A 57,671-nucleotide genomic window follows, 5' to 3' on the forward strand; every position below is an offset into this window, starting at 1 on the left:
ATTTCGCTAAGGATTATCTCAACAGGTTTCTGCAGGGGGACTTCGACTATGTAAAGAGCCTTATTGATCCAGTGATATCCGACGAGCTTTCCCCTGAACTACTGGAAAGAATGCTCGGCTATGTTCCTGAAGGAAAGCTACTCTCCACCGAGCTAATTGGCTCAGAGGTGAAAGCCACCAGTAGCACTTGGACAGGGAATTTCGTCTTCGAGTACCACTTTGAAGGTGGCTGGGCCTTGGCTAATGCCGCAATCAAACGAGCGGGAGGGAAGACCACCATTATTGGCCTCAATGTTTACAGAACATCGGCATCGCAAAAGGAGTTAAACCGCTTTTCTCTATTCGGCAAGTTACCTTTACATTATCTAGTATTAGCGACGACTTTTCTTGTCCCGATATTTATCCTAGTAACACTGGTGATCTGCATTAAAACCCCCATTCAACAGCGCAAGTGGCTGTGGATTCTATTTATCCTATTTAGTGTTGGAGCTATAAAGCTTAACTGGACCACTGGGGCTTACCAAATAAAGCTCCTCAGCTTCCATCTTTTTGGTGGCGGAGCAGTATCTGCGAGTGAGCATGCTCCACTAATTCTTACCGCAGGATTCCCATTAGGCGCCATCGTTTTCTGGTTCAAACGCCGCAGCTTGATTGGGCAGATTAAGAAAATCGAAGAGAAACATACCGAGGTTAAAGAAGCCGATACCTCAATCTAAGGCACTATAAATAGAAAATCTCAATAAAAAGAGCTAATAGCGGGTAACAGGAAAACCCTGTCTCACTGGGTAATATTTGATCTATCCCTGAGCCCGCTTAGCCTCTCTCGTAAGATCGGCCACACACCTATAGGATACCCCGGTATGACTTAGGTTGTATGTGTCATTCAATGTTGTGATGCCGAGCTCTTCGTTACTCCCAATTGAAAAGCCCCATTGGTGAGAACCAACTATAGATTCATTTCCTAGTCCCCAATATCCTACCCACTTGATTACTCTGCATATCGCTATAAGATTCCACGCTTAATTTTTATGAGGCAATACTGTGCTTGTGCCTCATAGAAGATGTTATTTAAAAAGAACTCAGGTCGTAAAATGAACAAGTTTCTCGCCCTTATCACCATTGCCCTTGCAACCACTTCCTGTATGAAACTCGAAGTCAAACCGGGCCGGGTTATTGGAGATACCGTGGATGCAGGCAAAGATGCCTACCAAAGCATTCAACGCAGTCGCCGTGGCGAGGAGGAGAGAGGCTTCTCTCACAAGACCAGTTTCGATTCTGCCATTTCTAATGCAGCCAATATTGCTGGCTGTAAGGAAGAGCTGTTGGAGGTCGTTAGTATTTCAGACCTGGTTGTATCCCAGGTGATTTCTGAGTCTTCAGAAGTATTGGTTAAAGACGGCGATAAAACCATCCACTGCTCAATGCAGGTGGTGGTGCGCCCTAAAGCTTAAGCTCGACTGCAAACTATGAGACCCCCAATGGTTTCTTGAGAGCGATAAGAATGAAAAATGCGGTGCTCGATTGGTTTGGACCGGATTTCGGCAAGCTGAATCCACTTTTGCAAAAGCTGCATAGAAAGGGGGCTAGGCTCAATGGTGAGGTGGATATCCGCTTTGGTTCTGGTGTTGCCGGCTGGATTGGTCGACGAGTGGCTCGCAAATTGGGGGTCCCCGCAAAGGCTGGCAAGGTGCCTTTCTCTGTGGAAATCCACCATTCCGCCAAAACACTGATCTGGTCCCGCACCTTTGCCGACAGCCATACCGTTACCTCAGAATTTCACCCAGTAAAAACTTATCAACAAGGTGGTTACTGGGTTGAGTCCACTGGACCAATCAAAATACAGCTTGGGGTTTCCACTGAGGGTGGCAACTGGCAATGGTTGCAACGTTCTGTGTCAATTTTTCGACTCCCAATTCCAACAATATTACGGCCAAAGGTTTCTGCTGGAAAAGCAATTGTGAATGGGCTCTACCAGTTTGAGGTGAAAATCTCCTTACCGGTGCTGGGTTTTCTCTTCGGTTACTCAGGCACGCTAAAGGAAGATGTTGAAGAAACGATCGGGTAGATCCGTGCGGTTAACTATGCACTTGCCGTAGGAAAAGGCACAGGATAGTCTCGATCAAAACGATAAGAGCAAGTTATGGAAAGTGAACTGCTATCACTCCGAGCAGAGCTAGCTCTGCTAGAGAGAGACAATCGCCGCCGACTGGAGACCTTCGAACGGCGGCTCTCTGCCCTTGAAGCACAACTTAGGCGGGGCAAAACTGAAAACAAAGAAGTCTTAGCAGGAAGCACCGCTGAGTTAGAGGATGATTTAGCCCTGCTTATGGGCACACCTACCAAGCCCCGCCGGGTCATTGCGCAAGCTCAGCCAGCAATCTTAACCCCCACTAAGGCACCTGCTGAACCCAAATCACCGTCTCAAAAAGACAGAAAAGCATCAGCAACCACACCATGGTCACAGGAAGGGTTGGCCAGCCTAGTAGCACCAGCCCTGGAACCACTCAACCGCGTGTGGGAGCCCCTTATGGGCTTTTATCGCCACTACCAGCGTCAGGGTAAGGCTCCGGTATTCTTTATGACCGCAGCCGGCATATTGGCGCTGGTGTTTGGCTTCGCTTATTTGCTGCAGTTCTCTTTCAACAACTATTTGGGCCCAATTGGTAAGGTTACTCTGGGCTTTCTAGTCGCAGCAGCAACAACCTTTGGCGGTGTCACATTCAGCCGGCGAATGCCTCATATGGCCGACTACGGCTCCGGACTAATAGCACTCGGGGTGATTCTTCTCTATCTATGTGGGTACTTTGCCGGGCCCTACTACCAGTTGGTACCTATCCCCATAGGAGTCGGCCTGTTGGTAGTGACAACAGGCCTCTCCTACTTACTCGCCCTATTATTTGAGACACGAGTGGTGTCCATGGTGACCCTGCTGGGCGGCGCCACCATGCCTTTGGTGGCGAATCATTTTGATCCATCGGCACTGGTTTATCTCAGCTACTTATTGGCACTCGCCCTTGCCATGCTGCATTTATCCAGGCAAATACGCTGGCCACAGCTTGCAATGGTAACTATGGCGCTGAGTGCCGGCATTTTTGAGTTTTCGATCTCAAACCTGGATGAAACCGCCTCAACCTGGGGGCCACTGCTGATATTGCACGGCTTCTTTTATGGCTTTGCCCATTACGCCTTACGAGGACTGCGTACCGAACTGATAGAAACCAAAGGGCTGGAGCGAAAGCGCCTGATTATTATTGCCGCAAACCTGCTGTTATTTATCCACATCAGCTGGTCGTTGGCCCCCAGCAGCAATGCGCTGGGCATAGTGTGGCTGCTTAACCTTCTACCCTGGATGGCGCTGGCCATTTATTCACGCTGGCTGTTTGGCTACAGCGCCACCAGTGTTTCCGCCCGTGTTGTACAGAATATGGCTCTACTACATGGTGGATTGCTGGCAGGTTTGGCCATCCTGGCGTTGTGCAGTCCCGCTTTACTGGGAATTGTCTGGTGCCTTGAAGGATTGTTGCTGATTTTTCTCGGTGCCCGTTTTGGCTTTATCAGTGTAAGAAGCGAGGGTTATATCGCCCTTACTGCCGCAGGCCTTACCATGCTGTGGCAAGCTCTGGCCTGGGTAGCTGGAAGTGTTGTTCCCGCACCGATGTTGCTTTCATTAAGCGCAGACGCTGGCTGGGGTAACTGGCTGGTACTCTGTGCTGCTGCCTTCGCATTAACCCGGCTATTACGGCACTGTGCAGACCGGATCACTCCTGCAGAACACCGTTTAGCCACTCTTGCAGATAATGCTTTTGCGGTGTTTTTATCCACAAGCTTCCTGCTATCAGTCGGAATCCTCTGGCCCCAAGGCATGTGGCTACTTGCCCTGTTACCAATGGGCTTTTTGATCTGGCGTGGCCAGCGCACTGGCTCAGCATTTTGTGAATGGTTGGGACTCAGCCATTACTTACTGCTGTTTGTCCCATTGCTGGCGAGTGCATCGATTGTGGGTAACTTACATTTCTACGATCAAATACCTTATGGAAAGATCGCCAGCGTGGAAGCCTTCCTCAGCTTGTGGATGATTGCAGCTCTGTATAAGTATCTGGATATGCAATCCACAGGCTTCTCCCTGGCACTCAATTTGCGCAAGCTGTTTTACGCTCTGTTGCCAATATTTTTCCTACCGACGGTGATTTATAAAGCCAGCGATTACTTCCCCATTGCCGTTTGGTTATCTTGCGCTATAGCCCTAGGGCTTTATACATGCCTAAAACTGGAAGTATTAAAACAGGAACTGCGGATCTTAATTGTAGGCGCAAGCTTTGTAGCAGTGAGCGGCTGTGCCCTGCGGGAATTTGCCGACTGGCAAGGCCTTGCTATGAGTGGGCTGCTGTTGGGGTTAGTATCACTGACTGCGTTGTTGTGGATCGGTCAAGGGTTGCGGCGAAAGCCCGTTGGCAAGGATTGGCAGTTGGCCCTGCACCGTGCACTCAAGCCACTCCTTCCTTTGGCTTTTTACTATCTCGCGGCAACACTGTTTATTATTAGCTATGCGCTAAGCCGGGACTTTGCACTGGCCCTCTTACTTTGCCAGCTGTACTTCGCCAGTCTGTATGTTTTTAAACCCAAATTAGCCCCACTGCGCAATCAGTTGACTCCACTTTATATGTTGAGTCTGCGCCTGTTTGAGTTTATTACCTTGTTACAGGTTGCAGCAGTAATCACCAATTCCAATAAGGCGCCAATGATCGGGATTTATAATTTAGTGGCCTTGGGAATTGCTTCGCTGCTGGTTTATCAGCGTTTCTTCGCCAATAGAGCCGTTTGGCCCGATCGTAGGCTGTTTAACCTGTGGGCATTGCACCTCACAGCAATTCCACTTTATATCGCTCTGCTGGCACAAATACTGGAAACCATGTGGCTGCCAGCAATATCTTTTGCCCTAGTGGTGCATGCAACACTACTACTATTCCAGACCCTGAAACCAGGTACTCAAAAGTTACTGAAGCTCTCACTCATGTTGTTCGGCATTGCCGCACTTAAAATTGTGCTTTGGGATATGCAGGATTTTTCTCTGATACAGAAAATTGTGGTCTGTATGCTGGTAGGGCTCTGTATGTTGGGGGCAGCATTCCAGTACCAGAGATTCTTATCGACTAAAGAAGAAAGCACTTATTGACATAACTTTTTACAAAATTATAAATGGGCCTCCTAGGCCCATTTAACTTTTTTCATTTCAATAATTAAATAAATAAAAAAACAACTAGCAAATTTATGCATCCATTTAAAAAATCTAGAGAAAACAGAACCAATTTATCCAATCAGTTAACCTGTTCAACATTTACCCCATAAATTGATAATATCTATCATTAATTACGCCACAAAACTATAAACTGTAAATTTTTCCTATGAAATTGATAAATTACAGCAAAAAATGTTGCCTCACAGATTGAAACGTATAGAAAATCCGTACTAGCAAGACAACAACACTATCACTCTAGCATTCAAATAATGAGTCTTTGCTTATATTGAACTGTCTGCTTAAAACCCTATTTTTCCATCAAATCTCTGGAAGCCGGGGTAAGAAAAAATCAAGCTAATAATATTTATTGCTTCGAACTTTTAGTGACCAACCAGGCAATATCAGATTGCCAAAAGGAGAATTTATCGTTCGCGCCAGCGCCGCGCGGTCGTCCCCAATGACGACTCCGATACTCTGTATTTAAACGGCAGTGCATTACACTCATTTTTTCAGCGAGCATATCAACCATACGGCGCAGAACTACTTTGGGATTGTACTCGGGGCTGAGTCACTGGCCAGATGGAGGGTAGATAATTCCTGGGGGCTGGCTGGGGAAGTTGGTACTGGTGTTGCCTTTGGCAGGGACAGCCGCTGGCTGTTCAATACGACTATTTGGTACCTTGATATTGATGCTGAAGCAGAGATTCACTTACGATCCGGCCTTAATGTTAGATCCCGCATCCATCTGGATATAGACGTGGATTGCATATTGATCCCTTTGTTTCTCCTTGGGGGCTGGATACCACTTCTGAGATCCTAGCCACCCAGTTTTACCCCTTTCATTCTGCTAAACAGAATGAACAAGCCTAAATAGACTAATTTTCATTCTGTTAAATTTAAATAAACTGCCCCCTAACGACAGCGATAACCCACTTAGAGCACGGCTCTATCGGCCTTTTCACAGTTTAAGGAGCATTAAAATGACCACTTCTGCTTTATCCACAGCCCAGCCCAGCGCTAACCACAAGCTATTTGCGGGCATCGCAGATCTAAGTGGGCGTATCGGCCTGGCGGCGATATTCTTACTTGCTGGCGTGAACAAGATTCAGAACTATGAGGGCAGCGCCCAGTACTTAGCCATGGGCGGCCTACCAGAGTTTCTGCTGCCACTGGTGATTTTGTTTGAGATTGGTGGCGCCCTTGCGTTGATTGTGGGTTTCCAGGTGCGCCTTACCGCACTAGCCTTTGCCGGCTTCAGCTTGCTGACCGCGGTAATGTTTCACAATAATCTGTCCGATCAGATGCAGTTTTTGATGTTCTTTAAGAATCTGGCTATGACCGGCGGCTTCCTGGTAGTGGCCGCTCATGGTACCGGACGCTTTAGCCTAGACAGACGCAGAAGTACCGTTTAGTAATGTGCCGAACATACGATTACCTTCTATTCGCTTCTACTACCTTACCCTGGCTGCCTAGAGCCGGTTACCAGCGATACTGATTCAGGAGAAAAACATGGGACTTTTAGTAAACGGCCAATGGCAAGACCAGTGGTACGACACCAAAGATTCTGGTGGTGCCTTCAAGAGAGAGGCGGCCCAACTGCGCAATTGGATTACCAGTGATGGCAGCGCCGGACCCAGTGGTAGAGGGGGCTTTAAGGCGGAATCCGGGCGCTACCATTTATATGTTTCCCTGGCCTGCCCCTGGGCCCATCGCACGCTGATTTTCCGCAAGTTGAAAAAGCTGGAGGAGCATATCAGTATTTCTGTGGTAAGCCCGGATATGCTCGAACAGGGCTGGAGTTTTAATACCGATGAAGGCAGCAGCGGCGATGCGCTGTTTGGCTATCAATTCTTACACCAGCTATATACCCGCAACAAGGCCGACTACAGCGGGCGCGTGACTGTACCGGTGCTCTGGGATAAACATCAGAACTGTATTGTCAGCAATGAGTCCTCTGAAATCATTCGTATGTTTAACAGCGCATTTAATGAAATTAGTGGGGATACTCAGGACTTTTTCCCAGAGGACAAACAAGAGGAAATTGAGAACATTAATCAACTGGTATACGAGAATATCAACAACGGCGTATACCGCAGTGGTTTTGCCACCACCCAGGAAGCCTATGAACAAGCCTATACTAATTTGTTTAATGCCCTGGATCAGGTAGAAAACCTTTTAGCCAAGCAGCGCTACCTCGTTGGTGAAGAAATTACCGAAGCAGATTGGCGACTATTCACCACCCTAATTCGCTTTGATTCGGTCTATCACGGCCACTTTAAGTGCAATCGCCAGCGTCTGGAAGACTTCCCCAATCTGCGCAACTATGTGCGAGAGTTATACCAGTGGCCTGGTGTTGCCGATACTGTCGACTTTCACCATATCAAACGGCATTACTATTTTAGCCATACCATGATCAACCCAACCCAGGTGGTCCCGGTAGGACCAGATATCGACTATAGCCACCCTTTTAACCGCACCACTGGCTAACCTGCTCTTTTGCAATGGTCACAAACGCCGACTCTCTTTTTGTTGATTGATGACAGCTTGGTAATTCACTGGCATTGATCAACAGCTGCTTGCACATTGCCTGCACAATTGCCCAGTAAACTGGTTTTGAGAATAAGCAGTCACAAATAAAGAGAACAACATGCCAAAAGACTCCGGAGCCTCTCAATTCGGTGGCCAGCAGACATGGAAATTTAGTCAAGGTGATTACGGCAAAATCACAAAGAAGCATCCTCACACCAAGGGCGGAATCTGTGAGGCATTAGCGGTAAGTTGGATTAGCAAAGCACTACAGTCCGGCCTTCAAGATGCTCTTTCCACCGGGGGTAGTATCGATAGCACAAAGATGGCCGTTGTGGCACAGCGCTTTGCTTCCATGTATCGATTCAAGTTTATGAATGGTACCGAGGGTCGCCCCAGTAATGCTCATGAAATGATGCGGGAAACAACGCAATATTTAGTGTCTCAGGGTTTTGAACATTTACGTCAAGTGGGTAATGGGATCGCGACAAAGAAAGTCAGTCCCTCTTTGGATGAGCAATTTACCACGGCATTTGGCGGCTTTGAGTCCAAAGAATACTTTACCCAACAATCTCAGACACTTTTTTGTATGCTGAGAACGGCAGGAACCGGGTGGGGCCACGCCATGGCATTCCGTGTTACTGCAACCACCGATAAAATCACTTACTTTTTCGACCCCAATAAAGGCGAGTTCAAGTTTTTGCGTTATACCCAATTTCGGAAGTGGTATGAGCAATATCATCGCCAATCCAGTATTTATCGCACATCGCGCGCAATTGGATTTGACGTGTTTAAGCATAAGGACCGGTAAATAAAGAACCAACCACCAGTATTTACTAGCCTTCAACTGAGCTAGTTCACAGTTTGATACGGCACAGGGACGTGCCATCGTCTTGCAGTTTCCTACACCTTCTCTCCTATAAAAGATTTCTCTCTATCACTGGCTTCCTTCCCTGAAACAAAGATTCCTTTAAGGTATTCGAGCGTTATCGTCTGATATTTTCACTATTATTCGGTTTGGTCGAATAATAAGATATCCTTCAAGAGAGCATCTATCAGCGAGAGAAAGACCCATGCAAAAAACCACCCTGGAACAATGGAGAATGTTTAAGGCCGTTGTAGATGCCGGCGGCTTTAACCAGGCAGCCTCCGTAGTTCATAAGAGCCAATCCAGTATTCACCATGCGGTCACAAACCTGGAAAGTGCACTGGGTATCAAGCTGTTTGAAGTAGCCGGACGTAAGGTAGTACTCACTGAGGCAGGCCGCCTGATGCTGCGCCGTGGCAAGTTCCTGCTGGAAGAGGTCTCCCGTATTGAGGCCATTGCAGACTCCCTCAGTGATGGAGTGGAGTCGGAGTTACGCATCGCCGTAGATGGAGCCTTTCCGCAGAAAGTGGTCTTCCAGGCTTTAGAAAAAGTGTCGGGAATCTATCCTCAGGTCAATATTGATATTATCGACACAGTTTTATCCGGCACTAACGAATTAATCCAGGAGGGCCTTGTCGATCTGGGCCTTTCTGCCTTTACCATGGACGATAGCCTTAATGATGAAATCTGCCGCATTGAATTTGTTGCCGTCGCTCACAAGGCGCACCCATTACTCAGGTTTGAGCGTGAGCTGACATTTGAAGATCTTAAGTCCTACCGGCAAATTATTGTGCGAGATTCGGCGGTGCAGACAAACCGGGATTCCGGCTGGCTAGGGGCGGAACAACGCTGGAAAGTGGGCAGTTTGCGTGCCTCTCTGGATTTAATCGCACAAGGTATGGGATATGCCTGGCTGCCTATGCCACTGGTGGCGGACTTACTGAATGACGGCACCCTGAAACTACTACCATTGAAAAAAGGCGGGGCGCGCTCGACCAGTTTTTATTTAAACTTCAAAGATCAGGATAAGTTGGGACCCGTGGCTCGTGAGTTTATTGGAGAGCTCCGCCTGCTCACCCTGGAAATGCCGACTTCTGAACAATGATGTCGGTGAATTTTTCCTCAATCCATTCTTCCCTCTATTCTTTCCTCCTCTCTACTCTTTCCTTTTTCATTCTTGCTTTTTCTCTCACCTCTTTTAGCGGGAGAAGGCGCATAAGATAAGCTTTTCACTAAACCCCATTCATTCTAAAAGAGCGAATTTACAGTCCATTTTTAACTGATATTTATTCAGTCTTCCGCCAGCTATCATGGCCCTAACACTATTTATTACCTCACAGATGAGGATTAGGCTATGTACTACTTCAGACCTTCACAGGAACGTGGGCAAGCCCGTTTTGGCTGGCTAAACAGCAAACATACCTTTTCTTTTGGACACTATTACGATCCCAAACATATGGGATTTTCCGCGCTACGCGTAATCAATGATGATACGGTGATGCCTGGAGCCGGATTTGATACTCACGGACATCGGGATATGGAAATTATTTCCTATATCCTTCAAGGTGCGATCGAGCATAAGGACAGCGAGGGTAACCGCTATGTAGTACCAGCTGGTGAGATCCAGAGGATGAGCGCAGGTACCGGTATTACCCACTCGGAATACAATCACTCAAAGTCAGATCAGCTGAAGTTCCTGCAAATCTGGATTGAGCCAAACCGCCGGGGTGTGCAACCCAGCTACGAACAGAAGTCGATCACACAGCACGGTAAGTTGACCGCTCTGGTGACCCCCGGTGGAAGAGATAATACCCTTTCCATACATCAGGATGCCAGTTTATACCGCCTACAATTAAATACCGGGGAAACCATTACATTAGACGCTCTTGAGCGCCCCGGCTACTTACATGTCATTGATGGCGAAGCCAGTGTAAATGATAAATCGATACTGGCATCGGGAGATGGTCTGGGTCTATTCAAAGAAGAGATACAACTTCAAGCTGCAAGGGATGGTATTACCGCACTGTGGTTTGATCTGCCTGCCAACTGAGTTTGGCTCTAGCATCCAACAGCAAGCGCACTACAGATTGTTATTGATACTTTGTTGTTTAACTCTCAATAGACGAGGTATCTCCTTTTTTAGTCACCCGTTGTGTTCACCAACACTATGTGTTCCTCACCCAGCTGAGTTCCTAAAGAGTTATTTAATGGCATGAGCGATAAAACGCTTGACCTCATCAATAGGCTGCGGCTCCTTTATTGCCGGGCTAATAAATTGCGGTGCACGTAGATAACCTTTATCGATCAATCGAGAAATAAGAGGCAGACATTCTATCGAGACCTTACCGGCCATCAGGTTATTGAAATCCTCGCGGGTTTCCATCGCATTTAACATCTGATGAAAACCCTGTAGGTAAAGATAATCCTTGGTAAAGCCACCGCCTCGATAAACCCGGGTAGTAATCGTAAAGGCCAGGTTTTCTTCTACCTGATATTGTTCTTTAAGCAGGATAAAAGTGCGCTTAAAGTCTCTATCTTGCAACATGGATTGCACCGCAACCACCCGCAGTGCCAACACTTTTAATCTCGGTAAGGTGAGATAACCGGCCAGGTATTCACACAGGATTGCCAACCCTTCCTGGGAGGTTGTATTGACCGGACAGCCAAGTTCAAGCACTCTCAGCGGTTGACTACGGGCGTTTAGGGTCGTCACCAGGTGGACCCCTAATTCGTGATGTGCTAGGGCGGATACCTCTGTTTCTGAGACACTGGCATGGGAGTTGATTTTTACCGTACTGCCAGCGACCAAGGCATTGGCGATCATGCGATCATCGGTGCGGATATCGTAGGTGTAGCCCTGTCGATTGGCAAAGTCACTGAGAAAACGCATCATCTCATCGGCATTGAAAAAACGATCAGCACTGGGTTCAAGATCATCGGGCAAATGCAAGATAAAATCTGCGTTGTTAATATCTTTATCCGTTGGCTCACCAAAGTAACGCAGGGAGTCATAGACAAAGTCCGCTGTGCCTACGGAGCGAAACTGGTCCAGTTTGTCGACATATGACTCGACAATATCGCTATAAAGCTGGGTTAAATCCTCATCTGGCAGAGTCTCGACTGGAAGGGCATAGAGTGCTCGCTTACGTTGGAATATTTCTACTTCGTGTTCGGCGTAAACAAACTGTGGGTTAGTGGAAAAATTTGTAGAGAAAAAATCCTGTTTTTGTTCCCGAAAATTTTTTGGTTCAATAGCAGAGAGAATTTCTACCCCGCGCACCAATTCAAATAATTTTTGATCAAGGGCTTTTAATTCAGGATGTTCACTGGGAGATTGATGCACGTTTTCAGCCTTTATCGTTAAATTTTATGGTCGAAAATGGGGCCTTTACCAATTGTTACTATCAGGATTTCAGACACCCAACCCTCTCATGCTTATATAGCCATTGTCCACCCGGCATAGCGAGGCGCCATGCCGATTTCAGGTTGTCCTCACTCGTCTTCCAGACTCAGACTTCCTCAGTAGCTACCAACACACATACCATGCGTAAAGCATCGCATCCGTTCTCATAGTAACCTGGAAGCTGGGCTTTGATTTCAAATCCGCTGTCCTTATAAAGCTTTTGCGCAGAGTGATTATTGATAACCACTTCGAGTTGCCAGTATTTATAGTTATTACAGTTTAAGTATTTTTTAAATGCTTCGATCAATGCCCTGGCGAGCCCCTTACCGCGGTACTCCTGCCGTACCGCAAGAGAATAAAGACGCGCCGGGCGAGGTAACTTGGGCGTCAGACAAATTCCATAACCAACGATAACACCCTGAACTTCTAGTAACAGACAGCAGGCTTTTGCCTTTATCAGCAAGTAGCGCATTTGCCTTCTATTCAATAGATCTGTAGTAAAACTGTCATGCTCAATAGAGAGCAGATGATTTAGATCACCGATCTGTGCTGGGCGAATAGAGCATTGTTCCACAGGCATCTAGTGCGCCCCACGCAATTCCAAGCGACGAAGAAACTCCGACATAATTTGCATGTAAAGCTCTTCCCCCAAATATTTATCTTCAATACCTTGATCAATATTGGGGTTGTCATTTACTTCGATCACGTAGGCGTGATTATCCTTCAATTTAATATCTATACCATACAGCCCTTTTCCTACCACAGCTGCGGCTTTCAGTGCAGCGTTCAATACACTACGAGGGGTTTCAAAGGTGGGCAAGGTGTCAAAGTTTCCACTCGTGTGCCGCTTAACCCCATGGTTGTAAATCTGCCAGTGATTACGTGCCATATAATATCGGCAGGCATAAAGCGCGCGGCCATTTAACACACCAATACGCCAGTCATAATCGGTATAAAGATATTCCTGCGCCAAAACAAGCGCCGAGTTTTTAAAGAGATCCCTCAGTTTGTCGATAAGCGACTCTCGATTATCGACCTTAAAAACCCCTCTGGAAAAAGATCCTTCGGGCAATTTTAAAACGATCGGATAACCCAACTCTCGCTCCAATTGATCCAAAGTACCGGGATCTGCTCGATTGACTACCAGAGTCTTCAGAGAAGGCACTTTTTGATAATGGAAAGCATCGTGTAAAAAAACCTTGTTACAGCAGCGCAGGATGGAGTCTGGATCATCGAGCACCACAAGACCATTTTGTTCCGCTTCACAAGCCAGACGGTAGGTATGGTGATCGATCGCCGTGGTTTCCCGTATGAACAGAGCGTCATACTGGTTAATTTGGGAAATTTCATCCGCCGTAACCACATCCACCTGTATCCCCAGCCTTCTGCCAGCCCGAATAAAGCGCGAGACTGCGGCTTGGTTGCTCGGCCGGGAAGCCTCCTGCGGATTCACCAGCATCGCCAATTCCCAGCGGTATTTCTTCCGGCTGCTCTGCTTTCTCCAGCGGATACGTGCGTATTCCCCCAGCACTTGCCAACAAAAATGGCGTTCCTCTGCGTTTAGCTGAGCCAAGCCAATACGCTGAACCAGGATCAGGACATTCCCTTGATCGGCACTTAAGGTAACTTCCAGCAAAGGCACTGGGTACTGTTGGAATATTGTGGCGGCTAAGGTCTTCAGGCGGAAGTCTTGCACCTCTCCCATACAGATCAATGCGCGAACGGGTTTCTCATCACGAAAAATCTCTTGGTCAACGCGCTCAGCCTTGATCCAGATGCCCTGTTCACCGCCATTACGCAAGGTATTGATGACCCGCACAGAGGGGAGAACATCGTGTCGGCGCGCCTCCGCCAAGAGGGAGCAGTAGTAGCCCTGGCTCAGATAACGGCGGGTATCGCACAAGTTAATTATGCGTATCCGCTTCTCATGCAGTTTGGGGTAATCGCGGAGGTAATCTTCAAACGTCAGGGTATTGGCTGGCAGGTCGGCGACATCCAGATCGTCATCGACCACAAGCAGAGTAGTATACATAGTCAGAACTTATCAAAGCGATGCTTGAGCACATCAGGAACTGACGGGGTGGGCACCAGCGTAAACACTAGTAAAGGCCTTCGACCCTTGAAGCTTGGGTCGATTTGGGCGAAGAATACTCGCGGCAATAGCTGAGAACCAAGCTTTTTTTAAGGCCCTCTACCATGGGCCTTACTAGCCCTATTTATTGTTGAGCAGCCGATTGGTATAGGGCAAAGATGAGAACATATTTAAGGGCGGAATAGTGTTTACAGTACTAAAAAAAGCATACCAGAAGACCAGCTATCAGAAAGCTGGAATAGGTGTTCATAGCCAGTAGCAGCAAGTCCAGAGGCTTTACCCTGGAGCGACTTTTTAGTGAACCTCACCATTAGCACAGCTCTCAGACTCCCAGTATTTGCTACCAAGTTCATAGTCTCCTGGTTCTGTGGCCCTGTGGCACTGGGTACCCCTAAGAACACCAAGCAATAGAAAGCCCATTGAAAGATTCAAGTTCATTAGGCACTCACTGAATAGAGTTCTAATAATCCCAGCACTAGATTTCTACGCCTGTCCTATTGCCAATTCCCACCTAAAATAGGTCGAGGCAATTAAGGATGGAAAAATGGGTGCAGTGAGCGACAGGGAAGGTCGCGAGAGTGAACAGGCCACACCGGGGAGATGGATATCACTACTCTCACCCGTAGCTCCGGCTATTGTCACCATTTTTTTGATGGCGCATATGCCAGACATCTCCGCTGGGAAGGAATTTTCCTTTGGTGTTACCTGGGTTGAGGCACTGGGAGTTTCCCTACAATTTTATGTCGATGGCCTGAGCTTCCTTTTTGCGCTGTTGATTAGTGGCATTGGTGTTTTTGTTGCTATCTATGCCGCCTCCTATATGCGCGGTGATCCCGATTTGCGCCGTTTTTACACTTACCTATACCTTTTTATGGTTGGGATGCTGGGTTTGGTGCTGGCGGGCGATTTGATTACCCTATTTGTCTTCTGGGAAATCACTACCATTTCCAGCTATCTGCTGATTAGTTATAACAATACCAGCGCCATTGCCCGCCGCTCCGCTCTACAGGCTTTACTGGTCACCACACTGGGGGGACTTTGCTTACTTGTGGGGTTGCTATTACTTGCGTACGTGGCAGATAGCTTCGATCTACTGCAGGTATTAGCTGCCGGTAAGACGGTGCGGGCAAGCCCACTTTATTTACCGATCCTGATTCTGATATTAATCGGCGCCTTCTGTAAGTCTGCACAGTTGCCCTTTCATTTCTGGCTGCCCAATGCCATGGCCGCACCCACACCGGTGAGCGCCTATCTGCACTCCGCCACCATGGTAAAAGCCGGAATTTACTTACTTGCGCGTATGCACCCGGTATTGGCGCACACCGAGTATTGGGAGTGGATTTTAACCTGTACCGGCGCCGCCACGGCGGCAGTGGCTGCCTTAGCGGCACTGCGCCAAACCGATCTAAAGCTGGCCCTGGCATACACTACCCTGATTGCACTGGGTACCCTGACCATGTTCCTGGGCTCAGATGCCTCGGCCGCTGTGGCCGCCGCCATCACATTTCTTATTGTGCACTCCTTTTACAAAGCTGCCTTGTTTATGGTGGTGGGCATCATCGATAAACAGACTGGCACGCGCAGCCTTAATAAATTAGGCGGACTCGGCCACTCCATGCATATCACGGTGATTGCGGCTTCAGCGGCTGCACTTTCCATGGCCGGCTTTCCGCCTTTTCTAGGCTTTATTGGCAAAGAGCTTAAATACGAAGGCGCTTTAGCAGTGGCCTCAGAACCGGCCCTGGTTGCCACAGTGGCAGTTTTTGTCAATGCCGTCACGGTAACCGTGGCGGGAATGGTGGCAATCAAACCCTTTTGGAGGAAGAAGCCACAACATATAACCCATGTTCAAGAGGCGCCACCAGGCATGTGGATTAGCCCGTTAATTTTGAGTGGCCTGGGGCTTACTTTCGGTATGGCACCAGATCTCGTTGGCGGCGGTTTGGTGGAACCCGCGCTGAGCGCAATTTTAGGTGTGCCAGAGACCATCAAGCTAAAGTTGTGGCACGGTATTAATATCCCTCTGCTGATGAGTATTCTCACTTTTGTTTTGGGAGTCATCATGTATCTGGGGCTGCGTCGTATGCGCGCTTGGTTGGCCTGGGATTTCAAACATGCGCCCACCAGCGCCGACGAAATGTGGGATAAGTCCCTGGATTTACTTAAAGCCTTTGCTGCGTGGCAAACCCGTATTCTGCAAAACGGCATCATGCGACGCTACCTGACGGTGATTTTCACTACCATCTCCCTAGTTCTCGCTTATGCCCTGATTCGCGGTGGGCAATTTCCCCTGGAGTACGCTTGGCCACGCCTGAATTTGAAGGAATGGGCGGCTTTGTTGTTGACGGTGGGGGGAGCCTATATGGCGGGTTCCGCGCGTAAACCGCTGATCGCTATCTGCGCCCTTGGCGCCTTGGGTGTGGGCGTCGCCCTGATTTATTTATTTCTTGGCGCACCGGATGTGGCCATTACCCAACTTCTTGTGGAAACCCTGTACCTGGTGCTAGTGGCGGCAATCCTGCCGCGGCTGCCGGTGTTCAATCCTGGCCGCAAGGTAATATTCCGTCCACGGGATGCCACACTCGGGGCTATATTGGGCTTGCTGGTAACCTTTAGCCTGTTGGCGGTACTTCAAACGCCACTCGATAGCCCAACGACTGAGTTTTTTGAAAAAGCCTCTGTGCCCGAGGCCCATGGCCGCAATATCGTCAATGTGATCTTGGTCGACTTTCGCGCGCTGGATACCTTCGGCGAAATTATCGTTGTTTTTACTGCAGCCGTAGCGGCTGTCACTCTGCTCGGTCACCAGTTGCGACGAGGTAAACAGTGAACTCGCTGATACTGCAAACCGCAACCCGAGTGCTGGTGGCACTGATACTGGTGTTCTCCATTTATATGTTACTGCGCGGGCATAACTATCCAGGTGGGGGGTTTATTGCCGGCTTAATTGCCGCCTCGGCATTTGTTCTCTTTGCCATGGCTTGGGGCGTGGAGGCCGCACAAAGCGCCCTAAAAATTCCGCCGAGCAACCTCGCCGCAACTGGCGTATTGATCGCACTGCTCTCAGGTATGCTGTCTCTATTTTCCGGCGAGGCGCCATTTTCAGGACAATGGCTACAAGTTACCGGCAATAAAAATTCCGGCGGTCTCTCTCTCAGCAATGTGCTGATTTTCGATATTGGCGTTTATTTGGCGGTGCTCGGTGCAGTACTGACTCTGATTTTTGCCCTGGAGGATTCCAGATAATATGGAAGGTCCACTCGCTCTCGTTGTTGGCATATTAATCGCCACCGGTGTCTATCTGATGCTGGCCAGGAATTTACTGCACTACCTGTTTGGGCTGATATTAATCAGTAATGCTGCCAACTTGGCTATTTTTGTCGCAGGGAGAGTCACTCGTGCCGCGCCACCATTGATTCCGCAGGGTATGGAGGTTGCCCCAGGACCAATCGCCAACCCCCTGCCGCAGGCATTGATTCTCACCGCGATTGTGATTGGCTTTGGTTTGCTGGCATTTGCCCTGGCCCTGATCGCCCAGGCCTATAAGGTTCTCGGTACTCTGGATGTAGATACCATGCGTATCGCCGAGCCGATACCTCCCAAGGGAGAAAAATCTCCTTGAGTTGGTTACTGGCACTGCCTTTTTTGATACCGATTCTCACCGCCCTCGCCACTTTCCCGGCACGCGGCAGAAAACTTCTTTGTGGCTTTATTTCAGTTGCCGGTTGTGCCCTGTTACTGGCCGCGACCATCGCCATATTGGTCCTGGTGGAAACCGGCGGTACCCGTGCCGCGCAAATGGGCGATTGGGCTGCGCCGTTTGGCATCACACTAGTGGCCGATCGACTGAGTGCCATTATGCTGCTGATCAGTGGCATCGTTGGCTTCTGTGTTTCCCTGTTTTCCTTATCCGATATCAGGAAATACCGAGTTAAACTGGGTTTTCACAGTTTCTTTCAGCTTTTACTGGCCGGGGTTTGTGGGAGTTTTATTACCGGGGATTTATTCAATCTCTATGTCTGGTTTGAGGTGATGTTAATCGCCTCCTTCGCACTACTGGTGATTGGCGGCGATCGTATCCAATTGGATGGCGGCATTAAATATGTCGCATTAAATCTGGTATCCACATTGCTAATGTTGACCTCTATCGGAATGACTTATGGGTTGACCGGCACCTTAAATATGGCCCAGCTGCATATCTCTCTGGCCGCTGTGGATAACCCCTCGGCAGTTTCTGCCCTGGCGGTTTTATTTATTTGCGCATTTGGTATTAAGGCCGCGATTTTTCCGTTATTTTTTTGGTTACCCGCTTCTTATCACGCCCCGCCCGTAACGGTAACCGCGGTCTTTGCCGGCCTGCTGACGAAGGTAGGGGTTTATGCTCTGATACGCACCTTTACCCTGATTTTTCCCAGTGAGCTGCAATTCCCCCATAGTATTTTGTTGGGTACGGCATTACTTACTATGCTCACCGGGGTATTGGGTGCGGCGGCCCACTACGAATTTCGCAAGATTCTCGCCTTTCATATCATTAGCCAAATCGGCTTTTTGGTACTGGGCCTTGCGCTTAATTCCCCACTGGCCCTGGCCGGGGCAGTCTTTTATATGATTCACAACATCGTTGCCAAGACTAACTTATTTCTTATTAGTGGCACTGCCAAGCGCCTTACCGGTAGTTTCGAATTAAGTGAAATCGGTGGTCTTTACCGGGCGAGCCCACTGCTTTCTTTCTTTTTCTTTATCGCCGCCTTCAGCCTGGCAGGATTTCCACCACTTTCGGGCTTCTGGGCCAAATTGTTGTTAGTCAAGGCGAGCCTGGACCAGGCCGCTTATTTTGTAGTTGCTGTGGCCCTGATCACCGGCATCCTTACGTTGTTCTCTATGAGCAAAATCTGGGCGGAGGCATTTTTAAAGGACCATCCGAAAGATTATTGCCAGCGCCTGCAAGATATCCCCCGGTATGAACGCTATGAGCGCCTGCTACCTGTAGCGTTTTTGGCTTTGATCACCCTGGTACTCGGTTTAATACCTGGCCCATTAATTGATTACTCCCTGGCGGCCGCCAGGGAGCTATTAAAGCCGGGGGAATATATTGAGGCGGTACTGGGGCTGAAAATCCAATATGTCGGAAACCGCTGATTATGCGCGTATTTTTACTTAATCTAATCTTAGCTATCAGCTGGTCGGCCTTAACCGGCAATGCAACGCTGGCAAATTTCTGTTTTGGTTTTTTCCTTGGTTACCTCGCATTGCGGGTTTCCCCCAAAATTCCTGAGGGCACCAAATACTTTCAGCGCCTGCCTCGTTTAATCCGCCTAGCCAGTTTTTTTCTACAGGAGTTGGTGGTCTCAAGCTTGCGCGCTGCCTACGAAGTACTTTCACCAAAACTTCAAAGCCGCCCTCTGGTAGTGCGAATTCCCTTAGAAATTACAGATCAGACACAGATTTTTATACTGGCCAATCTGATATCACTCACACCGGGGACCGTAGTGCTGGAAATTACCCAGGACAACTCTGAACTATTGGTACACACCATGTTCGTGGATGATCCAGATATTTTCCGCGAGGAAATCCACCAAGGTTTTGAAAAGCGGGTGCGGGAGGCTTTTTCCTGATGCACAGTACTATCGTTGATATCAACGCGCCATTAATTGTGGCTGCCATTAATATCTCTTCACTCATTTTACTGCTGGCATTGGCCATGTGTTTTATGCGTATCTTTCTCGGGCCGACCCTGGCGGATCGGGTTGTGGCCCTCGACGTACTCAATATTCTTGCAGTGGCCTACTGCGCATTATTAGCCATTGCCTCTGGAGAGCCGGCCTATCTGAGTGCGGCTATTGCCCTGGCACTGGTGGCTTTTCTGGTGAGTGTGGCTTTCGCCCGCTTCATTGAAAAAAGTGGAAAAAAAACTGTTCTACACGAGGGAGGCGGCAGTGGTTTTCGATGAGATTTTTATCGCCACCCTATTGCTGGTGGGCAGCCTGTTCGGTTTTAGTGCGGCCTTGGGCCTGTTGCGGATGCCGGACTTCTACACTCGCATGAGCACTTCAGGCAAGGCCGCCACTCTTTGCTGTGGGCTTTTACTGGGAGGTGTGGCCGCAATGTTCCACGATACCCAGGTAACCGCACGCGCAGTGGCGGCGCTGCTGTTTTTGCTCTTCACTGTGCCCATCGGGGTGCATATGATTGCGCGGGCTGCCTATCGGGTAGGCACCCCTATGTGGCGTGGCAGGACCGCCAGCCCCCGCTTCAAAAACCCGAAGAGGGACTTAAAGTAGATCCTGCCCAGGTGAGTCAGTTACTGCTGATAGAGATCAGCAATCATCGCCTCACAGCGCTGAGCCAGCTCTTCTGAACTGTCATCCACCAGAATCACATGGCCCATCTTACGCCCGGGACGGAGCGTCTTGCCGTAGAGCCAAACACCCTCATTCTTGTCTGTTGGCGCTCGATCCACACCGAGCATATTGACCATGGCAGCGGGCCGTGGGCAGTCGGTGTCACCCAGTGGCATATCCAATATCGCACGCAGGTGATTGGCAAATTGGCTGGTGTCCGCACCCACTAAAGTCCAGTGACCACTGTTGTGGACCCGTGGCGCAATTTCATTCACCAGCAAGCCTTCACTGGTGACAAAGCACTCCACTGAGAGTACGCCTACATAGTCCCAGTCATCCATCAGCTTTTGCAGATAGGCACGGGCACTGGCTAATAATTGTTCATCCTGATAGGGCGCCTTGGAGAGTAACAGCGTTCCTTGGCGGTGCAGGTTCTCAGTCAGAGGGTAGGTCTTTACTTCTCCGGAAACAGAGCGGGCACCGATCAGGGAAACCTCACAGGAGAAATCTACCGAGGCTTCCACCACACAGGGCAGATCTTGAGCCTCTTTGATAGCTTCCTGCAGCTCTGCCGCATCCTTCACCCGCCACTGGTTCTTACCGTCATAGCCATTTTCACAGCTCTTGATAAATGCCGGATAACCGAGCTTATCCAGGGCATTCAGTAATTCACCGCGTCCCCTTGCCGGCATGAAAGGCGCAACCGGAAGACCGCTCTCAGTGAGAGCCCGCTTCTCCCTCAAGCGATGTTGGGCTTTCTCAAAAACATGGGGATCTGGGTAAACTGGACAAAAGCGCTGCAACTCTCTCAGCAGTGCTACATCCACCTGTTCACGCTCGGCAGTGATCACCTCAGGGCAGCCGAGTGCCTGAAATAAATCCTCGCCACTGCCCGCCTCATCCAACCTGACGACTGTGCCGAGCCCTTCGACACAACCCGCGTCCTCGCCCTTCTCCGCCAGGAAACTAAATGTAATACCGAGGGGCTTACCCTCTTGTGCCATCATCTGCGCCAGCTGCCCACAGCCGACAATAGCGATATGTCTGGTTACTTCACTCACTAACTTCACTCCACCGTTAGCGGAACCTGGTCAGTTTGACGCTCGCGCCAGGCGATCAGTCGCTCCTGCAGTTCAGTATCGCCCAGGGAGAGCATCTGTGCCGCCATCAGGCCTGCGTTATAAGCCCCAGAGGCACCTACTGCCTGGGTAGCCACGGCAATACCTTTGGGCATCTGTACGATGGAAAGAAGGCTGTCCATTCCGGTCATAAAACGGCTTTCAACAGGTACGGCAATAACCGGCAGCGGGCTCATAGCGGCAATCATTCCCGGCAGGTGGGCAGAGCCACCAGCTCCGGCGATAATCACCTGGGTGCCGTTTTTGTGGGCTTCACTGGCGAATTCCACCAGGCGCTGGGGGGTTCTGTGGGCGGACACAACCGCAGTGGCAAAAGGAACCTCCAGCTCGTTCAGGGGTTTGGTGGCATTGGCCATGGTAGGCCAGTCCGATCGCGACCCCATAACGATGGTGACTTTTTCAAAGGGCAGTGATTTCACTTGCGGCTAACTCCAATGTTGAACAAACGCCAGGTAGACGGGAATCGCCACCAGGACATTGAAAGGGAACGTTATCGCCAGGGACAGTGTGATGGACACGCTGGCATTGGCCTGCGGCAGAGCCACAGACATAGCTGCAGGTACCGCGATATAGGAGGCGCTGCTACCGAGTACCGCCAACAGGAAAATTCCTCCCGCCGACAACCCCAGTAATGCTCCCAGGGCACCCCCGGCCGCACCGCCTAGCAGGGGCATAAATATACCAAAACTCAGCAAGAACGCACCCTGCCCGCGCACATCTGCGAGTCGCGCCGCCGCGACTCTCCCCATTTCCAGCAGAAAAAGAGCCAGCACACCGTGAAATAACTGACCAAAAAAAGGCATGACTGCTGCAGTACGCTCACCGGCCCAAGCGCCGATGGCGATCCCGCCAAGCAGGAGAAGAACCCCCTGATTGCAGGTCAACTCATGGGCCAGGCGCCCCTTATTGCTGTTCTGCATCGACTTCCGAGCCAGGAGAATTCCCACCACAATAGCCGGAACTTCCAGTAGAGCCACGAATAAGGGGAAATAGGCTTCGTAATCGATGCCCTTCGTCTCCAACAGGGCCACCGCCACAGCATAGGTGGCTACACTGACCGACCCGTAGTGGGCAGCAGTAGCCGCTGCATCCAGCCGACTCCATTTGCCTATCCAATAGAGAAGTGGGAAGGCTAACAAAGGGAGTAGTGTGCCAAAGGCCAAAACCGCAAGAGATTGAGGAATCAGGGTTGAAGCGGAATAGGTACTGAGCGCCGCACCACCCTTGAGGCCTATAGCCAACAGTAGAAAGATCACACAGCTTTGGTAGAGACCGGTGGGCAGGCGCAAGTCACTACGTACCAGCTGCGCCAGGGCCCCAAGGATAAAGAAACCAACTACAACATCCAGCTGCATGATCAGTGCTTCCCGCGCTTAGAGCTTTCGCGGCGCTCAGAGAGCGGGAGGCGAATTCTCTTGGGAACCCGCTTCATTAGCCCGTACCCCACATTGGCAAGCAGCACCACCAGCCCGACCAATATTAGTGCAGCGGCATCGATACCAACCAGCGCCAATACCCATCCAATGGACATGACTAACAGGCCTACCAAGGTACCAAAGTAAAGTTGTGACTTGTGCATACAGGGTCCCCCTCCCATTCCCATAGATTGAAGTGGGTGCATTATCACTAGGTAGATTGATAGGTAAAAATAGATAATTATTATGTTATATATCATCTTTTATCTATGATTGAGAAAAGTCATGCTAGCCAGCAGAGCCCACTCCCGCATCGGCACCGTCAGGCAGTTGGAGATTTTACTTACGGTATATGAACAACGCAGCATCAGTGGCGCCGCCAAAACCCTGCACCTGACTCAGCCCAGCGTATCCATGCAGCTGGCCAAGCTATCCAGTGCCGTAGGCTTACCCCTTTACTACGCCGTGGGTAAGCAGTTGCAATTCACCGAGGCCGGGCAGACCCTGGTGGACAGTGCCCGAGAAATCCTCAAAAGCTATGAGTATCTGGAGCTAAAGCTAGCCAGACTGCGCGGTCTAGATACGGGGCGCTTACAACTGGCGGTTGTCACTACCGCCAAGTACTTTATTCCCCATTTGATTGGCGAGTTTTACGAACAGCATCCCAAGCTGGATATTCTCTTTCGCGTGGGTAACCGTCAGCAGATCATCGACTACACCGGTGAGGATGAGGATGATTTTTATGTGTTCAGCCACCCTCCCAAGAACCCCGATCTGGAATTGGTGGAATTCCTGCCCAATCGACTGTTGGCTATAGCGCCGGAGAAGCACCCGCTAGCAGGCAGAAAAAAGATTCCCCTTGAGGAGTTTGCCAGCGGTCCCTTTCTGCGACGCGAGGAGGGGTCCGGCACCCGTCACGCCATAGAGCGTTTTCTGCAGGAGAGACATATCGATCTCAATATCCGCATGACCATCGAAAGCAATGAAGCCATAAAGCACGCCGTAATGTCAGGGCTTGGGGTATCTATTCTCTCCGAGCACACCCTCGCATTTGGCGGACATTCAGGGCTCGCCATTTTAGAAGTAGAGTCTCTGCCGATTATTACGCACTGGTATCTAGCCAGGCGTAAATCCAGACCATTATCCCCAGCAGCCGCAGAATTCCTTGAGTATGCCCGCAATCTGGAGACAGTACCGGAAGAGAGCGGTATTGCCTGGCCTTTGCCTCCGAATCAATAGCCTTGGATAAAAAAACACATCAAAACTTATATTGGTCCGGCTACCACTTGCTCAAATTGCACATTCAAATTACACATTCAATTTACACATTCAATTTACACACCCAAATTAAATGTCAGGCGACGGTAGCCTAGATCTCCCTGAAAAAAATCCCGACTGAATACTCGTCAAATTTTCGGCGTACCTGCCGAATCCTGCTACTTTTTGGATACCTATTGATGAGTCCAAAAATCATCCGTAGGGCTATAGCCAAAAAGGACTGTATGTAACAGTAAAAGACACCATCCGTCATCGATTTTCACAGAAGGGTATAATGATGAAAATCCAGGGAATAGTTTTCAGATTTTTAATATTTCTTTTTGCGACCAGTACAATTAACGCCAAAGCCCAGGAGGATTGGCGCAACATTGACTGGGGCGAATTTATGGTGCGCTTCGGTCTCAGCTATATTACGCCCAATGATGCTGGAACCTCCCTAAAATACCGGGTTTTACAACATTGGGATTTATACAATTCAACCTGGGAAATAGACACCGCCCAAACCTGGCAAATTTCCGGAGTATGGCGCCCTTCGGATCGCTGGGGAATCGAGTTGATGCATATTAACGGTGCCTCATACGATGTAGTCCTAGATAACTTTACCGGCAACCCAGGCAACAGCCAGATTAAATTGGGTGATTTTAAGACTACAAGCACTCTTGCCTTTGCAAACTGGTATTTTCTTGACCCATCCTATATTGCCCGCCCCTATCTCGGCGCGGGAATTAATTATACGGATTACCATACGGTATCCATAAGCCGCCAATTTGATGAGTATCTGATGGACTCTGATATGTCAGTGGCTCCTGGTTCATTCAATATGGGACACTCTTGGGACTGGGCCCTCCAGGGTGGCGTCGACTTCAATTTTGACTTTCGCCAATTTCGCTATCCTTTATTAATTAATCTGGCGGCTCTTTACTACCTGTCAGATACCGATACCACGATAAATTTCCCTACAGAGCTGGGGTCAGACCGCCTATATGCGCACTTCGATTACGATCCCTGGATTATCAATATTGGGATTGGCACTAAGTTTTGAAACACAGGATTTCGTATATGAAACTATGCGCCGGAGTCACTGTGAAAAAAATAAATTCAAAAACCCGATCTACAGACATCTTTAATAGCCAACTACTGATATCAATGGCTGCATTGGGAATCATCGCGCTTTCTCCAGTAAAGGCCACGGCGCAGTGTACACCAGACAATCTGGGCTCCGAAGGGCCGGATCAAATTATCTGCGACGAAGAAAATGACGCAGAAGAGGCCGATGTCGATGGATTAGGTGGTAATGACACCTTGGAGTTAAATGGTGGCACTATCAATAGCGCATTTGGCGGGAATGGTGACGACGCCATTTATATTAAGGGAGCAGTAATCAACGACTCTGTATATGGAGGGGATGGTAACGATCTTATTGTGTTGGATGAGCGCAGTAGTGATGTAGGCGATTACATTAATGGAGGCGGTATTCATGGGGGGGGCGGTGATGATGACATCCAAGTTCTAGACGGCCTCACATTTCATGTTTGGGGTGGCGCGGGTAATGATCAAATCACCCTGGATGGCGGTTTTATTTTCAACTATTTAGATGCCGGTGAAGGAGATGATTATATCCACTGGGATGAAGGCATCAGTAATGAAATACGCGGTGGTCCCGGCTCAGATAAACTAGTCATCGACTCTTATTCCTTTGAAGGAGATGCAGTATTAGATGGCGGCGATGATCTCAGCGCAGAAGACGGAGACATCGATACACTGATATTCAAACTCGATTATCGAGTGGATGGTAACCAGCTTATTAACTGGGAACGAGTCGTTATTTGGGGTAGTTCAAAAATTATTTTTTCTGGGAATTTGAATGTGGGTGGCGGCCTGGATAATGACAATAATCCACTGGGCTTACACATTAAATGGGGTGGCCAGGCATTTATTGATACCGAGGAATATAGAATTACTGGCAACGTGGCTAATGATGGCACTATCGACTTAGTCAATAAGAAATTTAATACTTTAATCATTCAAAAAGATAGTGACAATAATTACGGTCACTATATTGGCGATAACGGACGCTTGTGGATGGATGTGGCACTTAGTGATAGCACTGCTAACAGTGATCAACTAAAGATCCGGGGAGATACAAGTGGCACTACTCACGTAACGGTTTACAACCTCAATGGTACTGGCGCACGCACTCAGGATAACGGTATCAAATTGATATCTATTGAGGGGGACTCCACTGACAATGCCTTTATTTTAAGCGGTGACTATATAACCAAAGATGAGCAACCCGCGACAATTGGTGGAGCATACGCCTATACACTGCACCAGAATGATTTATCGGGAAACAATGATGGAGAATGGTATCTGCGCTCTACGATAAGTAATTCAAGCCATTTCCCCGAAGGCGGTATGGCTCGCTGGCAACCCGCTGCAGTAATGTATGAAACCCTTCCACAAATACTGCGATCCTTGAATATTCCCACCACATTGCGTAGTCGTGTGGGTAACCGCTACTGGGTTGGCAGTAGTTATCTCGACGTCAATAGCACCGATTATACTAGTTCACTGGAAACAGCCATTGATCGCAAGGGGATATGGATACGCAGTGGTGCACGCTATATAAGCACGACACCCAGTGAATCCACCACTTGGGCGAGCTGGGATCAAACATACTATCAGCTCCAAATTGGTGCTGATCTCCCCGTCGACTTGTTGGTTCTCGGCACTACTCCTATTGCCAGTTTGGCACTGCATTATGGCAACTCGAAAAATTCCGTAGAGTCTTTTTTTGGGGACGGCTCCATTAATGCCAAAACATACGGCGTCAGTAGCTACCTAACATGGTATGGCTATCAGGGTCTCTATGTTGATGCTCAATTCAAGCTAAGTTGGTTCGACTTTGACTTTGACGCAAAAGATTTACGCACACTCCGCAACAGCAGTGAAGGCTACGGTTACGGTCTGTCTCTGGAGGGAGGATGGAGCTTCAAGCTCTATGATTACTATTCGATTACCCCCCAGGCACAACTGATTTACACATCTGAGGAGGCTGAAAATTTTGAAGATACCTATGATGTTAAAGTAGGCGATATTAATAACAATGGCCTTTTATTGCGCCTAGGAGCCACTTTTGAAAAACGTAAAAGCCAACGTAAATCCAGTAGAAAAATGTACGGTTCCCTACCTCTGGAGCGCTTTGGATACTATGTCACTCCAGGGCTGATCTTGAATCTTGACCAGGAAACCGACCTGGTTGTTTCTGGAACAAGACTTTATCAGAAACCGGATACCTGGTATGCGGATTTACGTATGGGAGCCAGTTATGAAGAGTGTGGTGACCACTGCTCTATCTACACCGAAGTCTTTTTCAGCAGCGGCCTGGAGAACCTTGGGGATAGCTTTGTTGGAGGACTGGAGCTTGGGTTTCGATATAAATGGTAGTTAGTCTAAGTCTATACCTCAACACTTGAAAAAATCCAACTTCACTAAAATAAAAAAACGCTAAACCTTTTAAAAAACAGGTCCAAAATGAAGACTGATAATATATTTAGATAATCATAAATCACAAATAGTCTAAAATCTTATATTCAGAAAACACTCTTCTGATTTTATAATCGTTCCCATACTTACCCTTTAGATTTTCACTTTGTAAGCGTTGAACTTTAGCTCCTTCTATTGTCAGAAATCTATCCCTCCAAGGACGAAAGTCCGGTACTCGCGCAGCTCTTGTGCCCTGCCTAATACTCATCGCTTTAAGCCAAATATCATCTGCCTTAGGGCACAACTTTAAAAACTTCTCACTATCAAAGGCATCCTTATGCAAAGCATTAGGATGATAAAGAACTCCACCAACACCTGTGGGAAATACCCGATGGCAAGGCTCGATATTAGATTCCCCACTCCATTTATCCCTCTCAGTACGCCATTTTTCGTAGGGAAGAATATTGCCTTTTTTATCCACTTCAATACGATGAGCGCGATGACAGTAAATATTGGAAGGATCGCGCAGGTAGGCCTGATAAAGCATATCGATCATATCCGGTGGATATAATACATCATCATCCACAGTGATAATTAAACTGTTAGGAAACTGATTAAAAGTATAAAAGTACTTATTGTATGGGCCAAAATCCTCCTTAACAAAGAAAACCTCCAACCCTCGCTTTTGTTGCTTCTGTAGCATTTCTGGGAGCTTCCGATCTGGAAAGTCCATCGACGATAACCATAATACGACTGCATCTGCCTTTAGTGATTGCTGGAATAGACTCTCTATACACAAATAGACATCGTGAATACGCTTATCAAAGGAAGTTAAGGAGACAACAATTTTATCTTTCTTTGTGTTGCCAACCCCTGGATCATTCCCCATCATGGCCTGTTGACTGAGCAAGTGAGAGCGTACCAGAGCCTCTAACTTCATGTTATTACCAAGATCATGGCGTTTTAGTTGTTTTTTTAAGAAATAATTAAGCATGACCTGACACTCCCGCCAATTTATTTATCTACCTACAGCTAATTCAGGTGCTCCTACCACGCCCTGATTAAAAAATAAGCAATAGAAATTTTATTAGTTTGCCTGTTATATTCACTTTGCCCTGTAACAGATGCCTTATTTATAACAGAAAATCTAAATTGCGAGAATATGAGAGATAGTTCTCATGAAGGAGGGAGTAAAAGTTTCCCACCTTCAGTCTTAAAAATTCCATTAGCACTTAGTCACGGAAACTAGAATCAAGGCGATCCAACTTCCTCAACAATCCTGGCCAAACCAAGAGCCCTCCCTGATTACCGGTAACCATATCTCCCTCGCTAACGATCTTATCCACAATATTTTGAGGAACCGGGGTTAGGGGTGGATTGCCAGTAAGCGCTGTAACCTGAATTTCACAAGCGCGTTGCAATATAAACATTGCCAGAAAGGTATCAGCAACGGTGGAAGCACAGGTCAGTAACCCATGATTGCGAAGGATCATATAGTTGGCCGAGCCCAGGTCAGCCACCAAGCGAGCTTTTTCATCCTCACGCACAGCAATCCCCTCATAGTCGTGATAAGCAATACTCGACAGGGGAAATAATGATTGCTGAGAAATTGGCAGCAGGCCTTCAGCATGGGCAGAAACCGCTACGCCTGCAGTAGTATGGGTGTGCATAACGCAGTGGGCATCTTCTCGCGCCTCATGGATAGCACTGTGGATAGTAAATCCTGCAGGATTCACCATCGCCGTACTTTCATCCACCTTTTCTCCCTGCAAATCGATTTTAACCAAGCTTGAAGCTGTAATTTCATCAAAAAACATGCCAAAAGGGTTAATTAGAAAGTGGGATTCCGGTCCGGGAATACGCACAGAGAGATGGGTAAAGATAGTATCGTCCCAACCATAGTGGGCTATCAAACGGTAAGCCGCCGCTAAATCGACACGCAATTGCCACTCTTCATCGCTGACCCGCCCCTTCAGAGAAGGCATAGTTTCCAGGTACATGTTGCACTCCTTGATGTTATTGGAATCCAAATTCTGAATCAGCACCACTGAAAACACTGTCAAATTGTTTACACTTGACGAATGAATAATAAAGTCAGCTTTATTGATAAATGCCCATTGCTAGCCGGCCTACCTGATGAGGCTCGAGAATTTCTAGCCCAGAAGGCATATTGCCAGCACTTCTCCCAGGGCGACACTATCTATCCCTCAGGTTCCCACCTGGAACGCCTTTCTATTATTGCCAAGGGGCAGGTGCGAATCTGCTCCAGTAATTTTGCTGGGCGCGAGGCAACCCTTGCGATTTTAGATAATGGAGCCTGGTTTGGTGATACCGTTTTTTGCCCAGGAACTCCGCGGGTATTTGGAGCCCGCGCCCATAGTGATTGTGTCATTGTCGATATATCCGGTGAATTGCTGAGGGAAAAAATGAAGCAACACCCCGAAGCTTATCCAATAGCACTGGAACAAATCAGCAGAAGGCTTTGGACAGTGATGTCCATTATCCAGGACGATGTACTACGCGGTACTGAGGCTCGAATTGCTCGGCGCCTATTCTTTATGGCGCAGATGCATAATGGTGGACATGAAAGTAGCCATAGCAGTTTTCGCCTCACCAAAGAGCTGCTCGCCAACACTATGGGTATGACCCGGCAAGGGGTACACCGGGTACTAAAAAATATTGAATCTCAGGGGCTGATAGAATGTTCCTACGGTCGTATCAGCGTGCCAGATCTCTCGCGCCTGGGTGCCTATATTGAGAAGTTAGATTAAGGCAATTGGACTGAAGGGGTTTCAACCAGCTTAGCCAACTTCCGCAGCGCCCTCCTCTCTAGCTTCTCGTGCCTTCTTGCGGCCGTAGTACGCGAGCAACATCCCAGATGGAAACATCAGCACACCATATACTGCAGAGGGTATCGACATTTCACTGGAATGCATTAAAGTGAGGGTCACCATAAGGCCAATGGTGCCGTTCTTAATACCCAACTCAGTAGCTACCGCTAATCCATCTCGCGGGGAAAGCCCGCAGAAGTGGCTGATGATTAACCCAGCCAATATCCCCAATAAATTCAGCAGAATTGTAGAGGGGCCAGCCAGCAGCATAAGCTCCCCTATCCGATCTCTCATTCCCCAAACCAACCCTACTACCAAAATAAGCAGTACCAGTGCACCGAAAATACTCACAATGCCCTCGGCACGGCTCGCTAAGTGAGGGTTCCAGGCCCGTACTATCATACCGATTACCACAGGCAACAGGACAATGACCGATAACATAGCCACTGTCCTGGCAAAGGGTAGGACGATTTCCTGCTCTGCACCAAAGTACTGGCGCAAGGCAAAGTTAGTGAAAAAAGGTAGGGTTAAAATTGTAATTAAGCTTGCGGAAACTGTTAGCACGATGGAGAGCGCCACATTGCCGCGAGCGAGCAGTGTAAACAGGTTCGAAGTTGTACCACCTGGACAGGCTGCAATAATCACCAGGCCCACAGCGATCGGAGCGGGCAAACTAAGCGCCCAACACAGAACAAAAGCCACAAGTGGCATGAGTATGATCTGGGCAAGTGTACCGACCACCAACCCACCAGGTTTTACTGTCACCTGGTGGAAATCCCTGGCGGTCAAGGTCATTCCAATACCCACCATAATGATAAACAGCGCTATCGGCAGACCGATAGAGATCATAGGCCCTGATTCCACACTCGCCTCCTCTTTTTATTATTGTCTGGCTATAGGCCCCTAGTTCCAACACAGATTACGCTTTGGCGGACACCAGTAATCCACAGCATAAGAGAAAAAAGGGGTTGCTTGTTTTTATTATTTACAGTGTTTCTCGAAGTTGAACCCTAGCACAACCAACAGACAGATGCCGCCTCTGGTAGAATCTGAAAGCCTTTTGTGAAGCTGATTGGGTTTTTATGAGCGATAGATTTCCCTCCCCGATTGTAAATAACTGGTCCAACCTGCTCTGGTCACTGGGCAGTAACGATATCGCCAGTACTGCCAGTGATTCAAAAAACACCGTCAAACTGCCAAGGCTGCCTATGGTACGTCAGAGTCAACTGCACAGTTATTTTTCCCGCGAAGAAGTCAAACAACAGCTTCTCAATAAGCTTGAAACACACCTAATAGATAGCGACCAACATAAACCTACCAGCCGCCTCGGCGTTTACTTTGAGCGCCTCTGGTCATTTGCTTTTCAGTACCACCCCGATTACCAATTGCTACATCAGAACCTGCCTTTACGTATCGAGGGTAGAACCCTCGGTGAATTGGATTTTGTGGTCCAACATTTGCCCACCAACCGCTGTGAGCACTGGGAAATTGCAGTTAAGTTCTATCTCGCACTACCCCGCCGCTACTGGGTTGGCCCAGGTCTCAAGGACCGCTTGGATATCAAAATAAAGCGCATGGCGGAACATCAATTACCTCTTATTCAGCAGCAGGCGGTGCAACCTCTTTTAAACGCATTGGGGCTTCACATTGAGCAACAGTGGACACTGATGCCCGGCCGCCTCTTCAGCCCCCTGCCAATTCATAGCAATCCGTTTTTCAATAAGAAGCTGACCCACCTGCAAGACAAAAACTGGTGGGCAGATCTAGAAACTTTCAAGGGTCTTTTTCAAGGAAGTGACACAGCGGGTCTACGCTGGTTCCACCTCCCGAAGAGAGCGTGGCTAGCACCGATTGAATCGGATGAAGCTCGCGGTAACTCTTTTAAGCAGCTCACTGTAGGGTTGGAGAATTCAACTGTGAATAAGCCCCTATGCTTTGCGCTAGTGGGGGAGAAGGGTGAAATTAGCCGCGGTTTTATTGTCCCCAGTAACTGGTTGCAACGGGCACTGGAAGCCCTCCCTTCTTAGACTTCCTAAGAAAGTATGCAACCTCTATCAACAACATCGCCCATTCACTTCCTCCCTCTGGCCAATGACTACTCTTCGAGCAGCTATCCCAAAAGCCCGCTATACAAAACTTTCTCAATTATTGATTGACTTAGGTCAATTTACCTTTACAATTTTCAGAAATTTCTGAAAGTTAAGAATCTAATGAAACTTTCTAGTCAAGCCCAAGCCTTTGTCTTGCACTTTGGAGAAATGGGTAGCCGGTGGGGCTTCAACCGCACGGTAGGCCAGATGTTTGCCCTGCTGACTATCCACCCCTCCCCGCTCAACGCCGAGCAATTAGCCCAGGCACTGAAGATCAGCCGAGGCAATGTGAGTATGGGCCTCAAGGAACTGCAGGCCTGGCGCCTTATTGAGCTGCAGCACCAGCCCGGTGACCGCAAAGACTATTTCACCGCAGCTGGTTCCATTTGGGAGCTTGCCCGTACCGTATTTGAGGAGCGACGCAAGCGCGAACTGGACCCTACTCTAAGCTTGTTGCGCCAACTTCTCCTCAATGAGCCCCAGGATGAACAAGAGGTTCAAGCACAGGAAAAAATTCAGGAGGTATACAGCCTGCTGGAGTTGCTGGATGAGTTTGCCAACACCCTGAGCAAGCTGGATCACGATGATTTACTCCGGCTAATGAAACTGGGCTCCGGCATCGTCAAGCTGCTCGAACTGAAAAGTAAAATGACAGGGGGGAAAACTTCCGAATAAGCACCTGCCTGAATTGCCCCTTAGGCAGCAAAAATCGATGGTATAGGGATATACCGCCGCCGACCCCGCGTCGGCAGTCGCTCAAAAAATACCGCGGGTCCATACTCCTGCAATGGTGTTTGACGGGCACCGCCGGGCCGCTTAGGAAGAGTCGCCCGATTATCTGGTTAATAAATTAGTCCGACCAGCAGAGGCTCCCATGCTAGATACTCTGATCCTCTCCCGAATACAGTTTGCCGCCAATATAAGTTTTCATATTCTCTTTCCCACCATCACTATCGCCCTCGCCTGGATTATCGTTTTTTTCAAGCTTCGCTATGACCAAACTGACAACCCCGTCTGGATGCGTGCCTATCGCTTTTGGGTAAAGGTCTTCGCCCTAACCTTTGCTCTCGGGGTCGTAAGTGGCATCACCATGTCTTTCCAGTTTGGCACCAACTGGCCAGGCTACATGGCGCGAGTTGGCAATATCGCCGGGCCTCTCCTGGGCTATGAGGTACTGACCGCCTTTTTCCTGGAGGCCACTTTTTTGGGCATTATGTTGTTCGGGATTAAGCGCGTCCCCAGTAAAGTGCACACCTTCTCGGCCTTTGTAGTGGCTGCTGGCACCACCCTCTCCGCCTTTTGGATCATTGCCTTAAATTCCTGGATGCAGACTCCATCCGGCTTTGAACTGCGCGATGGTGTCGCCTATCCCGAGAGCTGGCTGGCTATTATTTTTAACGCCTCTTTCCCCTACCGGCTCACCCATATGCTGCTGGCCTCGGGTCTCACGGCGGCCTTTTTTGTCGCGGGCATCTCCGCTTACCGAATTCTCAAAGGCGACCCCAAGAGAGCACCGCGTCTGGCGCTTAAAACCGGACTTATTTTGGCGGCTGTTTTTATTCCCATTCAGATTTTTGTCGGTGACCTGCATGGTCTCAATACCTTTAAATACCAGCCACAAAAAGTGGCGGCTATGGAAGGGGTATGGGAAACAGAAAGGGGCGCACCACTGCTGCTGTTTGCAATCCCTGATGGCGAAGCAAAAACCAATCACTACGAAATTGCCATACCTAAAATGGCCAGCCTTATCCTGACCCATGACTTAAACGGGGAGGTTAAGGGAATTGAAGAATTTCCCGATGATCACCCGCCGGTGGCTCCAGTGTTTTTCGCCTTTAGAATTATGGTCGGCATGGGACTTTTAATGCTGGCTGTGGCCTGGGGCGGCTGCTACCTCCTATGGCGGCGCAAAGAGCTACCCCGTTGGGCGCTCAAAACCCTTGTCGCTATGACATTCGCCGGATGGGTCGCCACATTGGCGGGCTGGTACGTGACTGAAATTGGTCGACAGCCCTGGTTGGTGACCGGAGTGCTGAGAACGGCGGATGCCGTAACACAGATTCCACCATCTCATGTGGGCTTTTCCCTCACGCTCTATCTTGTTGTCTATGTCGTCCTTCTCTATGCCTATATCCACACACTTAAAGTGATGGCACTCAAGTCTGTCAAAGTGGAGGAATTTGAAACCGAGGAACCTCTCGCCGGAGGCAGCCTAACCAACTTGCCAGAATCCACCCAAAAGCAATCCAAGGGGGAATCCCATGAGTGAGGCCGCCACCTCCACAGCCTATTGGCTACCCGTTATCTTTATCGGCCTGATGGGCTTCGCAGTTCTGGTTTATGCCATTTTGGACGGTTACGATCTGGGGGTGGGTATTCTCCTCCCCCTGGCTGAGGAGGATGAAGCCCAGCGAGATACCATGATCGCCTCGATCGGCCCCTTCTGGGATGCGAATGAGACCTGGCTGGTGCTCGCTATAGGCCTGCTACTCATCGCCTTTCCAATTGCCCACAACCTCATACTGATGCACCTCTATATCCCAGCGGCCATTATGTTGGTGGGCCTGATTTTACGTGGCGTGGCTTTTGACTTCCGAGCTAAAGCGGCTGTGGGGCACAAACTCGCCTGGGATCGGACTTTCAAGGCCGGGTCGATCATCACCACTTTGGCCCAGGGTTATATGCTGGGACAGTATGTGATGGGTTTCCAGGCGGGCTGGCAGGCACAGCTTTTTTCTGGGGTAAGCGCATTAGGGGTGACTGCCGCATATAGCTATATGGGCTCGGCCTGGCTTGTTTTGAAAACTGAGTCTCAATTACAAGAGCGTGCTGTGCGCTGGGCGCGCCGGGCTGGAAGAGCAACGCTTCTCGGAGTGGTCTCGGTCTCCGCAATCAATCCACTGGTTAACCCCACCGTTTTTGATCGCTGGTTTAGTTACCCCTTAGTGATGTTTGTACTCCTGATACCCACCCTGTGTTTTCTGGCCTTTATTTTTAATGACCTTCTGCTGGCCAGATTACCCAAAGCCAATGACAGACACAGTGCACTGCCCTTTGTCCTGGTAGTGACCATTTTCCTCATGTGCTTTACCGGCCTGGCCTTTAGCTTTTTCCCCGATATAGTGCCTGGGCAATTGAATATCTGGCAGGCAGCCAGTGCCACTGCTTCTTTGAAGTTTATTCTTGTGGGCGCACTAATTGTTGTGCCGGTAATCCTTATCTATACGGCCTTTTCCTACCGGGTATTTCGCGGCAAAGCTACCGAACTTCACTATCATTAACGCAACTTCTTCGAATTGTGTGGGATAGTAACACTTAATCAAATTCAATCTGCCAGCGCGGAACTATCCCACAATTCGAACAAAATCCCCTTGCTCCCCGAAATTGGTACGATAATAATCATCAATTCCAGAAGACAATTTTTTACAAGGAAGTAAAGCGCACTTCTGGCGCTTGCCAACTGCGCTTGTCTAAGGGGAGGGAAATTTGAACCAAATCGATCGACGGGCTATTAGCCGGCGCGACACTGCTAGTCCGCGCAAACCACAACGCAAAAACGGCCGCGAGAAGTATGAAAAGCTTCTTGATGCGCTGGAAACTCTCATTTCCGAGCAGGATTCCACGGATATCAGCCTCGCTAATCTCAGCCAAGTGGCCGGGGTTCCCGCTGCATCTGTGTACCACTTTTTCCCGAGTGTAGATGCCAGCCTGACCGCCCTGGCGGAGCGCCATTACAAGTCGTTTGGCGACGTGGTACTGGGGCATTCAGACTTCTCACCGGCAGATAGCTGGCAAGATATGCTCTACCATTTGTGCGATTTAGTGCGTAGTTATTACGAGGATAATATCTCTGCGCTCAAGGTGCACTATGGTCCACAATCCAGCTGGGCGTTGCGTCAATTACAGATGGAAAACAACTGGCGTTTGGCAGATACCTTAATTAAGAATCTGTCTCGCGAGTTTGAGCTACCTCCATCGCAAGATTGGCGCGACCGCTTTATGTGCGCCATCAATATCAATGATTCATTCTGCTCCCAGGCCTACTCGCGCTTCGGCAGAATTACCGAGGAGGCCGCCGCTGAGGGTAAGCGGGCAGCCGCGGCTTACTTGAAACTGTATCTCGGGGAGCTTTTGCAACGGCGTCAGCTGCGCTTTGCTCCATTGGAGGCCTCAGCCTGAAAATTTAAATTTTACTAATTAAAATTTAAATAGTGCTTCTGTAACAAAGGCCTGGCAGACTTTTCTGCCAGGCCTTTTTATTTGCGATGCAAATTTTACATTCAATTATTTAAATTTAATCGTTTTTCAGTGTAAAAATAACGACTGCTGCAATACTGAAAACCGTTGTTTTTTTACCATGCGCCGAGCCTCCACGTATAAAAAAGCAGTTTTTTATACTCAAAACCAAACACCTCCAAAGACGTTCTTTTAAAAAATCCGGGCATTCTAATAATCTCTTTTTCTAGACTATTTTGTTATAAAATCTCGGCCATCTGTTAGCCCTTATCCGTTAGCCCTCAATTGATAGCGATGGATCCCCCTCAAAAAAACCTAGCCGCCAGTTAGAACCGCTTTTTGAACTATTCGGGCCATAAAATAGCCAAACAACTAGCAGCCACAAACTGCTTTTTGTTTACCAAATTTTGTGACCAGTGACCCACAAACTAAGATTATGCCTAGTGCTCTAACTCAATTGAGGGGAGATTGTATATGTCCATTGCCGCACATGAACTGGAGCTGGATTTTCCCGAGCATGCCGAAACCATCAAACAATTGATCAGGGACGACGTAGAATTCAAGCTGGACAATGACCTCTACCGAAGACTGGACAAACAGATACGAGGACTCCAGGACAGTGGCATCGGCACCGATGACGATCATTATTCAAGCCTGAAAAAACAGCGAGCCTACCTCAAGCAACATCTCTACAATCGCATTACCGATGTCGTTCCTCATCATTAGCATTTGAGAGATGTGCCCATCGTAATTAGCGGTGCTAGATCACGAACGCCTTCTCAATAAAACGCCAAAGTGATCCAGTGCCGCCATGCGGCTCTATCTCACCTATTCTTCATCCTTAGTCTGTACAGCTCGCATCTTGATAAAGATGCTGGCGACCTAACACCACTAAAAATAAATGGGATCTAAAAACGTCCCACCAGGGCATAAATGACGTAGGTTCGCAGACAGATAGAAAAACCGCAGGCGTGAAGGTCTTCTGTCGGAATTTCACTAGTAGCGTCACAATCATGTGGCTTGCCAAAATTGGGGTTATTTTGAAGCCAAAGTCGGCCTAAGACCCGATACATTCAATTTTTAAATATCACCCTTGTTACGCCCTTTTCTCATCTCGGTTTTAGACCAAAGACCTCAATTGAAGAGGAGCAAGGTTTCAATTAAGAGCCCTGGCTCCAGCTGCCAATTCATCCGCTCGAGCTTCTCTAAGCCCAGGAAAGCGTCGAAGTACTACTGGGTCAGAAGGAAAGAATACACTGCGCTCACGACGCGCTGTGAATACATCCCTGTAAACTCGTAATCGGCATCCATGCCTCATACGGTCCCGAGCACAGTGTATTCTTTCCTTCCCCCTTTTGAGTAACTCCGTTAAATGAATAACACCCTTATGACCTCAATGACCTCAAGCTAAAATTGGCGCCGCTATACCAATCTTTAGCTAGCCCTGAACCGGAGTCGACATCGACGATGGCGAAAATCCGCACCATTCGCCGCTAAATGTGTTCCTTTGGCGGGTGAATAAATTCTTAGTAGTTCTCAGCCTTTCACAGGCTTCTCTAAACTGTCATATCCCGCCGATAGCCTGAGCGCTTTTTAGAGCCTAGCCATGCCTAACAGATCAAAAAGTCCCGCGTGGGTCCTGCTACACACAGCGCTAGTCATAGCGGTGACTTGCAGCCTGTTTAGTGGGTTGAGAATTGCCACATTGAGTAAACCTGCCATTGCCTCTATTGAAGAGCTGCTGCCCCAGGGGGAAGTTCACAGTGTGCACTTCCTCTCTGCAGTCCTGCTTTCACTGGTTGCATTGGCCTATTTATGTTCAAGAATTTTACGCCGTTATCAGGCCGAGCAGAAATTTGGACGCAAGCCATTGAATTACCACAGGGTAGTGACCTGGGGGGGCATTAGCCTGATTGGAGTCTCGCTGGCCAGTGGCTGGTTACTCTTTAGCGGAATTAGCAAACTACCACTAACCAGAACGCTACATTTTTACGCTGCACTTGGGCTCACAGCCTACATTTTCCTGCATGCAGGGGTGTATCTGGTTCAGTTTGGGCAAAACGTTCTGAAATATATCCTGAAGCCCGCCGCAACAAAGAGAGCCCAGCTGGTTTTGCTCTGTAGCTTCCTAACTATTTTTCTAATGGGCGGCTGGCTACTTCTAGCCAAGTTCACTTATTACCAACTACCGGTTTCCACAATCGCTGCAGATACGATTATCGATATTGATGGCCATGCCAATGAGTCCCAGTGGGCGGATGCTGATGCACTAGAGGTCAGTACCGATGGCGGAGCCAATTTTTATCAAGGCCGTACCGATGTCCGCCTCAAAGCTTTGCAAAATGGTGAGGAAATTTATTTCCATATCTCCTGGCAAGACCCCACGGAAAGCCTGGCTCACCTACCCCTGATAAAAACCGACCAAGGCTGGAAAATCCAGCAGCAAGGTTTTGAAAAGTTTGATGAAAGCCGCTACTACGAAGATAAGTTTGCCCTGTTACTCTCCAGTCACTGCGATTTTGCCGGTGCCGGTACCGCACACTTGGGCCGTTCACCACTGCCAGGTAAGCCCGCAAATTGGCATGGCAAGGGCTACCACTACAGCCAGTCGGGCCAATTGCACGATCTCTGGCACTGGAAGGCGGTGCGCACCAACAAAATGTATTTAGCGGATGATAATTTTATCGGTGCACCAGATAAAGTACGTGCAGGCATACGGCGTTATACCGCTGGTTACCAACAGGATGGTAAGGAATCCGGTGCCTACCTGATGAACTGGAAATGGTATTCCCCCGATAGCATCACTCCCAAACGCCTACCCAGAGATACAAATGCCTTGGCCCCCTTCCAAAGTTTTGATCAAGAGCGAGCACTGGACTGGACTATCTCCTGGTTTGATTACCAGCCCTACTCAACTGAAAGTGATCAGCTGGCGACGGGTACCCTAATGCCTTCGGTACTCTATACCTCAAATCGTTTTGAAGGGGACCGCGCTGATGTTAGGGCCAAGGGGGTGTGGCACGATGGTTTTTGGTCCCTCGAATTAGTGCGTAAATTAAATACGGCCTCTCCCCTGGATATTCCTATCGAAGACGGCACCTGCCTATGGGTCTCAGCATTTGATCGTGCTCAAGTTGCCCACACCCGGCACACCAGGGCCATTCAACTGAATCTGAGTAAAGCACTATGATCACACGGCTTTTTCTTATTTTTTTTCTACCCGCTTGCTTAATCGGCGCCGCAGTTATCCACACGCCGCAAGCTCCACAACCATCGCAATATCATTTATCTAAAGTGACAGCCAAAGGAGAAGTAATCCATGCCTGGGATGGTCCCTGGTCCTGTGTCTGCGATAGCCGCAGCGGCCTATTGTGGGAAGTTAAGACAGATAGTGAAGATATTCACGATGGGAAATGGACTTATTCCCGACTTTTACAAAATCAGGGCGTTGCTAATAACGGAGATTGTTATTTTGAGGCAGAGCGCTGCGATACGGAAGATTTAATCCGCCACACCAACCGGGAACAACTCTGTGGCTCAAAACACTGGCGCCTGCCCACGGCCAGTGAACTGCGTACCCTAGTGGTGACAGAAGTAAAACCCGGAAGCCCCAGTATCGAAACCGGATACTTTCCCAAAACCCAGCGGGGTGATTTCTGGACCAGTGATGGCAATCTGCCCCTGAAGGGCGTGTATTCCTATCTAAAAGTCGGTGGAGCAGCGGTTAACTTTATAAATGGGGAAACCATCACAATTCCCTATCGCAATGCCGCTTTCACACGCTTGGTAACCAATCGTTCAAGCAGCTGTCACATCGCTCCCCAATAATTCGCGCGCGCCACCAACCTGCAATCATCCCCCTCCGGGCGGTAGCGCTCTCACAAGAAAAGGTCCCAACTTTGCAGAGGAATTCCCGCAATGAGACAACACATTGGCCGCGCTCTTACCATTTCGGCACTGTTACTGGCAGTCGACGCCAGTGCCGCTACCAAACACTACCGCCTTGCCTGGGATGGCGATGCTTCCAATAGTGCCGTCATCGGTTTTTCCCCCGATGGCAGCAGTAGTAATCCCTATGTCAGCTACGGTTACTCCACCAATGAGAACAGCTGGAATAGCGCATTTGTCAGTAATAGCGAAACGTTCGATGGTGGAATAACCAGCCACTTTGTACGACTGCAAAACCTGAATGCCGACTCACCCATTTATTTTCGTGTGTGCGACCAAAACGGCTGCGGGGAGAGATTTTGGTTTAAAACGGCTCCAGCGCAAAACGCACCTTTTGTTGTTGTTGCCGGCGGTGATACCCGTACAGGCCATACCACACGCCGCAAGGGCAATGAACTCCTGGCTAAAATACGCCCGCTCGCGGTGATGCACGGCGGTGACTTCACCAATGCCAATAGCGCTTCAGAAATGCGCGAGTTTCTCGACGACTGGGAGCTCACCTACTCCAGCGATAACATCGATGGCTATAGCTACAAGCGCATCTATCCGCTGATCCCCACCCACGGCAATCACGAGGACGACAATTACTCGACTATCTGCGAAGTCTTCGGGGTGGATTTCAATGGTGATGGTAACTGTACACCCAGTGACACTTATGGCGCCGTACAAATATCGCCACTGTTGCGTGTTTACACCTTGAACAGCCAGTTCCAAAACGGTGGTTGGTCATCTTACGCCAGTGCGATGAACAACTGGTTATCGAGCGATTTGTCCACCTATGGAAGCTCCGCCAACTGGCGTTTCGCCCAGTATCACAAACCCATGTTCCCCCACTACAGCGGAAAATCCGACAACCCCACACTGTTTAACTGGTGGGCGCAGTCATTTTATGACTACTCCATGAACCTGGTGGTGGAATCCGATACCCACCTCACCAAGATGACTGAAGCCGTAATACCTAGCGGTAGCAACTTTTCCACAACCACCAACGGCGGCACCGTTTATGTGGGTGAAGGTAGCTGGGGAGCACCGGCCCGATCGGCCAACGATGCCAAATCCTGGACCATTGATATGGCCAGTATTCAGCAGTTCAAAGTCATCCAAGTGAGCGAAGAGGGGCTGGCAGTGCGCACCGCAAAATTCGATGACACCGCCGAAACTTTGACTTGGGAAGAGCGCGCTGCCGATCCATTGGTCCTGCCAGACAATGTGAACTGGTGGACTGCCAATCGCCTGGGTGAAGCCATGAATCTGGTGGCCAATAGTGCGGGCCGCAGTGTGATTGAGGAAAACGCGGACAACGGTGGCAGCTTTTCTCTACCGGTGAGCGATGATGTATTTATTTCCTCTCGCCATTCATCCAGTAATTTTGATGGCGATTCCGATGGACTACTTGCAGATGGCAGTGACTCTACCTATGGCACGCTCTACACACTGATTAAATTTGACCTCACCAACCTTTCCGGCTGTTCCTCCATCAGCTCTGCCACCCTGGAGCTGAATATTACTAATCGCTCGGGAAATACCTTTGGTATTTACCAGGCTGCTAATGACTGGAGCGAGGAGAGCGCCACCTGGAATTCTGTTGGTGGCTCATCGGTACGCGGCAATTTGGCAGAGAGCTTTGTACCTTTTTACACGGGAATAGAAACTATCGACCTGCTTTCTTCCGGGCTGATTGATAGCTGGCTTGGCGGTACCAATACTGGCCTTGTAATTGCTGCACGCAGTGGCAGCAATGGGGTGGACTTTACCTCCAAGGAAACCGGCATGTCACCGGCGCTAAAAATCGAGGCCAATTGCAACAGCTTTACCAAACTGGCTTTACCGGTAAATCAAACTGGTCAGAGAAAAGGCTTCATACCCCGCAGACTGCCAGCGGAGATGAAGCCATCGATCCTGATGCCAACCTTTCCCAACATCATGCAGTTAGGGGGTCACCAGGTTGAAGTTCCGATCAAACTTATCGAAGAGTCTGCCAAACTGAATCAAAGCCAGGGGGTTACCGCGCACCTTTAAGCGGCCTTCCTTAATCATGGTGGGCGCACCGACCAGACCGCTGAACATCAGCCGTAGGTCGGTGCTGCTCAAGGCCAGGCTAGCCGAGGGGTCTTCGCTGTGGCGATCGGGATAACCGTGTAAAACACCGTTTTTAACAACCACCAAGTATTTATTATTGTTGTCAGTCATCTCTATATTCAGGCGGATATCCGCATCCGCCGCCTTTTCCCCATTGAGACGAACTGCCATGGCATCAAATAAAAGCTGTAAAGGCACTCGCGCAACAATTTCTTCCGGCGGTCGCATTTCCTCGCGAAGTTCAACCCCGTGGCGCAACTCCCTAGCGCCGCTCAAATAAAAATTTCGCCAGATGCCGGATTCCGCCTGATAACCCAGTTGCTCGAAAGCATCTGCCAATAGGTAACGGGCCTCTTGATTTTTTGGCTCAGCAAAAACCAGATGTTTTAGCACCATCGCCACCCAGCGGTAATTGCCTTGGGAGTAATCCTGTCGCGCCCGCTTTATGATTTCTTCTCTTCCTCCCATATATTCCACATAACGAAGTGCCGCTTCTTCCTGTGGCAGGGGGTAGAGGTTGGCGGGATTGCCGTCGAAATATCCCAGATAGCGGTTGTACACCGCTTTTGCGCCCACATTGATGGTGCCGTAATAACCACGATTAGCCCAGGCGTTGGAGAGCGTCTCCGGCAGTTGCAGTTGTTCGGCAATTTCAACCATGTCGTGGCCATGGTTGGCCAGACGCAAGGTCTGGTCGTGAATATATTTGTAGAGATCGCGCTGCTTGGCCAGATAGTCCATCGCCTCTCTATTACCCCAGGTCGGCCAGTGATGGCTGCTGAAAACCACCTGGGTACGTGCGCCAAACTTTTCCATAGCACGCTCTATATAACGACTCCATGCCAGTGCATCGCGGGTTTTAGCGCCGCGCAAGGTATAGAGGTTATGCAGAGTGTGATTGGCAATCTCGCTCATACACAGGGCATCAAACTGGGGAAAGAAAAAGACCATCTCAGTGGGAGCTTCAGCCCCTGGGGTACTCATAAAAACAATGTCCACCCCATCAATTGTCATTTCCGCCCCCTTTTCGGGGATCAGACGGGTGGGTGTGGCTATACCATGTTCTCCATCGGAAACCCGATTACCGAGCCCCGAGGATACAAACCCCTCCGGGCTTGAAGGCAATAAATCCCCAAACTGATAGAGCGCACGCCGCTGCATCACATTGCCCGAGCGCACATTCTCACTAATCGCCTCCTCGGAAAACCCATCCGGTGCAATAATATCTACAGATCCTTCAGCCAGCTGCTGCATGGAGACAACTCCCGATACACCGGCAAAGTGATCCGCGTGGCTATGGGTAAAGATTACCGCGCTTACGGGTCTCTCCCCCAACTCCCTATTTGCCAGAGCCAGAGCTGCGGCGGCCGTTTCCTTGGAAGTCAGGGGATCGACAACAATCCAACCCGTTTCCCCTTTAATCAGAGTCATATTGGCCAGGTCCAGAGAGCGCACCTGGTAAATACCCTCGACTACTTCAAACAAACCATTATTCAAGGCGTTAAGTTGAGCTTGCCGCCATAGGCTGGGGTTTACCGTATCCTGCGAAGCCCCCTCAAGAAATTGCAACTGCGCCAGGCCATAGACCTCCCTTCCCATAGCATTTTTAATCTGCGCATCGGGAATCGTGGCAATAAATCCGCGCTTGGCCAGATGAAAATCCAGGTTGTCAGAGAAGGGTAACTGCTTTGCTACAGCCTTATTGTGGGCTCTGGTCGATTGGCTCGCGGGCTTGATATTGGCATTCAGTTCCTCTGAATGCTGGGTAACTTTTTGCTGGCTATCACCACAAGCAGTTAATAAAAGAAAAAACATCCCCCCAAAAAAATATTTGCGCATAAAGGATCTCCTTATATTGCTTAGCTATGGGCTTAACTCACGGCAAAGCGATAGAGCCATAGGCTGGCGTAATAGCAACGCAACAAACAACAACTACGTTTTAAGTGATTTTTATTTTCAATAAACCCAAAGAAACTACCGTTCATACAGCGTAAATACCACTATTACGAGAGCATATAAAAAGCTGAGCCTATTATTTTCGTTTTATTCAACAATCAGCAGTAAATGTAACAACGCAAAACAGTCAAACCTAATCGATATTATTTACATACAGTCAATATAAAAAATATTTACCGTCAAACTAGTGACTTACAAAACTCGCAATAATAAAGTCGCCAATATAGTCTATATAATCCTTTGACCTCGACATAAAAGCCCAATTTAAAAGAGCCGCGATCCGCACTTCTTATCGTATGGAGATGATTGCAATGCAATTAATGAGACCTTATCTCGGTACCGCTCTAATCATCACTCTGTCCCTGCTGGCATCAAATACCTTTGCCGACGACGAAGAGGTTGTGACTGACCCAGTGACCCACCAAGGCCCTAAGGACTTCCAACCAAAGTCAAACCAATTCTGGTGGCCCAATCAACTGGATTTGCGTCCCCTACGGCAACACTCCCCCAGGTCTAACCCAATGGGAGAAAACTTTAATTATGCCGAGGAATTTAAAACTCTCGATCTCAAAGCAGTAAAAAGTGATATAGAGACTCTGCTAAAGACCTCCCAGGATTGGTGGCCAGCAGATTTCGGTCACTATGGACCCTTTATGATCCGTATGGCCTGGCATAGCGCCGGTACCTACCGTATAAACGATGGCCGCGGAGGTGCAGGTGGCGGTCAGCAGCGTTTCGATCCACTGAATAGCTGGCCCGATAATGCCAACCTGGATAAAGCCCGGCGCCTGCTGTGGCCCATCAAACAAAAATACGGTGCCAAGCTATCTTGGGCCGACCTCATGGTGCTCACGGGCAATGTCGCCCTTGAATCCATGGGGTTTGAGACTTATGGCTTTGCCGGCGGCCGCATAGACGACTGGGAACCGGATCTGGTTTATTGGGGCCCAGAAACAAAGATGCTGGCCGATGAGCGCTACACCGGCAATCGCCAATTGGAAAGGCCATTGGCAGCCGTGCAAATGGGCCTGATTTATGTGAACCCCGAAGGTCCTAACGGCAATCCTGATCCCAAGGCTGCGGCCATCGATATCCGCGAAACCTTTGCACGTATGGCCATGAACGACGAGGAAACGGTTGCGCTAATTGCCGGTGGCCACACTTTCGGCAAGGCCCATGGAGCGGTAAAAGCCGACTGCTTAGGCCCCGAGCCCGCAGGAGCCCCTATTGAACAACAGGGCCTGGGCTGGAAAAATAAGTGCGGCAAAGGCAATGCCGACGACACTATGACCTCCGGGCTCGAAGGGGCTTGGTCGGCCGCCCCCATTACCTGGAGCCAGCAATACCTGGACAACCTGTTCAAATATAACTGGGTAAAAACCAAGAGCCCCGCTGGCGCTGTACAGTGGATTCCCGATGACCAGGCTGCTGCCAACCTAGTTCCCGATGCTTTCGATAAAAATAAGCGGCATGCGCCTATCATGTTTACTACAGACCTTTCCCTGAAATTTGACCCCAGCTACCGGGAAATAGCCAAACGTTTTCAGGAAAATCCAGAGGATTTTAAACGGGCTTTCGCCAAAGCATGGTATAAGCTGACTCACCGCGATATGGGTCCTCGAGCTCGCTATCTTGGTAAGGAAGTCCCTAAAGAGGACCTGCTCTGGCAAGATCCAGTGCCAAAAGTAGATCACCCTCTAATTAATGACAGTGATATCAGCCAGCTAAAATCAAAAATCCTCTCCTCGGGACTCACCGTGCCAGAGTTAGTGAAAACCGCCTGGGGCTCGGCATCAACTTTTCGTGGCTCAGACAACCGCGGCGGGGCTAATGGCGCACGCATACGCTTGGAGCCACAGAAAGAATGGCCTGTGAATGATCCAGAAGAACTGACCAAGGTTCTGACGCAGCTAGAAAAAATCCAGCAAGAATTTAACAATACACAATCCGGCGGTAAGAAAGTATCCCTCGCCGACCTGATCGTTCTCGGTGGCTCTGCGGCAGTTGAAAAAGCAGCTGCAGACGGCGGACAAAAAATCAAGGTGCCTTTCAAGCCCGGCCGCTCAGACGCGACCCAGCAACAGACCGATGTTAATTCTATTGCCATGCTAGAACCCACCGCTGACGGTTTTCGCAATTACTTCAGCAAAAACAACAGCCGCACACCCACCGAGATGCTGGTGGACCGCGCAAGTCTGTTAACACTCAGCGTACCGGAAATGACTGTTTTAGTTGGAGGTATGCGCACACTTAACGCCAATACCGATGGATCAAAGAATGGCGTATTCACCGATAAGCCGGGGACGCTCACTAACGACTTTTTTGTCAACCTCCTGGATATGTCCACGGTATGGAAAAAATCCGATAAAGCCGAGGGTGTCTATGAGGGTAGTGACCGCAATACCGGCAAGGTTAAGTGGACGGCCACTCCGGTGGATCTGATTTTTGGCTCTAACTCTGAGCTTAGAGCTGTCGCTGAGGTCTATGCATTTAAGAACTCTCAGCAGAAATTTGTACAGGATTTTGTTAAGGCCTGGACCAAGGTAATGAATCTGGATCGTTTCGACTCACCTAATCAGTGATTAGTTTTTACAAGAATTTTCACTAGGCAAACCGACATACCAGCCGGCTTGCCTAGTACCTTTATCTACACCGAACGCTATATCTACATCGAACGCTATATCTACACCGTACTCTACTCCAGGCTTGCAAAGATTACTTCTCCATCAATAAATTTCAGCTGGTGTGATGGGATAACTCTAACTCGCTTATAATCGGCTGCAGATAATTTGTTCGCCAGTTTTTTCGCCCGCGTACCACTTTTGCAGTAGACCAACACCACCTCATCACGTTTTAGTGTTAAGTGCTCGCTCATTTCATCGAAGTCGCCCAGAGGGAGATTACTCGCACCATCTATGTGTCCAGCTTCAAACTCCTCCACTGTGCGCGCATCCACTAACACAAATTGAGATTGATCTTGTATATAGGCAGATAAAACTTCTGCTTCAACTTCCATAGATGCTCGATCTTCTTCTTGAGATAGCGTCCCCTCCTCAGTACCTAATACAGTACAACCAACGAAACCTATCAACGCAGCCAACAAAATTAATCTACCGCCAAGTCTATTTAATATAATTCACCCTAATCCAATATATTAGTGATCAGTCCCAGAATTTTCTTGGTAGGTTATTTAAAATCAAAACTTTGTTATTCAAGGTAACCCACCAGAAAGAAGGGGTAACAAAATTAACCAAACATTAGAAAAAATAAAACGCTGGATGAGTCAAACAGAATTATTCTTGGGGTGATTGACTGATTGGTACAGAGAAATGAAAAACATCGGGGTGATATACGCGGCCCTATCATCAGGCCCCCAGGTTTTATTTACCGGGAGGCCTGATATGCTGCAATTTATATATCTATAATTGCCTGTCTTTACGTAAGTGTCGATCAAAGAAATCTTTGATCATGGTGTATTGATGAATACGGGTTTGTTTACCGCGTAAACTGTGCTTTTTACCCGGATAAGTCATTAAATCAAACTGCTGACCGTTATCCTGTAATTGCTTAATGAGGCGGGTAGTATTGGTAAATAACACGTTGTCATCTGCCATTCCATGATAAATCAATAGAGCCCCCTTGAGCCCCTTACTATAGGGAAAAACAGATGAGGCTTGATAGGCATCTGCATCGGTATTGGGGTTCCCCATATAACGCTCTGTGTAATGAGTATCGTAAAGAGTCCAATCTGTAACCGGCGCACCAGAGACTCCCGCCTTGAAATAGTCACCCGCCTTGAACATACTCATCAGGGCCATATAGCCCCCATAACTATGTCCATAGATACCAATATTATCGCTATCGACGTAAGGTAGCGAACGTAGAAACTCTACCCCAACAACCTGATCTTCGACTTCGGGACTACCCATCTTTTTAAAGATAGGATTTTCAAAAGCCGTCCCCCGGTTTGCAGAACCGCGGTTATCGAGAGAAAAGACGACATATCCCTGCTGCGCCATAAACTGGTTGAAGGCTTTATCCCAGCTATTGGTAACTACCTGGGCATGGGGACCTCCATAGACATAAACCATCACAGGGTAACGCTTGGATGCATCAAAATTGGACGGCTTATATAAGCGATAATTAAGTTGATGCCCGTGGGGGGCCGCAAGGGTACCAAACTCTGGAGTAATCCAGTCAGCTTTGTAAGGGTACAGAGGATGCCCTTTAGTTACTGCATTTTCCTCCAGCCAGGTCGTCAGGTCGCCATTCGCATTGTGCAGGCTAACCTGAGGTGGGGTATTTACATTGGAGAATTTATCGATGTAACCCGAAGCATCTTGGGCAAACTCGATATCATGCATACCCATTTTGTTGGAAATGCGCTGTATTTCTCCATCGCCATTAAATGGCACTCGGTATAAATGCCGCTCTATAGCGATATCTTTACGCCCGGTAAAATACAACAAGCCCTTATTTTCATCGACCGCTTCGACTTCATCTACAACCCAGTTACCACGGGTTATCTGATTTAACAGCTTGCCATTGAGGTCATACAGATAAAGATGCTTGTAACCATCTCTCTCCGAGGACCAGATAAACTGATCTTTATCCTCAAGAAAATAAAGGTCGTCGCTCAAGTTGACCCAGGTATCACTGGATTCACTCAATAGGGTTTTACCGGTTCCTTTCTTCAAATCAAAAGAACGCAGCTGCAACTTTTGCTGATTGCGGGATTGCCACTGGTAAGTTAATAGATTGTTCCGCGCCCATTGCACACGAGGAATATAAATGTCTTGTTCATCACCAAGGTTTACCCAGCGGGTTTTACCCGATACAACATTCAATATGCCTAACCGAATTTTTACATTCGCTCTCCCCGCTGCTGGGTAGCGTTGCTGAATCAGGTCAATACGATCAGCATAGATCTCACTGCGGGTTACCTCATCTACCGGAGACTCATCTACTTGCAGAAAGGCAATTTGACGGTCATCCGGCGACCACCAATAGCCGCTCATACGCCCCATTTCTTCCTGAGCAACAAACTCGGCCATTCCATTCTTGATAGGCCCCTGGCCATCTTGCGTTAATTGGCTTTCTTTGCCACTTTTTAAATCCACAAGATAGATATTTTGCTCACGGATAAAAGAGACATAACGCCCCTTTGGGGAGACCCGCACATCGGTTTCAAATGCCTTTGTTTTCGTAAGCCTTTGTACTGCCTTTTTCGCCAAATCGTAGTAATAAACATCCCCGGCCAGAGGGAACAGTAGAGATTTGCCATCCTCAGACCAGCTGTACTCCATGATGCCGCTGCCAAAGATGCGCTGACGCTCCCGCCGGGCCTTCTCTTCATCCGAGAGGGCTTCTTCGCCACTATGCAAACTATCTGAATTCACCAGGATACGGGATTGCCCATCGGCAATATGATATTCCCATAGGTCATAGCGGTTGTAGTCTTCGTCACGCCCTTTCAGATAGGTAACCCGTCTACCATCGGGGGAGTATTCCAGTGCCCGGGGCGTAGAGCCATCCAGAGCGGGATCTGAGAATATTCTCTCAATGGTAAGAGGCTCTGCGGAGCATATTCCCACAAAAGTGGTGCCAAGTAGGGCAAGGAGTGTTTTCTTCATAGTAGGCCCTTAGGTTTTTTTACTCCCCGCCCACTATTCAACAAAGGAAGAATTGAGGCGGGAGGAGGTTATTTTTCCGTACAGATTGAGTAACAAACACGGATTTTACAATGTAATCATCCCCTCACGTAATCTTTAGGAATAGCACTTGGATTACCCGGTTAAGCGAACTATTCCTCTAGATAATCAAGGCTTTACAATTGTTTACTCTGCTTTACCGACCTTTGTACCAGGATAAGGTCATAGTGAGATAGCAATTCTCACAGGATAAAAACAATGAAGTATTCCCTAATTGTCCCTATTGCGGTCTCTCTAATTGCTAGCAGCTGCAGCTCAACGCCGAATAATCCCACTACAGAATCTTTTGTTACACATATCACCGAACTTGGTCATAAACGCTTTACTTACAAGGCCACTCTAGGTCCTGACCGACCTTCAGGAGAAAGACCTCGCCGAGCATCCTCCGCAGGAGGGCCTAGTGGTGATAAACCGAGAGGAGCGAAGCCCGGTGCTGGAAAACCTGGCAGGAGCAAGGCCAACTCCGGCGATATCAAAAAAATTGCTCTTGAGCGAATGGAAGTTTTGCTGGATGAGAGTGGCTTCTGTAACAACGGGTGGTTTCTGGTTGAACAGACAATCGATCAACGACGCGCAGAAATTATTGGAGAGTGTCGGGCAGTAGTACCTCAATAATTATAAAGTTACTTAATAGCAATCATAGGCGCTAATAATAGTTACTGGCTCGTATAAGTGAAACGCTGCCATCCTATAATCATGACAAACATACCGCTTTTATTTCCATCGAACACATAAAATAGAACCTCGATTAATAAGACTTTATTTTAAAAAAAGTGTGGCATCAACTTATTGATATAGAAAAGAGAGCAGAATGTAACCTAATTGAAAGCATACAAGGCATGGGGCCTGATCATAACCTTGCAGGTTACACTAAGGCTCCCAAAGAGAGAAATAGCATTTACTCCTATTTCCTCTGAAATAATAGAGATAAGTAAGATACTGTAAGCTTATAAAAGCTTAAACACTTACTTATCTCCTCACAGCATTTCTAGAAAAGGATGAGGAAGTCAGATCTTTTAATGATCTTTCCCCAGCAGGAAATCCCCGTGGAAACGTAAATGCTCTTCGATAAAAGAGGCAATAAAGAAATAGCTGTGATCGTAGCCGCCATGTTGTTCAAATCGTAATGGATAGCCACAAGCTTCAGCAGCCATTTGTAAGGCTCCAGGTCGCAATTGCTGCTCTAAAAATTCATCCTCATTTCCCTGAGACACCAATATCGGTCGATGATTTATGGCACGCCCCACCAATACAGATGCATCGTACTCCTCCCAGAGTGTGGTGTCCGCGCCCAAATAAGCAGCGAAAGCCTTCTCTCCCCAGGGACAAGCAATCGGATTACAGATCGGGCTAAACGCGGAGATTGAGGTATAGCGCTCAGGGTTTCTCAAACCGATGACCAGGGCACCATGCCCCCCCATGGAATGGCCACTGATGGCTCGACGCTGATTCACAGGAAAATGCTCTTCAATTAACGTCGGTAGTTCATCCACAATGTAATCATACATGCGATAGTGCTGCTTCCAGGGATCTTGGGTAGCATTCACATAAAACCCCGCCCCCTGGCCCAGGTCGTAGGAGGGATCATCAGCAACGCCCTCTCCACGGGGACTGGTATCCGGTATAACTAGTACAATACCCAACTCCGCGGCCACACGCTGGGCACCTGCTTTCTGGCTAAAATTTGCATCAGTACAAGTTAGACCCGACAGCCAATAAAGTACCGGATACTGGCCCCTCTCTTTACTATCTGCATCCCGGGGCAGGAAGACCGAAAAATGCATAGTGCAGTTCAATACGGTGGAATGGTGCCGGTATTGTTGCTGTAGCCCATCAAAAGATCTTGTACTGCTGGTAAGCTCAATAGACATAGACTATCCCGCTTAGACGTTTTCGTAGTGGATAACGCTGCGAATACTCTTGCCTTTGTGCATCAAATCAAAGGCTTCATTAATTTTATCCAGTGGCATCGTATGGGTAATAAAGTCATCTAGTTTAAACTCCCCAGCCAGATAACGGTTCACATAATCCGGCAGTTCAGAGCGGCCTTTCACCCCACCAAATGCGGTACCGCGCCAGACCCTGCCAGTTACCAATTGGAATGGGCGCGTGCTAATTTCCTGCCCAGCACCGGCAACTCCAATAATTACGGATTCCCCCCAGCCCTTATGACAGCACTCCAGCGCCGACCGCATAGTATTTACATTTCCTATGCACTCGAAGGAATAATCCACTCCGCCGTCGGTAAGTTCCACAATAACGTCTTGGATGGGTTGCTCATAATTCTTTGGATTAATACACTCTGTTGCGCCGAGTTTTTTTGCCAGCGCAAATTTATCTTCATTAATATCAATACCAATAATACGCTCTGCGCCAGCCATCTTGGCCCCAATAATGGCTGACAGACCAATACCGCCCAATCCGAAGATAGCTACGGTGGAGCCCGCCTCTACCTTTGCCGTATTCATCACCGCTCCCATACCCGTGGTCACACCACAACCGAGGAGACAGACTTCCTCAAGTGGCGCCTCAGGATTAATCTTTGCCAGGGAAATTTCCGGCAATACCGTATACTCGGAAAAGGTGGAGGTTCCCATATAGTGATAGATGGGCTTGCCATTGATTGAAAAACGCGTGGTGCCATCCGGCATCAGGCCTTTACCTTGGGTCGCCCGAATTTTCTGGCAGAGATTCGTCTTACCAGACAAACAAAATTTGCACTCTCCGCACTCAGGGGTATAGAGCGGGATAACGTGGTCCCCAACCGCCAAACTGGTAACGCCCTCCCCCACAGACTCCACAACACCCGCGCCTTCATGGCCGAGGATCGCAGGGAATACACCTTCAGGGTCCTCTCCCGATAATGTGAAAGCATCGGTATGGCAGACACCTGTTGCCATTAATTTGATACGTACCTCGCCTTTTTGCGGCGGCATCACTTCAACTTCCTCGATAGAAAGCGGCTCACCCGCTTTCCAGGCCACAGCGGCTTTACAGCGAATCGTCTCTGCACCCATGGTGTTGTTCCTTATCGATATTTACTCAATTCAACAGATGCCCAGCATAGCCTGCCAGTATTTACGTGGCAAAAAAACAAAAGTCAAAAAAGGAAATGGAAGTAGGTAGGGCTCTACAGAGCAAATAATTTTTAAGAAGCGCTGAAATAAAAATCAGTGTTGCTGTTTGCGCCACTGCAGAGGGGAGTAGCCATGCACTACACGGAAGGCCTTAGAGAAAGCACTGATATCTGTATAACCAAGACTCGCAGAAAGTAGCCCAATTTCTATATTTGATGAACGCAAATGCCATCGGGCTGTTTCCATGCGCGCCTCCTGCAGAAGCTGCTTGAAAGAGGTCCCAGCGGTTCTCAAGTACCTTTGTAAAGTCCGTACCGGGGTGTTCATCAACTGGGCAATCTGCGCCAGGTTATGCTGCTTAGCCCCCAGTGTCTGCAAAATTAATGTACGTACCTGGCTGGCAATATCACCGCTCAGTCCCTGAATCAGTAACAGGGTGAACTCCTCAAAATATTTCACCAGACTAGCATTGGGTGCCTTGAGAGGTCTCAGCAATAGTTGGGAGTCGAATATAAGACAGTCACATTCCTGGCCAAAAAGCACCTCAGCGTCAAAATACTCACGATAGCGCTGAGGCGGGGAAACAGGAGCATGGCAAAAATGCACTTGGCGTGGGCGAATGTCAGCCCCTGCCAACCCCCTAAATAATTGGCAGGCGGCCCCTAGGGCCAATTCACTGTACTGTTCAACGTTTTCAAGGCTATGGCAATGGTTGATGCGATAAGCAAACAGGCTGCCATCTCGCTCCGTTAATCGCCAGTGGTCGGCCTGGTTGTGCAAAACCATATAACGGTGACTCGCACTCAATGCGGCATCCAGATTCCGCTCTTTAAGCAGCAGCTTGCCCAGCACCCCGAGCATACGTAGACCTTGCCGCTGTGAGAGCCGCAAGCCAAAGTCACTACAGCGCAGATCACGCACACACAGATTCAGCAGGTCGATAAGCGTAGTGATCGGAATCAGAATATCTGGGCGACGCATAGAGTTCGCGGGTAGGCCAACCTCAGCGAGTAAACGCGAAGGCACTCCGCCCAACTGGGGGACCAGAGTATTGAAACCCGCGAGAGTACCACTGCGGATTTCATAGGTGAGATTCATCAATTCATCTCCACTGCCCGTCAGAGCTGCATCGGCCATCATGATTGTACACACCAGCTAGAACTGGAGCAGTTGGCCAGTGTCAGACCGCGAATATCTTAGGGAAATTAAACGGGGGTATGATAGCAGGACGAATCTATTCGAGTAATGTACACAGGGCGAGATTGTGACGGAGAGCTAGGCCTCCGCCGCCAACAACCCCAAAGCGAAACTCTAGATAAAAAGAACTTCAGCCAATTTTCTTGACGAACTTAGTCAGGATTACGATTCGCTGCCCCTCGACACGCCCTTCGATATGCTCTGGATTATCCGTCAGGCTAATTCCACGAACTGCAGTACCGCGTTTGGCTACCAGACTGGAACCTTTAACATCCAGGTCCTTAATAATGGTCACATTATCACCTGCCTGGAGTTGAACGCCGTTGCTGTCGCGGTGAATCAGGATATCGCCCGCTTCGGGTAGGGCTCCGGCTTGTGCCCAGCTGAGTAAATCGTCATCCAGGTACAACATATCGAACAAGTCCTGCGCCCAGGTCTCCGAAGACAGCCGCTTGAGAAGACGCCAAGCCAGTACTTGTACCGCCGGCTCCTGGCTCCACATACTGTCAGAGAGGCAGTGCCAATGGGCACTGTCGAGTTGGGTTGGATTATTCAATTGGTCGCGACAGGTCTGACACAGAAGCACCTGGGCTTCGGCCCGTGCCGAGGATTCCGGCAATTCATAAGCTTCCAGATTATTCTGTGATTTGCAAAGCTCACACTGACCACCACTGCGCTGAAGCAGCTGTTCCCGACTGACCGCCATGGTTTACCTCAAAAAGTGCGGAGTATACGCCCTCAATCGATATTTCACGTACCCCTCTGAGCACTGTTAATCACTATAAAAGGCCATCAAGGTGAGGACCCTATCAGAGAGTATCTCTCACAGGGTCCAAAAGGCAGTGTGAGCCCCGAGTATTGGGGCTAAGGGGGGAAGGAGGCTAGTGGTGCGCCGAGATCGCTGAAGCGAAGTGACCACCCTGCTTGCTGGCAATAGCCGAGGTGATATCCCCTAAGCTGAGTATACCAACCATGCGTTTCTCACTATTCAGCACCGGCATTCGCCGCAGCAGCTGCTGCTCCATTTTGTGCACTGCCGAGAGGAGGTCATCTTCCTCCCAGCACCACTCAATGCCCTCGGTCATCACATCGCGAGCGGTCAGTGAGGAGAGGTTACCTCCCTGCACAACACCGCGGCATACGATATCCCGGTCGGTTACCATGCCCACCAAACGATCATTTTCACCGATGGGAACCGCGCCAATATCCTCATCCCGCAGGATTTTAGCCAATTCCTGCAGCGAGGTATCTGGTGTACACCAAGTTGCTCCCTGGTGCATAGCTTGTTTTACTTTCATCGTGTTACCTCTACGAAAATTCTAAAAAGCTATATTCAAAGCGACCTAACCTACCGTTGGAAAAAAGAATTAATGCACTTCGATACGCTTTCTCTGTGGCGGATGCCCTTCATGTCTGGGAACGGTCAAGGTCAAAATGCCATCTTTGAAGTTTGCGTCGATTTCATCTTCGCGAACATCTTCACCTAAATTGAAACTACGTAGGAACTTGCCATAGCGACGCTCTTGTCGCAGCACCCGGCCCTCTTTCTCTTCCTTAATCTCACGGTGCACTTCAGCCTCAAGGGTTAAAACACCATTCTCTAAGGTGATATTGATATCATTCTTGCCGACACCCGGTAGCTCAGCACTAATTTCATATCTGTTTTTTCGCTCACTCACATCAATTCGCGGTGAGAAAAAACCCTCCCTTTCATTGCCAATAGCACGACCGGGCGACAGCATCTGCTCAAACATATTATCTAGATCGAGCAGAGAACCTCTGGGTATCAGACTCATACTAACAACCTCCATCTACGGCTATGTCGCAAGAGGCGCAAGCTAGATCCCTAGATCCGGCTTACGCCTCTCACATCTTGAATTCATTCTAGGTAATTTAGCGCCAGTCGGTAGGAATATGTGACAAGTACAACCATCACAAAAGACATAAAGAAAACAGCGAGCATTTAGATTTTATCTAGGGCAAATATCCTAGTATGACCTATAGGATCTTGAAGACTATCAGCTAAGGTAACGATCAAATCTCTGTTTTTCTCGGTGTTTTACCTTTCATTTCCTGAAAATAGTGAACAAATCTGAGCCTCTCATTCCAGACTATGCCGTTAGTCGATGGCGCCAAATTTAACTAGGATAAGGAGGAAGTAAAAAAATGAGGATACGCTCATGGCTTTAGCATGGGTTCTTGTGGCCAACCAATCACAGGCCAGAATTTTTGAAGCACAAAAGCGTGCCGGCAATCTCCATGAAATCCAAGCCCTTCTCCATCCTCAATCCAGGCTGTCAGGCCGGGAAGTCGATAGCGATGCTCCTGGGCGCAGCTTCGATAGTTATGGCCAAGGCAGCCACGCGATGGGAAATTTTGCTAATTTACATCGCCGAAGTGGCGAAGATTTCGCCAGAGAAATCGCTCATACACTGGAGCGAGGCCGCCAGCAGGGCCGCTTTGAGAAGTTATATATCGTAGCGGAACCTTATATGGTGGGTAGTTTGCGAGATGCACTCAAAACACCCACCCGAGCCACTGTTGCCGGAGAGACTGGAAAAAACTTGGTAGATAGCCAGCCAGATGAAATTCGGGCGCAACTGCCCATCTGGCTATGATTGAATCTTCCTGCGGAAGTCTGCTGAAATGTGGGGCTGAAATGTGGGGCTGAAATGTGGGGCTGAAATGCCAGCCCCTATCACCGATCTATTGAACAGCAGCTAAAAATTGAGCATTTCTAGGCTTTTTTAGTTTCACTTAAC

Annotated in this window: 53 protein-coding genes (2 of these 53 only partly in view); 33 read left to right on the plus strand and 20 right to left on the minus strand. The window is 48.8% G+C overall.

The window, feature by feature from the left end:
* The 10 genes from FIU95_RS16690 to FIU95_RS16735 all read left to right on the plus strand — a co-directional run.
* Positions 1–716, plus strand: partial view of a hypothetical protein gene (locus FIU95_RS16690; RefSeq protein ID WP_152454832.1) — the 3' portion only. 103 nt of this gene lie to the left of the window's left edge; the window shows 716 of its 819 coding nt (coding positions 104–819); its start codon lies beyond the left edge, outside the window; the stop codon is at positions 714–716.
* 375 nt (positions 717–1,091) lie between these two features.
* The gene (locus tag FIU95_RS16695; RefSeq protein WP_152454833.1) at positions 1,092–1,451 is read left to right on the plus strand and encodes a hypothetical protein; all 360 of its coding nucleotides are present in this window, start codon (positions 1,092–1,094) and stop codon (positions 1,449–1,451) included.
* A 50-nt stretch (positions 1,452–1,501) separates the two neighbouring features.
* Complete coding sequence (locus FIU95_RS16700; protein ID WP_152454834.1) at positions 1,502–2,065, plus strand: DUF4166 domain-containing protein; 564 nt, start codon at positions 1,502–1,504, stop codon at positions 2,063–2,065.
* Between the two features lie 75 nt (positions 2,066–2,140).
* On the plus strand, positions 2,141–5,173 hold the full coding sequence (locus FIU95_RS16705) for a DUF2339 domain-containing protein (protein WP_152454835.1): 3,033 nt from the start codon (positions 2,141–2,143) through the stop codon (positions 5,171–5,173).
* A 553-nt stretch (positions 5,174–5,726) separates the two neighbouring features.
* Positions 5,727–6,056 (plus strand): OmpW family outer membrane protein, encoded by a 330-nt coding sequence (locus FIU95_RS21825; protein WP_152454836.1) that lies wholly within the window; start codon positions 5,727–5,729, stop codon positions 6,054–6,056.
* 160 nt (positions 6,057–6,216) lie between these two features.
* On the plus strand, positions 6,217–6,648 hold the full coding sequence (locus tag FIU95_RS16715) for a DoxX family protein (protein ID WP_152454837.1): 432 nt from the start codon (positions 6,217–6,219) through the stop codon (positions 6,646–6,648).
* Positions 6,649–6,745: 97 nt separating this feature from the next.
* Positions 6,746–7,723 carry a glutathione S-transferase family protein gene (locus FIU95_RS16720; RefSeq protein ID WP_152454838.1) on the plus strand — a complete coding sequence of 326 codons (978 nt, stop codon included), beginning with the start codon at positions 6,746–6,748 and terminating at the stop codon, positions 7,721–7,723.
* Between the two features lie 160 nt (positions 7,724–7,883).
* Positions 7,884–8,573 (plus strand): YopT-type cysteine protease domain-containing protein, encoded by a 690-nt coding sequence (locus tag FIU95_RS16725; protein ID WP_152454839.1) that lies wholly within the window; start codon positions 7,884–7,886, stop codon positions 8,571–8,573.
* Between the two features lie 262 nt (positions 8,574–8,835).
* Positions 8,836–9,735, plus strand: coding sequence for a LysR family transcriptional regulator (locus FIU95_RS16730; RefSeq protein ID WP_152454840.1), 900 nt, complete (start codon positions 8,836–8,838; stop codon positions 9,733–9,735).
* Positions 9,736–9,984: 249 nt separating this feature from the next.
* A complete protein-coding gene (locus FIU95_RS16735) occupies positions 9,985–10,680 on the plus strand; it encodes a pirin family protein (protein ID WP_152454841.1) in 696 nt (231 codons plus the stop codon).
* Positions 10,681–10,830: 150 nt separating this feature from the next.
* Here FIU95_RS16735 and FIU95_RS16740 read toward each other — a convergent pair whose 3' ends face one another.
* The 3 genes from FIU95_RS16740 to FIU95_RS16750 all read right to left on the minus strand — a co-directional run bounded on the left by FIU95_RS16740 (position 10,831) and on the right by FIU95_RS16750 (position 14,065).
* Positions 10,831–11,973: a flavohemoglobin expression-modulating QEGLA motif protein gene (locus tag FIU95_RS16740; protein WP_152454842.1), complete on the minus strand. Its 1,143-nt coding sequence runs from the start codon at positions 11,971–11,973 to the stop codon at positions 10,831–10,833.
* A 166-nt stretch (positions 11,974–12,139) separates the two neighbouring features.
* A complete protein-coding gene (locus FIU95_RS16745) occupies positions 12,140–12,613 on the minus strand; it encodes a GNAT family N-acetyltransferase (RefSeq protein WP_152454843.1) in 474 nt (157 codons plus the stop codon).
* Complete coding sequence (locus tag FIU95_RS16750) at positions 12,614–14,065, minus strand: RimK family protein (RefSeq protein WP_152454844.1); 1,452 nt, start codon at positions 14,063–14,065, stop codon at positions 12,614–12,616.
* 604 nt (positions 14,066–14,669) lie between these two features.
* Here FIU95_RS16750 and mbhE point away from each other — a divergent pair.
* From mbhE to mnhG, 7 genes are read left to right on the plus strand one after another with little or no spacing between them, the layout of a single operon-like run.
* Positions 14,670–16,955 (plus strand): hydrogen gas-evolving membrane-bound hydrogenase subunit E, encoded by a 2,286-nt coding sequence (mbhE, locus tag FIU95_RS16755; protein ID WP_152454845.1) that lies wholly within the window; start codon positions 14,670–14,672, stop codon positions 16,953–16,955.
* A complete protein-coding gene (locus tag FIU95_RS16760) occupies positions 16,952–17,371 on the plus strand; it encodes a Na+/H+ antiporter subunit B (protein ID WP_152454846.1) in 420 nt (139 codons plus the stop codon). Before mbhE ends, FIU95_RS16760 begins: the two co-directional genes overlap by 4 nt.
* A gap of 1 nt (position 17,372) precedes the next feature.
* Positions 17,373–17,747, plus strand: a complete 375-nt coding sequence (locus FIU95_RS16765; RefSeq protein ID WP_152454847.1) for a Na+/H+ antiporter subunit C — start codon at positions 17,373–17,375, stop codon at positions 17,745–17,747.
* Positions 17,744–19,264: a Na+/H+ antiporter subunit D gene (locus FIU95_RS16770; protein ID WP_152454848.1), complete on the plus strand. Its 1,521-nt coding sequence runs from the start codon at positions 17,744–17,746 to the stop codon at positions 19,262–19,264. The genes FIU95_RS16765 and FIU95_RS16770 overlap by 4 nt, the downstream gene beginning before the upstream one ends.
* A 2-nt stretch (positions 19,265–19,266) precedes the next feature.
* Positions 19,267–19,740, plus strand: coding sequence for a Na+/H+ antiporter subunit E (locus FIU95_RS16775; RefSeq protein ID WP_152454849.1), 474 nt, complete (start codon positions 19,267–19,269; stop codon positions 19,738–19,740).
* The gene (locus FIU95_RS16780) at positions 19,740–20,075 is read left to right on the plus strand and encodes a cation:proton antiporter (RefSeq protein ID WP_152454850.1); all 336 of its coding nucleotides are present in this window, start codon (positions 19,740–19,742) and stop codon (positions 20,073–20,075) included. Before FIU95_RS16775 ends, FIU95_RS16780 begins: the two co-directional genes overlap by 1 nt.
* Positions 20,062–20,406: a monovalent cation/H(+) antiporter subunit G gene (mnhG, locus tag FIU95_RS16785; protein ID WP_152454851.1), complete on the plus strand. Its 345-nt coding sequence runs from the start codon at positions 20,062–20,064 to the stop codon at positions 20,404–20,406. Before FIU95_RS16780 ends, mnhG begins: the two co-directional genes overlap by 14 nt.
* A 20-nt stretch (positions 20,407–20,426) precedes the next feature.
* Here the strand turns inward: mnhG and FIU95_RS16790 are convergent, their stop codons facing one another.
* From FIU95_RS16790 to FIU95_RS16805, 4 genes are read right to left on the minus strand one after another with little or no spacing between them, the layout of a single operon-like run.
* Complete coding sequence (locus FIU95_RS16790; RefSeq protein WP_152454852.1) at positions 20,427–21,527, minus strand: 5-(carboxyamino)imidazole ribonucleotide synthase; 1,101 nt, start codon at positions 21,525–21,527, stop codon at positions 20,427–20,429.
* A 5-nt stretch (positions 21,528–21,532) separates the two neighbouring features.
* Positions 21,533–22,024 (minus strand): 5-(carboxyamino)imidazole ribonucleotide mutase, encoded by a 492-nt coding sequence (gene purE / locus FIU95_RS16795; RefSeq protein WP_152454853.1) that lies wholly within the window; start codon positions 22,022–22,024, stop codon positions 21,533–21,535.
* A gap of 6 nt (positions 22,025–22,030) precedes the next feature.
* On the minus strand, positions 22,031–22,960 hold the full coding sequence (locus FIU95_RS16800) for a sodium-dependent bicarbonate transport family permease (RefSeq protein ID WP_152454854.1): 930 nt from the start codon (positions 22,958–22,960) through the stop codon (positions 22,031–22,033).
* Between the two features lie 2 nt (positions 22,961–22,962).
* A complete protein-coding gene (locus tag FIU95_RS16805; protein ID WP_152454855.1) occupies positions 22,963–23,184 on the minus strand; it encodes a hypothetical protein in 222 nt (73 codons plus the stop codon).
* Between the two features lie 121 nt (positions 23,185–23,305).
* Here FIU95_RS16805 and FIU95_RS16810 point away from each other — a divergent pair, with 121 nt between their 5' ends.
* The 3 genes from FIU95_RS16810 (at position 23,306) to FIU95_RS16820 (ending at position 27,745) form a co-directional block, all read left to right on the plus strand.
* On the plus strand, positions 23,306–24,259 hold the full coding sequence (locus FIU95_RS16810) for a LysR family transcriptional regulator (RefSeq protein ID WP_152454856.1): 954 nt from the start codon (positions 23,306–23,308) through the stop codon (positions 24,257–24,259).
* A gap of 313 nt (positions 24,260–24,572) precedes the next feature.
* Positions 24,573–25,340 (plus strand): OmpW family protein, encoded by a 768-nt coding sequence (locus FIU95_RS16815; RefSeq protein WP_152454857.1) that lies wholly within the window; start codon positions 24,573–24,575, stop codon positions 25,338–25,340.
* A 41-nt stretch (positions 25,341–25,381) separates the two neighbouring features.
* Positions 25,382–27,745, plus strand: coding sequence for an autotransporter outer membrane beta-barrel domain-containing protein (locus tag FIU95_RS16820; protein ID WP_172975440.1), 2,364 nt, complete (start codon positions 25,382–25,384; stop codon positions 27,743–27,745).
* A 121-nt stretch (positions 27,746–27,866) separates the two neighbouring features.
* Here the strand turns inward: FIU95_RS16820 and FIU95_RS16825 are convergent, their stop codons facing one another.
* On the minus strand, positions 27,867–28,778 hold the full coding sequence (locus tag FIU95_RS16825) for a glycosyltransferase (protein WP_152454859.1): 912 nt from the start codon (positions 28,776–28,778) through the stop codon (positions 27,867–27,869).
* 238 nt (positions 28,779–29,016) lie between these two features.
* Positions 29,017–29,784 (minus strand): class II aldolase/adducin family protein, encoded by a 768-nt coding sequence (locus tag FIU95_RS16830; protein WP_216646265.1) that lies wholly within the window; start codon positions 29,782–29,784, stop codon positions 29,017–29,019.
* A gap of 81 nt (positions 29,785–29,865) precedes the next feature.
* Between FIU95_RS16830 and FIU95_RS16835 the strand changes: the two genes are divergently transcribed.
* A complete protein-coding gene (locus FIU95_RS16835; protein WP_152454860.1) occupies positions 29,866–30,555 on the plus strand; it encodes a Crp/Fnr family transcriptional regulator in 690 nt (229 codons plus the stop codon).
* Between the two features lie 30 nt (positions 30,556–30,585).
* Here the strand turns inward: FIU95_RS16835 and FIU95_RS16840 are convergent, their stop codons facing one another.
* The gene (locus FIU95_RS16840; protein WP_152454861.1) at positions 30,586–31,479 is read right to left on the minus strand and encodes a bile acid:sodium symporter family protein; all 894 of its coding nucleotides are present in this window, start codon (positions 31,477–31,479) and stop codon (positions 30,586–30,588) included.
* A 218-nt stretch (positions 31,480–31,697) separates the two neighbouring features.
* Here FIU95_RS16840 and FIU95_RS16845 point away from each other — a divergent pair, with 218 nt between their 5' ends.
* The 9 genes from FIU95_RS16845 (at position 31,698) to FIU95_RS16885 (ending at position 42,908) form a co-directional block, all read left to right on the plus strand.
* Positions 31,698–32,642: a DUF1853 family protein gene (locus tag FIU95_RS16845; protein ID WP_152454862.1), complete on the plus strand. Its 945-nt coding sequence runs from the start codon at positions 31,698–31,700 to the stop codon at positions 32,640–32,642.
* Between the two features lie 183 nt (positions 32,643–32,825).
* Positions 32,826–33,380 (plus strand): GbsR/MarR family transcriptional regulator, encoded by a 555-nt coding sequence (locus FIU95_RS16850; RefSeq protein ID WP_152454863.1) that lies wholly within the window; start codon positions 32,826–32,828, stop codon positions 33,378–33,380.
* A 199-nt stretch (positions 33,381–33,579) separates the two neighbouring features.
* Positions 33,580–34,974, plus strand: a complete 1,395-nt coding sequence (locus FIU95_RS16855) for a cytochrome ubiquinol oxidase subunit I (RefSeq protein ID WP_152454864.1) — start codon at positions 33,580–33,582, stop codon at positions 34,972–34,974.
* Entirely contained in the window at positions 34,967–35,986 is a 1,020-nt protein-coding gene (locus FIU95_RS16860; RefSeq protein ID WP_152454865.1) for a cytochrome d ubiquinol oxidase subunit II, read from the plus strand. Before FIU95_RS16855 ends, FIU95_RS16860 begins: the two co-directional genes overlap by 8 nt.
* A 205-nt stretch (positions 35,987–36,191) precedes the next feature.
* Positions 36,192–36,884: a TetR/AcrR family transcriptional regulator gene (locus FIU95_RS16865; RefSeq protein ID WP_152454866.1), complete on the plus strand. Its 693-nt coding sequence runs from the start codon at positions 36,192–36,194 to the stop codon at positions 36,882–36,884.
* A 531-nt stretch (positions 36,885–37,415) separates the two neighbouring features.
* Positions 37,416–37,667: a YdcH family protein gene (locus tag FIU95_RS16870; RefSeq protein ID WP_253869132.1), complete on the plus strand. Its 252-nt coding sequence runs from the start codon at positions 37,416–37,418 to the stop codon at positions 37,665–37,667.
* Positions 37,668–38,646: 979 nt separating this feature from the next.
* On the plus strand, positions 38,647–40,131 hold the full coding sequence (locus FIU95_RS16875; RefSeq protein WP_172975441.1) for an ethylbenzene dehydrogenase-related protein: 1,485 nt from the start codon (positions 38,647–38,649) through the stop codon (positions 40,129–40,131).
* Positions 40,128–40,769, plus strand: coding sequence for a DUF1566 domain-containing protein (locus FIU95_RS16880; RefSeq protein ID WP_152454869.1), 642 nt, complete (start codon positions 40,128–40,130; stop codon positions 40,767–40,769). Before FIU95_RS16875 ends, FIU95_RS16880 begins: the two co-directional genes overlap by 4 nt.
* Before the next feature lie 90 nt (positions 40,770–40,859).
* Positions 40,860–42,908 (plus strand): DNRLRE domain-containing protein, encoded by a 2,049-nt coding sequence (locus tag FIU95_RS16885; RefSeq protein ID WP_152454870.1) that lies wholly within the window; start codon positions 40,860–40,862, stop codon positions 42,906–42,908.
* On the opposite strand, the gene FIU95_RS16890 is transcribed toward FIU95_RS16885, so the two are convergent.
* Positions 42,819–44,807 (minus strand): alkyl/aryl-sulfatase, encoded by a 1,989-nt coding sequence (locus tag FIU95_RS16890; protein WP_216646266.1) that lies wholly within the window; start codon positions 44,805–44,807, stop codon positions 42,819–42,821. The genes FIU95_RS16885 and FIU95_RS16890 overlap by 90 nt on opposite strands.
* Positions 44,808–45,244: 437 nt before the next feature.
* Between FIU95_RS16890 and katG the strand changes: the two genes are divergently transcribed.
* Positions 45,245–47,506, plus strand: a complete 2,262-nt coding sequence (gene katG, locus FIU95_RS16895; protein WP_371416968.1) for a catalase/peroxidase HPI — start codon at positions 45,245–45,247, stop codon at positions 47,504–47,506.
* Positions 47,507–47,619: 113 nt separating this feature from the next.
* On the opposite strand, the gene FIU95_RS16900 is transcribed toward katG, so the two are convergent.
* Together FIU95_RS16900 and FIU95_RS16905 are read right to left on the minus strand one after the other, a co-directional pair.
* Positions 47,620–47,940, minus strand: a complete 321-nt coding sequence (locus FIU95_RS16900; RefSeq protein ID WP_152454872.1) for a rhodanese-like domain-containing protein — start codon at positions 47,938–47,940, stop codon at positions 47,620–47,622.
* Positions 47,941–48,343: 403 nt separating this feature from the next.
* Positions 48,344–50,557 carry a S9 family peptidase gene (locus FIU95_RS16905; protein ID WP_152454873.1) on the minus strand — a complete coding sequence of 738 codons (2,214 nt, stop codon included), beginning with the start codon at positions 50,555–50,557 and terminating at the stop codon, positions 48,344–48,346.
* A gap of 276 nt (positions 50,558–50,833) precedes the next feature.
* On the opposite strand from FIU95_RS16905, the gene FIU95_RS16910 reads away from it, so the two are divergent.
* The gene (locus FIU95_RS16910) at positions 50,834–51,250 is read left to right on the plus strand and encodes a hypothetical protein (protein WP_152454874.1); all 417 of its coding nucleotides are present in this window, start codon (positions 50,834–50,836) and stop codon (positions 51,248–51,250) included.
* A gap of 401 nt (positions 51,251–51,651) precedes the next feature.
* Here the strand turns inward: FIU95_RS16910 and fghA are convergent, their stop codons facing one another.
* The 6 genes from fghA to FIU95_RS16940 all read right to left on the minus strand — a co-directional run bounded on the left by fghA (position 51,652) and on the right by FIU95_RS16940 (position 56,705).
* The gene (fghA, locus tag FIU95_RS16915) at positions 51,652–52,506 is read right to left on the minus strand and encodes an S-formylglutathione hydrolase (protein ID WP_152454875.1); all 855 of its coding nucleotides are present in this window, start codon (positions 52,504–52,506) and stop codon (positions 51,652–51,654) included.
* A gap of 12 nt (positions 52,507–52,518) precedes the next feature.
* Positions 52,519–53,652 carry an S-(hydroxymethyl)glutathione dehydrogenase/class III alcohol dehydrogenase gene (locus tag FIU95_RS16920; RefSeq protein ID WP_152454876.1) on the minus strand — a complete coding sequence of 378 codons (1,134 nt, stop codon included), beginning with the start codon at positions 53,650–53,652 and terminating at the stop codon, positions 52,519–52,521.
* Positions 53,653–53,805: 153 nt separating this feature from the next.
* Positions 53,806–54,852 (minus strand): AraC family transcriptional regulator, encoded by a 1,047-nt coding sequence (locus FIU95_RS16925; RefSeq protein WP_152454877.1) that lies wholly within the window; start codon positions 54,850–54,852, stop codon positions 53,806–53,808.
* Between the two features lie 187 nt (positions 54,853–55,039).
* Positions 55,040–55,615: an alkylphosphonate utilization protein gene (locus tag FIU95_RS16930; protein ID WP_152454878.1), complete on the minus strand. Its 576-nt coding sequence runs from the start codon at positions 55,613–55,615 to the stop codon at positions 55,040–55,042.
* Positions 55,616–55,790: 175 nt separating this feature from the next.
* Positions 55,791–56,207, minus strand: a complete 417-nt coding sequence (locus FIU95_RS16935) for a CBS domain-containing protein (protein ID WP_152454879.1) — start codon at positions 56,205–56,207, stop codon at positions 55,791–55,793.
* A gap of 69 nt (positions 56,208–56,276) precedes the next feature.
* Positions 56,277–56,705 (minus strand): Hsp20/alpha crystallin family protein, encoded by a 429-nt coding sequence (locus FIU95_RS16940; protein WP_152454880.1) that lies wholly within the window; start codon positions 56,703–56,705, stop codon positions 56,277–56,279.
* A gap of 384 nt (positions 56,706–57,089) precedes the next feature.
* Here FIU95_RS16940 and FIU95_RS16945 point away from each other — a divergent pair, with 384 nt between their 5' ends.
* Entirely contained in the window at positions 57,090–57,527 is a 438-nt protein-coding gene (locus tag FIU95_RS16945) for a host attachment protein (protein WP_152454881.1), read from the plus strand.
* A 119-nt stretch (positions 57,528–57,646) separates the two neighbouring features.
* On the opposite strand, the gene FIU95_RS16950 is transcribed toward FIU95_RS16945, so the two are convergent.
* Positions 57,647–57,671: the 3' portion of an acyltransferase gene (locus tag FIU95_RS16950; RefSeq protein WP_152454882.1), read on the minus strand. Its footprint extends 881 nt past the window's final position; only the last 25 of its 906 coding nucleotides appear in the window; its start codon lies off the right edge, out of view; the stop codon is at positions 57,647–57,649.

The organism is Microbulbifer sp. THAF38, from assembly GCF_009363535.1.
In the GTDB taxonomy this organism is placed as follows: domain Bacteria; phylum Pseudomonadota; class Gammaproteobacteria; order Pseudomonadales; family Cellvibrionaceae; genus Microbulbifer.

What these genes read in the sequence shown, in the direction of transcription:
- FIU95_RS16695 (WP_152454833.1), top strand. Translation starts at nt 1,092, where the DNA reads ATGAACAAGTTTCTCGCCCTTATCACCATTGCCCTTGCAACCACTTCC.
- FIU95_RS16700 (WP_152454834.1), top strand. Translation starts at nt 1,502, where the DNA reads ATGAAAAATGCGGTGCTCGATTGGTTTGGACCGGATTTCGGCAAGCTG.
- FIU95_RS16705 (WP_152454835.1), top strand. Translation starts at nt 2,141, where the DNA reads ATGGAAAGTGAACTGCTATCACTCCGAGCAGAGCTAGCTCTGCTAGAG.
- FIU95_RS16715 (WP_152454837.1), top strand. Translation starts at nt 6,217, where the DNA reads ATGACCACTTCTGCTTTATCCACAGCCCAGCCCAGCGCTAACCACAAG.
- FIU95_RS16720 (WP_152454838.1), top strand. Translation starts at nt 6,746, where the DNA reads ATGGGACTTTTAGTAAACGGCCAATGGCAAGACCAGTGGTACGACACC.
- FIU95_RS16725 (WP_152454839.1), top strand. Translation starts at nt 7,884, where the DNA reads ATGCCAAAAGACTCCGGAGCCTCTCAATTCGGTGGCCAGCAGACATGG.
- FIU95_RS16730 (WP_152454840.1), top strand. Translation starts at nt 8,836, where the DNA reads ATGCAAAAAACCACCCTGGAACAATGGAGAATGTTTAAGGCCGTTGTA.
- FIU95_RS16735 (WP_152454841.1), top strand. Translation starts at nt 9,985, where the DNA reads ATGTACTACTTCAGACCTTCACAGGAACGTGGGCAAGCCCGTTTTGGC.
- FIU95_RS16745 (WP_152454843.1), bottom strand. Translation starts at nt 12,613, where the DNA reads ATGCCTGTGGAACAATGCTCTATTCGCCCAGCACAGATCGGTGATCTA.
- FIU95_RS16750 (WP_152454844.1), bottom strand. Translation starts at nt 14,065, where the DNA reads ATGTATACTACTCTGCTTGTGGTCGATGACGATCTGGATGTCGCCGAC.
- mbhE (WP_152454845.1), top strand. Translation starts at nt 14,670, where the DNA reads ATGGGTGCAGTGAGCGACAGGGAAGGTCGCGAGAGTGAACAGGCCACA.
- FIU95_RS16765 (WP_152454847.1), top strand. Translation starts at nt 17,373, where the DNA reads ATGGAAGGTCCACTCGCTCTCGTTGTTGGCATATTAATCGCCACCGGT.
- FIU95_RS16775 (WP_152454849.1), top strand. Translation starts at nt 19,267, where the DNA reads ATGCGCGTATTTTTACTTAATCTAATCTTAGCTATCAGCTGGTCGGCC.
- FIU95_RS16780 (WP_152454850.1), top strand. Translation starts at nt 19,740, where the DNA reads ATGCACAGTACTATCGTTGATATCAACGCGCCATTAATTGTGGCTGCC.
- FIU95_RS16800 (WP_152454854.1), bottom strand. Translation starts at nt 22,960, where the DNA reads ATGCAGCTGGATGTTGTAGTTGGTTTCTTTATCCTTGGGGCCCTGGCG.
- FIU95_RS16805 (WP_152454855.1), bottom strand. Translation starts at nt 23,184, where the DNA reads ATGCACAAGTCACAACTTTACTTTGGTACCTTGGTAGGCCTGTTAGTC.
- FIU95_RS16810 (WP_152454856.1), top strand. Translation starts at nt 23,306, where the DNA reads ATGCTAGCCAGCAGAGCCCACTCCCGCATCGGCACCGTCAGGCAGTTG.
- FIU95_RS16815 (WP_152454857.1), top strand. Translation starts at nt 24,573, where the DNA reads ATGATGAAAATCCAGGGAATAGTTTTCAGATTTTTAATATTTCTTTTT.
- FIU95_RS16825 (WP_152454859.1), bottom strand. Translation starts at nt 28,778, where the DNA reads ATGCTTAATTATTTCTTAAAAAAACAACTAAAACGCCATGATCTTGGT.
- FIU95_RS16830 (WP_216646265.1), bottom strand. Translation starts at nt 29,784, where the DNA reads ATGTACCTGGAAACTATGCCTTCTCTGAAGGGGCGGGTCAGCGATGAA.
- FIU95_RS16835 (WP_152454860.1), top strand. Translation starts at nt 29,866, where the DNA reads ATGAATAATAAAGTCAGCTTTATTGATAAATGCCCATTGCTAGCCGGC.
- FIU95_RS16845 (WP_152454862.1), top strand. Translation starts at nt 31,698, where the DNA reads ATGAGCGATAGATTTCCCTCCCCGATTGTAAATAACTGGTCCAACCTG.
- FIU95_RS16850 (WP_152454863.1), top strand. Translation starts at nt 32,826, where the DNA reads ATGAAACTTTCTAGTCAAGCCCAAGCCTTTGTCTTGCACTTTGGAGAA.
- FIU95_RS16855 (WP_152454864.1), top strand. Translation starts at nt 33,580, where the DNA reads ATGCTAGATACTCTGATCCTCTCCCGAATACAGTTTGCCGCCAATATA.
- FIU95_RS16860 (WP_152454865.1), top strand. Translation starts at nt 34,967, where the DNA reads ATGAGTGAGGCCGCCACCTCCACAGCCTATTGGCTACCCGTTATCTTT.
- FIU95_RS16870 (WP_253869132.1), top strand. Translation starts at nt 37,416, where the DNA reads ATGTCCATTGCCGCACATGAACTGGAGCTGGATTTTCCCGAGCATGCC.
- FIU95_RS16880 (WP_152454869.1), top strand. Translation starts at nt 40,128, where the DNA reads ATGATCACACGGCTTTTTCTTATTTTTTTTCTACCCGCTTGCTTAATC.
- FIU95_RS16885 (WP_152454870.1), top strand. Translation starts at nt 40,860, where the DNA reads ATGAGACAACACATTGGCCGCGCTCTTACCATTTCGGCACTGTTACTG.
- FIU95_RS16890 (WP_216646266.1), bottom strand. Translation starts at nt 44,807, where the DNA reads ATGCGCAAATATTTTTTTGGGGGGATGTTTTTTCTTTTATTAACTGCT.
- katG (WP_371416968.1), top strand. Translation starts at nt 45,245, where the DNA reads ATGAGACCTTATCTCGGTACCGCTCTAATCATCACTCTGTCCCTGCTG.
- FIU95_RS16900 (WP_152454872.1), bottom strand. Translation starts at nt 47,940, where the DNA reads ATGGAAGTTGAAGCAGAAGTTTTATCTGCCTATATACAAGATCAATCT.
- FIU95_RS16905 (WP_152454873.1), bottom strand. Translation starts at nt 50,557, where the DNA reads ATGAAGAAAACACTCCTTGCCCTACTTGGCACCACTTTTGTGGGAATA.
- FIU95_RS16910 (WP_152454874.1), top strand. Translation starts at nt 50,834, where the DNA reads ATGAAGTATTCCCTAATTGTCCCTATTGCGGTCTCTCTAATTGCTAGC.
- fghA (WP_152454875.1), bottom strand. Translation starts at nt 52,506, where the DNA reads ATGTCTATTGAGCTTACCAGCAGTACAAGATCTTTTGATGGGCTACAG.
- FIU95_RS16920 (WP_152454876.1), bottom strand. Translation starts at nt 53,652, where the DNA reads ATGGGTGCAGAGACGATTCGCTGTAAAGCCGCTGTGGCCTGGAAAGCG.
- FIU95_RS16925 (WP_152454877.1), bottom strand. Translation starts at nt 54,852, where the DNA reads ATGATGGCCGATGCAGCTCTGACGGGCAGTGGAGATGAATTGATGAAT.
- FIU95_RS16930 (WP_152454878.1), bottom strand. Translation starts at nt 55,615, where the DNA reads ATGGCGGTCAGTCGGGAACAGCTGCTTCAGCGCAGTGGTGGTCAGTGT.
- FIU95_RS16935 (WP_152454879.1), bottom strand. Translation starts at nt 56,207, where the DNA reads ATGAAAGTAAAACAAGCTATGCACCAGGGAGCAACTTGGTGTACACCA.
- FIU95_RS16940 (WP_152454880.1), bottom strand. Translation starts at nt 56,705, where the DNA reads ATGAGTCTGATACCCAGAGGTTCTCTGCTCGATCTAGATAATATGTTT.
- FIU95_RS16945 (WP_152454881.1), top strand. Translation starts at nt 57,090, where the DNA reads ATGGCTTTAGCATGGGTTCTTGTGGCCAACCAATCACAGGCCAGAATT.